Source organism: Streptomyces diastaticus subsp. diastaticus (genome assembly GCF_011170125.1).
In the GTDB taxonomy this organism is placed as follows: domain Bacteria; phylum Actinomycetota; class Actinomycetes; order Streptomycetales; family Streptomycetaceae; genus Streptomyces; species Streptomyces diastaticus.
Window position 1 is genome coordinate 2,577,844 of record NZ_BLLN01000005.1, and the last position, 57,454, is coordinate 2,635,297.

At 74.6% G+C, this 57,454-nt stretch carries 45 protein-coding genes, 1 tRNA gene, 2 pseudogenes and 1 riboswitch (1 of these 49 cut by a window edge); of the genes and pseudogenes, 12 read left to right on the forward strand and 36 right to left on the reverse strand.

Annotation, left to right across the window (positions count from 1 at the left end; genetic code table 11):
- On the forward strand, positions 1–248 hold the 3' portion of the coding sequence (locus Sdia_RS28375; protein WP_229831614.1) for a GrpB family protein. The gene continues 127 nt to the left of window position 1, outside the view; the window shows 248 of its 375 coding nt (coding positions 128–375); its start codon lies off the left edge, out of view; it ends in the stop codon at positions 246–248.
- A gap of 59 nt (positions 249–307) precedes the next feature.
- On the opposite strand, the gene Sdia_RS28380 is transcribed toward Sdia_RS28375, so the two are convergent.
- Positions 308–390: transfer RNA gene (locus Sdia_RS28380), tRNA-Leu, on the reverse strand.
- A gap of 644 nt (positions 391–1,034) precedes the next feature.
- Here Sdia_RS28380 and Sdia_RS28385 point away from each other — a divergent pair.
- Both Sdia_RS28385 and Sdia_RS28390 read left to right on the forward strand, forming a co-directional pair.
- Positions 1,035–1,805, forward strand: a complete 771-nt coding sequence (locus Sdia_RS28385; protein WP_100456714.1) for an ABC transporter ATP-binding protein — start codon at positions 1,035–1,037, stop codon at positions 1,803–1,805.
- A gap of 74 nt (positions 1,806–1,879) precedes the next feature.
- Positions 1,880–4,405, forward strand: a complete 2,526-nt coding sequence (locus Sdia_RS28390) for an ABC transporter permease (RefSeq protein ID WP_100456716.1) — start codon at positions 1,880–1,882, stop codon at positions 4,403–4,405.
- Positions 4,406–4,540: 135 nt separating this feature from the next.
- Here Sdia_RS28390 and Sdia_RS28395 read toward each other — a convergent pair whose 3' ends face one another.
- Together Sdia_RS28395 and Sdia_RS28400 are read right to left on the reverse strand one after the other, a co-directional pair.
- Positions 4,541–6,007, reverse strand: a complete 1,467-nt coding sequence (locus tag Sdia_RS28395) for an SAM-dependent methyltransferase (RefSeq protein WP_115067886.1) — start codon at positions 6,005–6,007, stop codon at positions 4,541–4,543.
- A 273-nt stretch (positions 6,008–6,280) separates the two neighbouring features.
- Positions 6,281–7,672 (reverse strand): NAD(P)/FAD-dependent oxidoreductase, encoded by a 1,392-nt coding sequence (locus tag Sdia_RS28400; RefSeq protein ID WP_115067885.1) that lies wholly within the window; start codon positions 7,670–7,672, stop codon positions 6,281–6,283.
- A gap of 734 nt (positions 7,673–8,406) precedes the next feature.
- Here Sdia_RS28400 and Sdia_RS28405 point away from each other — a divergent pair.
- Positions 8,407–8,730, forward strand: a complete 324-nt coding sequence (locus Sdia_RS28405) for a type II toxin-antitoxin system Phd/YefM family antitoxin (protein ID WP_115067884.1) — start codon at positions 8,407–8,409, stop codon at positions 8,728–8,730.
- The gene (locus tag Sdia_RS28410; RefSeq protein WP_100456724.1) at positions 8,727–8,978 is read left to right on the forward strand and encodes a type II toxin-antitoxin system RelE family toxin; all 252 of its coding nucleotides are present in this window, start codon (positions 8,727–8,729) and stop codon (positions 8,976–8,978) included. Before Sdia_RS28405 ends, Sdia_RS28410 begins: the two co-directional genes overlap by 4 nt.
- A gap of 424 nt (positions 8,979–9,402) precedes the next feature.
- Here Sdia_RS28410 and Sdia_RS28415 read toward each other — a convergent pair whose 3' ends face one another.
- The 12 genes from Sdia_RS28415 to Sdia_RS28470 form a co-directional block, all read right to left on the reverse strand.
- On the reverse strand, positions 9,403–10,359 hold the full coding sequence (locus tag Sdia_RS28415) for a Ppx/GppA phosphatase family protein (protein ID WP_100456726.1): 957 nt from the start codon (positions 10,357–10,359) through the stop codon (positions 9,403–9,405).
- Positions 10,356–10,913 (reverse strand): DUF501 domain-containing protein, encoded by a 558-nt coding sequence (locus Sdia_RS28420; protein WP_100456728.1) that lies wholly within the window; start codon positions 10,911–10,913, stop codon positions 10,356–10,358. Before Sdia_RS28420 ends, Sdia_RS28415 begins: the two co-directional genes overlap by 4 nt.
- Positions 10,914–10,937: 24 nt before the next feature.
- A complete protein-coding gene (locus Sdia_RS28425) occupies positions 10,938–11,447 on the reverse strand; it encodes an FtsB family cell division protein (protein ID WP_100456730.1) in 510 nt (169 codons plus the stop codon).
- A 193-nt stretch (positions 11,448–11,640) separates the two neighbouring features.
- Positions 11,641–12,927, reverse strand: coding sequence for a phosphopyruvate hydratase (eno, locus tag Sdia_RS28430; protein ID WP_100456731.1), 1,287 nt, complete (start codon positions 12,925–12,927; stop codon positions 11,641–11,643).
- Positions 12,928–13,544: 617 nt separating this feature from the next.
- Positions 13,545–14,249: a LysM peptidoglycan-binding domain-containing protein gene (locus Sdia_RS28435; RefSeq protein WP_115067883.1), complete on the reverse strand. Its 705-nt coding sequence runs from the start codon at positions 14,247–14,249 to the stop codon at positions 13,545–13,547.
- A gap of 4 nt (positions 14,250–14,253) precedes the next feature.
- Positions 14,254–14,440: riboswitch (cyclic di-AMP (ydaO/yuaA leader) on the reverse strand.
- Positions 14,441–14,604: 164 nt separating this feature from the next.
- Complete coding sequence (locus Sdia_RS28440; protein ID WP_115067882.1) at positions 14,605–15,639, reverse strand: LysM peptidoglycan-binding domain-containing protein; 1,035 nt, start codon at positions 15,637–15,639, stop codon at positions 14,605–14,607.
- A gap of 130 nt (positions 15,640–15,769) precedes the next feature.
- Positions 15,770–17,086 (reverse strand): cytochrome P450 family protein, encoded by a 1,317-nt coding sequence (locus Sdia_RS28445; protein WP_229831608.1) that lies wholly within the window; start codon positions 17,084–17,086, stop codon positions 15,770–15,772.
- A gap of 33 nt (positions 17,087–17,119) precedes the next feature.
- Positions 17,120–18,106, reverse strand: coding sequence for a nucleoside triphosphate pyrophosphohydrolase (locus Sdia_RS28450; protein WP_100456737.1), 987 nt, complete (start codon positions 18,104–18,106; stop codon positions 17,120–17,122).
- Positions 18,107–18,167: 61 nt separating this feature from the next.
- On the reverse strand, positions 18,168–18,953 hold the full coding sequence (locus tag Sdia_RS28455) for a hypothetical protein (RefSeq protein WP_100456739.1): 786 nt from the start codon (positions 18,951–18,953) through the stop codon (positions 18,168–18,170).
- A 206-nt stretch (positions 18,954–19,159) separates the two neighbouring features.
- Positions 19,160–20,680 (reverse strand): serine/threonine-protein kinase, encoded by a 1,521-nt coding sequence (locus Sdia_RS28460; protein WP_100456741.1) that lies wholly within the window; start codon positions 20,678–20,680, stop codon positions 19,160–19,162.
- Positions 20,677–21,420, reverse strand: coding sequence for a hypothetical protein (locus Sdia_RS28465; protein WP_185393345.1), 744 nt, complete (start codon positions 21,418–21,420; stop codon positions 20,677–20,679). The genes Sdia_RS28460 and Sdia_RS28465 overlap by 4 nt, the downstream gene beginning before the upstream one ends.
- 455 nt (positions 21,421–21,875) lie before the next feature.
- Positions 21,876–22,595, reverse strand: a complete 720-nt coding sequence (locus Sdia_RS28470) for an HNH endonuclease family protein (protein WP_189400332.1) — start codon at positions 22,593–22,595, stop codon at positions 21,876–21,878.
- A 207-nt stretch (positions 22,596–22,802) separates the two neighbouring features.
- Between Sdia_RS28470 and Sdia_RS28475 the strand changes: the two genes are divergently transcribed.
- Positions 22,803–23,084 (forward strand): hypothetical protein, encoded by a 282-nt coding sequence (locus tag Sdia_RS28475; protein ID WP_189500539.1) that lies wholly within the window; start codon positions 22,803–22,805, stop codon positions 23,082–23,084.
- 195 nt (positions 23,085–23,279) lie between these two features.
- The gene (locus Sdia_RS28480) at positions 23,280–23,969 is read left to right on the forward strand and encodes a DinB family protein (protein ID WP_100456975.1); all 690 of its coding nucleotides are present in this window, start codon (positions 23,280–23,282) and stop codon (positions 23,967–23,969) included.
- Here Sdia_RS28480 and Sdia_RS28485 read toward each other — a convergent pair.
- Together Sdia_RS28485 and mfd are read right to left on the reverse strand one after the other, a co-directional pair.
- Positions 23,914–24,333, reverse strand: a pseudogene (locus Sdia_RS28485) (UTRA domain-containing protein); the annotation flags it as partial. The gene Sdia_RS28480 and the pseudogene Sdia_RS28485 sit on opposite strands and share 56 nt — an antisense overlap.
- Before the next feature lie 318 nt (positions 24,334–24,651).
- Entirely contained in the window at positions 24,652–28,185 is a 3,534-nt protein-coding gene (mfd, locus tag Sdia_RS28490) for a transcription-repair coupling factor (protein WP_115067878.1), read from the reverse strand.
- A gap of 437 nt (positions 28,186–28,622) precedes the next feature.
- Between mfd and Sdia_RS28495 the strand changes: the two genes are divergently transcribed.
- Entirely contained in the window at positions 28,623–29,603 is a 981-nt protein-coding gene (locus tag Sdia_RS28495) for a helix-turn-helix transcriptional regulator (RefSeq protein ID WP_189500552.1), read from the forward strand.
- A 109-nt stretch (positions 29,604–29,712) separates the two neighbouring features.
- Here the strand turns inward: Sdia_RS28495 and Sdia_RS28500 are convergent.
- Positions 29,713–30,045, reverse strand: a pseudogene (locus Sdia_RS28500) (amidase family protein); the annotation flags it as partial.
- A gap of 1 nt (position 30,046) precedes the next feature.
- Between Sdia_RS28500 and Sdia_RS28505 the strand changes: the two are divergent.
- Entirely contained in the window at positions 30,047–30,310 is a 264-nt protein-coding gene (locus Sdia_RS28505; protein WP_371874300.1) for a TetR family transcriptional regulator C-terminal domain-containing protein, read from the forward strand.
- 28 nt (positions 30,311–30,338) lie between these two features.
- Here Sdia_RS28505 and Sdia_RS28510 read toward each other — a convergent pair whose 3' ends face one another.
- Together Sdia_RS28510 and Sdia_RS28515 are read right to left on the reverse strand one after the other, a co-directional pair.
- The gene (locus Sdia_RS28510; protein WP_100456749.1) at positions 30,339–30,596 is read right to left on the reverse strand and encodes a hypothetical protein; all 258 of its coding nucleotides are present in this window, start codon (positions 30,594–30,596) and stop codon (positions 30,339–30,341) included.
- The gene (locus tag Sdia_RS28515; protein WP_100456979.1) at positions 30,593–31,879 is read right to left on the reverse strand and encodes an amidohydrolase; all 1,287 of its coding nucleotides are present in this window, start codon (positions 31,877–31,879) and stop codon (positions 30,593–30,595) included. Before Sdia_RS28515 ends, Sdia_RS28510 begins: the two co-directional genes overlap by 4 nt.
- Positions 31,880–32,094: 215 nt before the next feature.
- Here Sdia_RS28515 and Sdia_RS28520 point away from each other — a divergent pair, with 215 nt between their 5' ends.
- Positions 32,095–32,271: a thiazolylpeptide-type bacteriocin gene (locus tag Sdia_RS28520; RefSeq protein ID WP_026048345.1), complete on the forward strand. Its 177-nt coding sequence runs from the start codon at positions 32,095–32,097 to the stop codon at positions 32,269–32,271.
- Positions 32,272–32,354: 83 nt separating this feature from the next.
- Here Sdia_RS28520 and Sdia_RS28525 read toward each other — a convergent pair whose 3' ends face one another.
- From Sdia_RS28525 to Sdia_RS28580, 12 genes are all read right to left on the reverse strand, one after another.
- Positions 32,355–34,364 (reverse strand): TOMM precursor leader peptide-binding protein, encoded by a 2,010-nt coding sequence (locus Sdia_RS28525; RefSeq protein ID WP_124287614.1) that lies wholly within the window; start codon positions 34,362–34,364, stop codon positions 32,355–32,357.
- A 101-nt stretch (positions 34,365–34,465) separates the two neighbouring features.
- Positions 34,466–35,221, reverse strand: a complete 756-nt coding sequence (locus Sdia_RS28530; RefSeq protein ID WP_100456756.1) for an ABC transporter permease — start codon at positions 35,219–35,221, stop codon at positions 34,466–34,468.
- Positions 35,222–35,275: 54 nt separating this feature from the next.
- Entirely contained in the window at positions 35,276–36,241 is a 966-nt protein-coding gene (locus Sdia_RS28535) for an ABC transporter ATP-binding protein (RefSeq protein WP_100456759.1), read from the reverse strand.
- Between the two features lie 48 nt (positions 36,242–36,289).
- Positions 36,290–37,405, reverse strand: coding sequence for a metalloprotease (locus tag Sdia_RS28540; protein WP_100456763.1), 1,116 nt, complete (start codon positions 37,403–37,405; stop codon positions 36,290–36,292).
- Complete coding sequence (locus Sdia_RS28545; RefSeq protein WP_100456766.1) at positions 37,402–38,469, reverse strand: lantibiotic dehydratase C-terminal domain-containing protein; 1,068 nt, start codon at positions 38,467–38,469, stop codon at positions 37,402–37,404. The genes Sdia_RS28540 and Sdia_RS28545 overlap by 4 nt, the downstream gene beginning before the upstream one ends.
- Positions 38,466–41,201, reverse strand: a complete 2,736-nt coding sequence (locus Sdia_RS28550; protein ID WP_229831606.1) for a lantibiotic dehydratase — start codon at positions 41,199–41,201, stop codon at positions 38,466–38,468. Before Sdia_RS28550 ends, Sdia_RS28545 begins: the two co-directional genes overlap by 4 nt.
- Before the next feature lie 26 nt (positions 41,202–41,227).
- Positions 41,228–42,835 (reverse strand): SagB family peptide dehydrogenase, encoded by a 1,608-nt coding sequence (locus Sdia_RS28555; RefSeq protein WP_100456774.1) that lies wholly within the window; start codon positions 42,833–42,835, stop codon positions 41,228–41,230.
- Positions 42,836–42,886: 51 nt separating this feature from the next.
- A complete protein-coding gene (locus tag Sdia_RS28560) occupies positions 42,887–44,839 on the reverse strand; it encodes a TOMM precursor leader peptide-binding protein (protein ID WP_100456776.1) in 1,953 nt (650 codons plus the stop codon).
- Positions 44,829–47,060 carry a TOMM precursor leader peptide-binding protein gene (locus tag Sdia_RS28565; protein ID WP_100456779.1) on the reverse strand — a complete coding sequence of 744 codons (2,232 nt, stop codon included), beginning with the start codon at positions 47,058–47,060 and terminating at the stop codon, positions 44,829–44,831. The genes Sdia_RS28560 and Sdia_RS28565 overlap by 11 nt, the downstream gene beginning before the upstream one ends.
- A 94-nt stretch (positions 47,061–47,154) precedes the next feature.
- Positions 47,155–48,138 carry an IS481 family transposase gene (locus Sdia_RS28570; protein WP_185393339.1) on the reverse strand — a complete coding sequence of 328 codons (984 nt, stop codon included), beginning with the start codon at positions 48,136–48,138 and terminating at the stop codon, positions 47,155–47,157.
- Positions 48,139–48,241: 103 nt separating this feature from the next.
- Positions 48,242–50,227, reverse strand: a complete 1,986-nt coding sequence (locus Sdia_RS28575) for an AfsR/SARP family transcriptional regulator (RefSeq protein WP_115067874.1) — start codon at positions 50,225–50,227, stop codon at positions 48,242–48,244.
- 8 nt (positions 50,228–50,235) lie between these two features.
- Positions 50,236–50,469 carry a hypothetical protein gene (locus tag Sdia_RS28580; protein ID WP_100456785.1) on the reverse strand — a complete coding sequence of 78 codons (234 nt, stop codon included), beginning with the start codon at positions 50,467–50,469 and terminating at the stop codon, positions 50,236–50,238.
- Between the two features lie 525 nt (positions 50,470–50,994).
- Between Sdia_RS28580 and Sdia_RS28585 the strand changes: the two genes are divergently transcribed.
- The gene (locus tag Sdia_RS28585) at positions 50,995–52,665 is read left to right on the forward strand and encodes an MFS transporter (RefSeq protein ID WP_100456788.1); all 1,671 of its coding nucleotides are present in this window, start codon (positions 50,995–50,997) and stop codon (positions 52,663–52,665) included.
- A 19-nt stretch (positions 52,666–52,684) separates the two neighbouring features.
- Here the strand turns inward: Sdia_RS28585 and Sdia_RS28590 are convergent, their stop codons facing one another.
- Positions 52,685–53,236 (reverse strand): TetR/AcrR family transcriptional regulator, encoded by a 552-nt coding sequence (locus Sdia_RS28590; RefSeq protein ID WP_115067872.1) that lies wholly within the window; start codon positions 53,234–53,236, stop codon positions 52,685–52,687.
- A gap of 133 nt (positions 53,237–53,369) precedes the next feature.
- Between Sdia_RS28590 and Sdia_RS28595 the strand changes: the two genes are divergently transcribed.
- Entirely contained in the window at positions 53,370–53,957 is a 588-nt protein-coding gene (locus tag Sdia_RS28595; protein ID WP_100456795.1) for a GNAT family N-acetyltransferase, read from the forward strand.
- A gap of 31 nt (positions 53,958–53,988) precedes the next feature.
- Here the strand turns inward: Sdia_RS28595 and Sdia_RS28600 are convergent, their stop codons facing one another.
- The 3 genes from Sdia_RS28600 to Sdia_RS28610 form a co-directional block, all read right to left on the reverse strand.
- Positions 53,989–54,756 carry an NPP1 family protein gene (locus tag Sdia_RS28600; RefSeq protein WP_115067871.1) on the reverse strand — a complete coding sequence of 256 codons (768 nt, stop codon included), beginning with the start codon at positions 54,754–54,756 and terminating at the stop codon, positions 53,989–53,991.
- A gap of 512 nt (positions 54,757–55,268) precedes the next feature.
- On the reverse strand, positions 55,269–56,279 hold the full coding sequence (locus tag Sdia_RS28605; RefSeq protein ID WP_229830832.1) for a coiled-coil domain-containing protein: 1,011 nt from the start codon (positions 56,277–56,279) through the stop codon (positions 55,269–55,271).
- Between the two features lie 142 nt (positions 56,280–56,421).
- Positions 56,422–57,366, reverse strand: coding sequence for an LCP family protein (locus tag Sdia_RS28610; protein ID WP_189500131.1), 945 nt, complete (start codon positions 57,364–57,366; stop codon positions 56,422–56,424).
- Between the last annotated feature and the right edge of the window lie 88 nt (positions 57,367–57,454).

The window sequence follows — 57,454 nt, forward strand, 5'->3', positions numbered from 1 at the left end:
CCTACGTCCCGGCCCCGGCCCTGGCCCGGCTCGGCCCGCGCCCGACCATCCGCCGACCCGACCGGAACGAGCACCGCCTGCTCCGGGGCGCACCCACCCACCCCGGCGGCGACCGCCGTCGACCTGCGCGTCCTCCCCGAGACCGCCCGTACGCTCCGCTTCCGCGACCCACCCCGGCCGACCGCGACCTGTACGCGCCCACCAAGCACGAGCCGGCCGGGCGCACGTGGCGGTACACCCAGCAGTGAGGGGACGCGAGGAGCGGGGTGGTGGAGCAGATGCCGCGCCGGGCGCGGAGGGGCCGAAGTGCCCGGAACCGGACTTGAACCGGTACGCCCGTGAAGGGCAGCGAGGTTTAAGCTCGCCGTGTCTGCATTCCACCATCCGGGCAAGCTGGGGGGCCGCATACGCGGTGTGAGCCTATCCGGACAAGTCACTCGGACAGCGGGCCCTCAAGCCGATGTTGTCTTATTTTATTGGCGCCTGAGGGGTCATCAGGACAGCGCGCGCTCGCTCCACGCCGCCCTTCGGCAGGCTCCACCCGAACCCGGCCATGGACGGCTCGGGGCAAGAATGACCGGAATGCGACCAGGGGCCGGGCGAAGATCATTGCGCCGGTTGCGGGTTGGGCCGCCGCGCCTCCCGCCGGCCTGTCGGCGTCCCCCGCCGCCGGGGCGCGGGGCGGCCCGCCGGAACCACCGGAAAGCGTGACCAGGGTCTCCCGCCACGAGCGCCTTCCGGGTGCCTTCCGGGGTCAGACGGACCTCCAGGGCACCCCGTCTCAGGGGTGGCGGTCAGGGTCGGTACGGGCGGGGGGTCCTACCCAGGTATGACGGGCGCTCCCCCGGTCACCCCACGGAGTGGCACTCGAAAGGGAACTGGGGAGTGATGGTCCGCGCGGTTCCGGCAGGAAGGATGGACGCAGACCGTACAGACGACTCTCACCCCGCCACCGGACAGGGGTGGCTTGCCGCGTCCGCCCGCCGGCGGACGACGCAGTCCGAGTCCCCCGCCCCACCGACAGGAGCTTCCCCGTGACCACCACCCCTCTGGCCTCCAGGTCCACCGAGGTGGCCGCCCGCGCCACCGAACTCAGCAAGGTGTACGGCACGGGCGAGACCCGGGTGGTCGCGCTGGACCAGGTCTCCATCGACTTCCGGCAGGGCGAGCTGACCGCGATCATGGGCCCCTCGGGCTCCGGCAAGTCCACGCTGATGCACTGCGTGGCCGGGCTGGACACCTTCGACGGCGGCTCGGTGCGGATCGGCGACACGGAGCTCGGCGCGCTGAAGGACAAGCAGCTCACGCAGTTGCGGCGGGACAAGATCGGCTTCATCTTCCAGGCGTTCAACCTGCTGCCGACACTCACCGCCCTGGAGAACATCACCCTTCCGATGGACATCGCCGGCCGCAAGCCGGACCAGGGCTGGCTGGACCAGGTCATCGACATGGTGGGCCTCCGCGACCGGCTCAAGCACCGTCCGGCGCAGCTCTCCGGTGGGCAGCAGCAGCGCGTCGCCGTGGCCCGGGCGCTCGCCTCGCGGCCGGAGATCATCTTCGGTGACGAGCCGACGGGCAATCTGGACTCCCGCTCCGGCGCCGAGGTGCTGGGCTTCCTGCGCAACTCGGTGCGCGCCATGAACCAGACCGTGGTGATGGTGACCCACGACGCGGTCGCCGCCTCCTACGCGGACCGCGTGGTCTTCCTCGCCGACGGCCGCATCGTCGACGAGATGCACCGCCCGACGGCCGACAGCGTGCTGGACCGGATGAAGGAGTTCGACGCGAAGGGCCGCACCAGCTAGCCCGACCCCGCTCGCAGGCTTCTCTCCGCCCCGCGCGGCCCACCGGGCCCGCCCGTTCCTTCCCAGGACTCCTCATGTTCCGTACCGCCCTGCGCAATGTCCTTGCGCACAAGGCCAGGCTGCTGATGACCGTGCTCGCCGTGATGCTCGGCGTGGCCTTCGTCTCCGGCACCCTGGTCTTCACCGACACCCTCGGCAACGCCCTGCGCAACCAGTCGGCGAAGAGCTACGACGACGTCGCCGTCTCCGTCCAGACCTACGCGCACCCGCGCGACCAGGAGAAGAGCGGCATCGACGCCGCGACGCTGAAGAGGATCGACCGGCTCGACGGTGTCTCCGCGGCGCACGGCCGGGTCTCCGGCTTCGCGGGCGTCGCCGACCCGGACGGCAAGCTGATAGGCAGCGGCTGGTCCAACACCGGTGCCAACTTCTCCCCCGGCGCCGACGGCAAGGACCCGCAGTACACCTTCACCGACGGCTCCGGCCCGAAGGCCGGGCAGGTCGCGCTCGACCGGGCCACCGCCGAGAAGGGCGAGTACCAGGTCGGCGACAAGGTCCGCGTCGCCACCAACGGGCCCGTCCAGGAGCTGACCCTCTCCGGTGTCTTCACCACCGAGGACGGCGCGGTCAACGCCGGCGGCAGCCTCGTCCTGTTCGACCAGCGCACCGCCCAGGAGCAGTACCTGCGCCCCGGCTACTTCCAGGACGTGACGGTCGCCGCGGCCTCCGGTGCCTCCGACGCCGAACTGCTGAAGCAGGTCCAGGCGCTGGTGCCCGAGGAGGCGACGGCCAACACCGGCCAGGAGCTCGCGGAGGAGCAGGCCAAGCAGATCGAGCAGGGGCTGAGCGGCCTCAACACCATGCTGCTGGCCTTCGCGGGGATCGCCCTCTTCGTCGGCGTCTTCCTCATCGCCAACACCTTCACCATGCTCATCGCCCAGCGGACCCGTGAGCTGGCGCTGATGCGCGCGGTCGGCGCCTCCCGCCGCCAGGTGAAGCGCTCGGTGCTGGCCGAGGCGGCGCTGGTGGGTCTGGCCGCCTCGGTGGTCGGCTTCGGCCTCGGGCTCGGCCTCGCGGTGACGCTGCGTTCGGCGATGGACGCCTTCGGCGCGCAGATGCCCGCCGGTCCGCTGGTGGTCTCGCCGACGGCCGTGGGGGCCGCCTTCGGCGTCGGCATCGTGATCACCGTGCTGGCGGCCTGGCTGCCGGCCCGGCGGGCGGCGAAGATCCCGCCGGTGGCCGCGATGAACAGCGTGCACGCGGTGGCCACGGTCAAGTCCCTGGTGGTGCGGAACACCATCGGTTCGATCATCACCGCGGCGGGCTCGGTGGCGATCGTCGGGGGCGCCTCGAAGGGCGGCGAGGACGGCCGGTACCTGATCGCGGGCGGCGCGTTCTTCGCGCTGCTCGGTGTGATGGTGCTGATCCCGCTGCTGTCGCGACCGGTGATCGCGGCGGTCCGTCCGCTGCTGACCAAGCTCTTCGGGGTCTCCGGCAAGCTGGCCGCGCAGAACGCGGTGCGCAACCCGCGCCGCACCGGCACCACGGCCTCCGCGCTCGCCATCGGCCTGACCCTCGTCACCGGCCTGTCGGTGCTGGGTCTGACCGTCGGCCAGGCCATCGACCGGACGACCACCGACCACATCAAGGCCGACTACATGGTGGCGATGGCCTCCGGCGGCCCGCTGGACGCCTCGGCGGTCGAGGCGCTGGAGAAGGCCGACGGCGTGAGCGCCGTGTCGCCGAAGCAGGCGGCGGGGTTCCAGGTCGAGGACGACTACCTGGGCGCCTCCTCGGTCACGCCGGGCGCGGTGGAGAAGGTGTTCCGCATCGACGTGGCCGACGGTTCGCTCGGCACGCTCGGGGACGGCGCGATAGCGGTCGACACGAAGACCGCCGAGAAGCAGGGCTGGAAGGTCGGCGACACGGTGCGGGTCACCTTCGACGACGAGAAGAAGGGCGAGCTGGAGGTCGGCGCGACCTTCAAGCCCAACGAGTTCCTCGACAGCGTGCTGATCGACCGGGCGGTGGCCGACGCCCACGAGGCCGCGCCGATGATCCAGGAGGTCTGGGTCAACGCCGACGGCGGCGCCTCCGACTCCGCCCGCCAGGCCCTGGTGGACGCCCTCGGCAACAACCCGGCGATCGACGTGATGGACCAGCAGGACATCCGCAACGCCTTCGGCGGCGTGATCAACACGATGCTGTACATCATGTACGGCCTGCTGGCGATGGCCCTGATCATCGCGGTGCTGGGTGTGGTCAACACGCTGGCCATGTCGGTCTTCGAGCGGCAGCAGGAGATCGGGATGCTGCGGGCGATCGGCCTGGACCGGCGCCGGGTGAAGCGGATGATCCGGCTGGAGGCCGTGGTGATCTCGCTCTTCGGCGCGGTCCTCGGCACCGGCCTCGGTGTCTTCCTCGGCTGGGCGGTCGGCGAGACGATCGCCGGCTCCGTTCCCGGGTACGAGCTGGTGCTGCCGTGGGACCGGATCGCGGTCTTCCTGGCACTGGCCGCGCTGGTCGGTGTGCTGGCCGCCCTCTGGCCGGCCCGTAGCGCGGCCCGGCTGAACATGCTCACCGCGATCAAGACCGAGTGACCCGGTAGCGGCACTCGTGCCCCGCCCGGCCTCCCGCCGGGTGGCGGCGCGTGAGGCGCCGGGCCCCACCCCTGTTGGCGGGGGTGGGGCCCGGCGCCGTGTACGGGCGGGAGGCGGGCGGTTGGGCCGGCGGCCTCAGACCGACTCGGGCGACCGGGGCGCCGGGGTCGTCCCGTCGTCGCCGGGGCTCGGGGCCCGGCCGCGGGGCTCGCCGCGGTGGGCGTCGTTGCGCCGCTGCTCCGGGGAGACACCGTCGGGCCGTTCAGGTGACGCGCCGCCCTGGCCGGTGTCGCTCCGGGCCGAGAGGGCGGTCCACCTCCGGGCGCGCAACGGCAGCCCCGGATGGCCCTCGGCGGGGGTGCGGACGGCGAGGATCTGGTTGACACCGATCCGGTTGCGCTCGAAGGAGAGGGCGGAGGCGGCCATGTAGAGCAGCCAGACCCGGGCCCGCCCGGCTCCGGCCAGGCGGGCGCACTCCTCCCAGTGGTCCTCCAGGTTCCGCACCCAGGCCCGCAGCGTCAGCGCGTAGTGCTCGCGCAGCGCCTCCAGGTCGCGGACCTCGAAACCGGCACGCTCCAGCTGGGTGACGGTGGAGCCGACGGGGGCCAGCTCGCCGTCGGGGAAGACGTAGGCGTCGATGAAGGTGTCCACGTGGTAGGCCGACTCGTCGTCCTGGGGGCGCCGGCCGATCTGGTGGTTGAGGAGCCGGCCGCCGGGCTTGAGCAGGGCGTACAGGTCCTCGGCGTACTCCAGGTACCGGACGGCGCCGACGTGCTCGGCCATGCCGATGGAGGAGATCGCGTCGTAGGGCCCGTCCCGCACGTCCCGGTAGTCCTGGACACGGATCTCGACGCGGTCGGCGAGGCCCTGTTCGGCGGCGCGCTTGCGGGCGTAGGCGGCCTGTTCGCGCGAGAGGGTGACGCCGACGACCTGGACGCCGTACTCGCGGGCGGCGTGCAGCGCCATCGCTCCCCAGCCGCAGCCGACGTCGAGCAGGCGCATGCCGGGGCCGAGTCCGAGCTTGCGGCAGATCAGGTCGAGCTTGTCGCGCTGGGCGCTCTCCAGGGTGGCGTCGTCCTGCCAGTAGGCGCAGGAGTAGACCATGGAGGGGCCGAGGACCCGCTCGTAGAAGTCGTTGCCCACGTCGTAGTGGTGGCTGATGGCCTGGCGGTCGCGGCCCTTGCTGTGCCGGCTGCCGAGGCGGCGCCGGACCGGGGCCTCCTCGGCGGGGGGCGCCGGTGGCGGGAAGGGGCCGGCCAGCCTGGCGAGGCCGAGGGCGGCGGCGCGGACCTCGGGGTCCCGGACGGCGGAGAGGGGGCCGAGCGGGGGACGCTCGGTCTCCCAGACCACTCCGGCGAGGAGGTCGAGCGCCTCGTACAGGTCGCCCTCGACAGTCAGGTCGCCGGCCACCCAGGCACGCACCAGGCCGAGTTCGCCGGGCTTGAAGAGGATGCGGCGCAGGGCTCGGCGGTTGCGGAAGACGATCACGGGGGTACCGGGCGGACCGTGTTCGGTACCGTCCCAGGCGCGCAGGCGGATCGGGAGAGGGGCTCCCAGTATCTGTTCGGCGTGTGTGGCCAGCCGCTGGGCGGCACCGTGCATGTCGCGTCACCTTCCGGGTTCGGTGTGCCTGAGCTCCTGTGTCGGGGGCGGCCGCACGGGCGGGCGGCCGCTGCTGTACGTACACATGTGAACACCGATGGGGGCCTCTCGCAGTCCCGGTTCCGGGTAAGGAATCCGCAAAGCGCGTGTAGAGGCCATCCATTTGGGGGCGGGTGCGCGGCCGAAGCGGGCCGCCCCGGGTACGCCGAAGGGGGCGCTCGCACCACGGATGGCGAGCGCCCCCAAGGGAGGTTTCAGCGCACGGTCAGGGCGTCAGGACGCCTTGGCCTTGGCGGACTCGGGCTCCTCCGCCTTGACGGCGGGGGCCGGAGCGGGCTTGGCCGCCTCGTAGAACTCCTCGCGCGGCGTCTCCATCGCGCCGAGGGAGACCACCTCGCGCTTGAGGAACATGCCGAGGGTCCAGTCCGCGAAGACGCGGATCTTGCGGTTGAACGTCGGCATGGCCATACCGTGGTACGCGCGGTGCATGTACCAGGCGAGACGGCCCTTGAGCTTGATCTTCATCTTGCCCATGACGATCATCGCGACGCCCTTGTGCAGCCCGAGACCGGCGACCGCACCCTTGTTGGCGTGGCTGTACTCCTTCTGCGGGAAGCCCCGCATACCGGAGATCACGTTGTCGCCGAGGACCTTGGCCTGCCGCAGCGCGTGCTGCGCGTTGGGCGGGCACCAGGCGTTCGGGTTGCCGTTCCTGCGGCCGATGACGTCCGGCACCTGCGCGTTGTCGCCGGCCGCCCAGATGTGGTCCGTGCCCTGCACCTGGAGGTTGGCGGTGGTGTCGACGTGGCCGCGCGGGCCGAGCGGCAGACCGAAGCGGCTGAGCACCGGGTTCGGCTTCACACCGGCGGTCCACACGATGGTGGAGGCGTCGACCTCCAGGCCGTTCTTGAGCACCACGTGGCCGTCGACGCAGGAGTCCATGGAGGTCGAGAGGTAGACCTCGACGCCCCGGCTCTCCAGGTGCTTCTTGCCGTACTCGCCGAGCTTCGGGCCCACCTCGGGGAGGATCTTGTCGGCCGCGTCCACGAGGATGAACCGCATGTCCTCGCGGGTGACGTTGTTGTAGTACTTGGCGGCGTCCCTGGCGAGGTCCTCGACCTCACCGATCGTCTCGGCCCCGGCGAAGCCACCGCCGACGAAGACGAAGGTCAGCGCCTTGCGGCGGACCTCCTCGTCGGTCGTGGAGTCAGCCTTGTCGAGCTGCTCGAGGACGTGGTTGCGCAGGCCGATGGCCTCCTCGATGCCCTTCATGCCGATGCCCTGCTCGGCGAGGCCGGGGATCGGGAAGGTGCGGGAGACCGCGCCCATCGCGATGACGAGGTAGTCGAAAGGCAGCTCGTACGCCTCACCGACCAGCGGCGCCACGGTGGCGACCTTGCGGTCCTGGTCGATGGTGGTGACCCGGCCGGTCAGCACCTCGGCCTTCGGCAGTACACGTCGCAGCGGGACGACGACGTGGCGCGGCGAGATGTTGCCGGCTGCGGCTTCGGGGAGGAAGGGCTGGTACGTCATGTACGAGCGCGGGTCGACGACCGTGACGGTCGCCTCGCCGTAGCGCATCTTCTTCAGAATGCGTCGTGCTGCGTACAAGCCAACGTACCCACCGCCTACAACGAGGATCCTGGGACGCTCCGTGGTGCTCATGCCATCGAGTATCCACCCGCCCCCGGGGGGTCGATCGTGCGCCCCTTCACAAGCTCCCCCACCCCCTCTGCTACACTGCGCGGCCCACGTGACCCAGGTCATGTACGCACCACGGAACCACCGCCCTCCTCCAAACGTTCCCCACCCCCTGTGAGCTGCTCGCTCGTCTCTTCCGGGGAGAAGACCGCGGCCTGCCTTCCATCCCCAGGCAACGCGAGGGAAACACCCCGTGCACAGCGGGTCGGGGCCAGGAGTCGCCCTTATGGAGGCCGAAAGGCCCTCGACATCGCCCGACGGGGCACTTTCTCTTGTGAAGAACTTCACGAACTTTCCGGAGCGCGCGTCGGCGACACCCCCCGGACGACCCTCCCAGAGCGCCCGGGACCTCCCGGGTGAGGCTCAAACGGACAGTGCGGAACCGGGGTTGAAGAGGCGCACGCCGGGGCGCCCCCGCCGGTGCGCACCACGTCCCGGGAGGTCGGCGCAGGGCGGCGGGCCGCACGACGCACTCCGCGCGGTGCGGCCGACGGGGGGTCCCCCCGGGTGGACGCCGTGCGGCGCCCGCCCGGGCGGTGAGGTCGAGGCCGTCGACGGCGGTTCTGATGCCGTACCGCTCGATCAGGCCCGCACCCGGAGAAAGGGCTCCGACGGAGTGGGTCGCCGAAGAGGGGAGCCGGACGGAGCCGTTGCCTCGACGTCGCGCCGCGCACAACCGGACGCGTACCCTCCCCTTCATGCCGGAGCACCAGGAGCGCGCGAGCGACGTCGCACGGGCCGCCATGGAAGCGGTGGAGAACAGCGTGTCGGTGCGGGAGGCCCGCGCCCATCTCGCGGAGCACATCAACCGGGCCGAGTCCGGGACCCCGACCGTCGTCACCCGCAACGGCGCCCCGGTCGCCGCCCTCGTCCCCTTCGCCGACTTCGAAGTGCTCGAAGAGGCCGCCGACCTGATGCTGGCTCGGGAGGCCGAGGCGGTCCTGTCCCGCGACGAGCCGACCGTCTCCCTGGCCGAACTGGTCGCCGACCTCTTCTCCGGCCGCACGGACGGTCCCGCGTGACCTCCGCCCCGCGCTTCACCCCGGCCGCCCACCACCACCTCCGCTCCCTCCCCCGCCCGACCGCCATGCGCGTTCTGGCCGCCCTGACCGCCCTGGCCGAGAACCCGGCCGCTCCCGGTCAGGACACCGCCCCGCTCGGCACCGCCCCCGGCCTCGTCCGCCTCCGCTCGGAGGGCCAGCGTCTCGCCTGCCTGGTGCGCGAAGGTGATCTGCTGGTGCTGACGGCACGGGCGGCGGACCGGCGCTGAGGTACGCCGGGGCGCCCGGTCCGCGCCGCCGGGCCCTGCGCGCCCCGCGCGCACGTTCCACCGTCTCCGCCCGGAGCGCCGCAGCGGCCGTCTCCTCGGCGACCGCCCCGGCTGCCCCGCCGGGGCGGAGGACTCGGCCGCACACCGTCAGGTCCCCCGGGGCGCCGTCCCGGCGGAGCGGTGGCGGGCGACCCGGTCGAGAACGTCTGACCCGGACGACCGGCCAGCAGCCCCGCCGCCGAACTCGCGGCGCACCGAGCGCCGTTCACCTCTCGCGGGGTACGCCGCGCTCGCCGGTGGTCACCCTTCGCGGAGCGAGGCGTGTCCGGGGCCGTCCCCGGCCGAGGCCGGCCACCCGGTGCACGCGAAAGGGGCGGTCCGGCCCAGGCACCCGCCTGTCACCGGACCGCCCCGTCCCGACCGCCTAGGCCCCCGCCGCCTTCCAGGCGATCCCGTCCAGGATGTCGTGTTCGCTGACGATCACCTCGTGGGCGCCGGTGCGCTCCATGAGGGTGCGAAGGATCAGGGCGCCGGCCGCGATGACGTCGACGCGTCCCGGGTGGATGACCGGGTTGGCGGCGCGTTCGGCGTGGGTGGAGGCCAGGAGGGCGTCGGTGACCTCCGTGACCTTGGCGTACGGGATGCGGGCGTGGTGGATGGCGGCCGAGTCGTACGCGGTGAGGCCGAGGGCCAGCCCGGCGACGGTGGTGACGGAGCCGGCGAGGCCGACCAGGGTCCGGGCCTCCTCCAGCGGGACGGTGCCGGCGGCCTCGTCGAGGGCGGCGCCGATGTCCCGGCGGATCGCGGCGACCTGCTCGGCGGTGGGCGGGTCGGTCACCGTGCCGTCGGGGCGCGCGAGGTGGCGCTCGGTCAGGCGGACACAGCCGATGTCGACGGAGCGTGCGGCGCGGACGCTGTCCGTGCCGACGACGCACTCGGTGGAGCCACCGCCGATGTCCACGACCAGGAAGGGCGTGTCCAGGTCGGCGCGGCCGGTGAGTTCCTTGGTGGCACCGGTGAAGGAGAGCGCCGCCTCCTCGTCGCCGGTGACGACCTCGGGGGTGACGCCGAGGATGTCGCGGACGCCCTCGGTGAACTCGGCGCGGTTCTCCGCGTCACGGGTGGCCGAGGTGGCGGTGAAGCGGACCTCGGTGGCGCCGAGTTCGCGGACGGCGGCGGCGTACTCGCGGCACGCCTCGAAGGTCCGCTCCAGCGACTCCGGGGCGAGACGGCCGGTACGGTCGACGCCCTGGCCCAGGCGGACGATCCTCATCCGGCGGTCGAGGTCGGTCAGTTCGCCCGTGGCCGGATCGGCGTCGGCGACCAGCAGGCGGATGGAGTTGGTGCCGCAGTCGACGGCGGCTACCCGACGGGCGGTCACCGGCCCTCCTCCTCGGCCTGTCCGGCGGAGCCGGCGGCGGCCGGCGGTGTCACGCACGAGCCCTTGCGCCACCACTCGGGGAGCATCGCCAGCGCCTCGTCACCGAGCGGGTTGACGCCCGGTCCGGCGGCCAGCGAGTGGGCGACCAGGACGTGCAGGCACTTCACGCGGTCCGGCATACCGCCGGCCGAGGGGAAGTTCTTCAGCTCCTCGATCTCGTCGCGGCGCTTGACGTAGTCCTCGTGGGCGGCCCGGTAAGCGAGGGCCAGCTCCGGGTCGCCGGCCAGCCGCTCGGTCATCTCCTTCATCACGCCGTTGGCCTCCAGCGTGCCGATGGCCGAGGCGGCGCGCGGGCACGTCAGGTAGTAGAGCGTGGGGAAGGGCGTGCCGTCCTCCAGGCGGGGCGCCGTCTCGACGACATCGGGCTGGCCGCAGGGGCAGCGGTGCGCGATGGCGCGCAGACCGCGCGGGGGGCGGCCCAGCTGCTGCTGGAAGGCGTCGACGTCGGCGGGGGTCGGCTCGGTGCGCGGGGTGGGCGGCGGGGGCGTGTCCATGGCGGGGTCAGGTCTCTCGGTCGTTCACTCGGTGGCGGGGCGGATGCCGCCCGGCCCGGCGGCCTGGTCGGCGCGGTCGACGCCTTCCAGGAGGTTGGTGTACCAGGGCCGGGTGGCGGCCGTGCGGTCGGTGCGGCTCGGTTCGGCCGCGCCCGGGTCGATCATGGTGTAGCCGGTCTCGCCGGGGCGTACGTAGTGCAGGCGTTCGCGGATGCGCTGCTCGGCGTAGGCGTCGTCCTCCCAGCGGGCCTTCTCGTCGCGCAGTCGCTCCACCTTGGCGCGGTGGGCCTCCCGTTCGCGCTGGAGGTCGGCGATCTCGGCGCGCTGGGAGACGTACTGCCGCATCGGGTAGGCGAGGGCGACGATCAGGGAGCAGAGGACGAGGGCGAGGAGCGCGGCGCGTCCGGTGAGGCGGGAGCGGCGGGCCTGGCGGCGGTTCTGGGAGCGGTAGACCCGGGCGGCGGTCTGCTCGCCGAGCACCCTGAGCCGGGTCGCGGTGGAGAAGCGGTCCGCACCGCTCTTCTTCCCGGCCATGCCCGCCTCCCCTGCGCCGCGCGCCGCGCGGCCGTCTCGCTCGCCCGCGGCCGCGTGGCCGCCGTGCCCGTCAGGTGTCCGCCACTCGCACGCCCTGCTGATTCTCGCGTACACGTGCCCGCGTCCCCGCCCACGGTACGGGACCGGGGGCGGGGACGCGGGGAGGCCGGGGGCCGTCGGCGGCCCGGCCGGGTCAGCCCTTGAAGCGCGGGAAGGCGCTGCGGCCGGCGTAGACCGCGGCGTCGTCGAGGATCTCCTCGATACGCAGGAGCTGGTTGTACTTGGCGACGCGCTCGGAGCGGGCCGGGGCGCCGGTCTTGATCTGGCCGCAGTTGGTGGCGACGGCGAGGTCGGCGATGGTGACGTCCTCGGTCTCGCCGGAGCGGTGGCTCATCATGCACTTGAAGCCGTTGCGCTGGGCCAGCTCGACGGCGTCCAGGGTCTCGGTGAGCGAGCCGATCTGGTTGACCTTGACGAGCAGGGCGTTGGCCGACTTCTCCTCGATGCCGCGGGCGAGGCGCTCGGGGTTGGTGACGAACAGGTCGTCACCGACGAGCTGGACCTTGTCGCCGAGCTTCTCGGTGATGACGTTCCAGCCGGCCCAGTCGTCCTCGAACAGCGGGTCCTCGATGGACACCAGCGGGTACGCGGCGACGAGCTCCTCGTAGTACTCGGTCATCTCGGCGGCCGAGCGGGACTTGCCCTCGAACTCGTAACTGCCGTCCTTGTAGAACTCGGAGGCGGCGACGTCCAGGGCGAGCGCGATGTCCTTGCCGGGCACGTAGCCGGCTTCCTTGACGGCCTCGAGGATGAGGTCGAGGGCGGCGCGGTTGGAGTCGAGGTTCGGGGCGAAGCCGCCCTCGTCGCCGAGGCCGGTCGCCAGGCCCTTGCTCTTCAGCACCTTCTTGAGCGTGTGGTAGACCTCGGTGCCCCAGCGCAGGGCCTCGGAGAAGGACTCCGCGCCGATCGGGGCGATCATGAACTCCTGGATGTCCACGTTGGAGTCGGCGTGCGAGCCGCCGTTCAGGATGTTCATCATCGGCACCGGGAGCAGGTGCGCGTTGGGGCCGCCCAGGTAGCGGAAGAGCGGCAGATCGCTGGCCTCGGAGGCGGCGTGGGCGACGGCGAGGGAGACGCCGAGGATGGCGTTGGCGCCCAGCGAGCCCTTGTTGTCGGTGGCGTCCAGGTCGAACATGGCCTGGTCGATGAGGCGCTGCTCGGTGGCGTCGTAGCCGACGAGCTCCGGCCCGATCTGCTCGATGACGGCGAGGACGGCCTTCTCGACACCCTTGCCCTGGTAACGGTTGGGGTCTCCGTCACGCAGTTCGATGGCCTCGAAGGCTCCGGTGGAGGCGCCGGACGGCACCGCGGCGCGGCCGGTGCTGCCGTCGTCGAGGCCGACCTCGACCTCGACGGTGGGGTTGCCTCGGGAGTCCAGGATTTCCCGGGCTACGACGACGTCGATGGACGGCACGAGCATCTCCTTCTGGGATGTGACGCGGGTCGGCCTTCGGTCGGCCGTTCGCTCCAGAGCCTAACCGGCGGCCGGCCCCATCCCGGCGTCGCGCCCGGACGCTGGGACGAAAAGAGGCCCGTACGGGGCGAAACCGTACGCGAACGCCGATATCTACTCACCGGTAGCCCCGACGGCTCCGACCGCTGAGACGCGAGGAGGAGCGGAAGGGAAAGGGGGAAGCCCCGACCCGGTGCACTGGGGGGGAGTCGCGCACCGGGACGGGGCTGTCTGTGGGAGGGAGGGGCGCCGGCCCCCGCTCCCCGGAACTCCGCTGGACGCGGGAGCACCCGGGGAAGCCGGGAGGGAGCGGGAGCAGGCGGCCGGCGCCGGAGCCCGGCGGCCGGAGGGCCCGCAGCGACGCGAGGACCGTGGGGAGCCCTCAGCCACCACGCACCCGCACGCCCCCACACCCAGCTTCCCCACGCACCGGCGAAGGCCCCGCGCCGACCGGCCTCGGCCGGGCGCCCCGGAGGGGCGCGCCGGTGCCGAGTCGCTCGTCGCACGCGGGCCGCGCGGCGGTTGGGCACGTCGAGCGCCTCGACACCCCCGGGCGGTGCCCCGCGGGTGAGCGGAGCCCGCCGTCAGGAGAGGTGCAGCTGCTGGCCCGGGAAGATCAGGTCGGCGTCCTCGACGACGTCCTTGTTCAGCTCGAAGAGCTTCTTCCAGCCACCCTCGACGTTCTCGTCGTCGGCGATCTGGCTCAGGGTGTCGCCCTTGGTGACCTTGTACTCGCCGTCACCCTTGGCGACGGTCTCGCCGGTGGGGGTCTCGACGGTCTCCTCGGCCTTCTCGGCCGGGGCGGTGCGCTGCTCGCTGCGGTCGGCACGCGGCTCGGGGCGCTCGGGGGCGGCCTGCGGGGCGGGCTCCTCGGCGGGCTTCTCGGCCGGGGCCTCGGCGGCGGCGCCGCCGTCGTAGGAGGCACTGCTCAGGCCGGTGCCGCAGTTCGGCCAGGCGCCCTTGCCCTGACCGGCCAGGACCTTCTCGGCCACGGCTATCTGCTGCTCCTTGGTGGCCTGGTCGGCGCTGGAGGCGTAGGCGGTGCCACCGAAGGCGGCCCAGGTGGAGGACGAGAACTGGAGTCCGCCGTAGTAGCCGTTGCCGGTGTTGATGGACCAGTCGCCGCCGGACTCGCACTGGGCGACGGCGTCCCACTCGGAGGCGGTGGCGGCGGAGGCGGAGCCGGTCGCGACGAGCGGCGCGGCGACGGCGACGCCGGCGACACCGGCCAGCGACAGGAGGCGGGCGACCTTGGAGGGACGGCGGTGCTTGGCCTTGTTGGACAGCATGAAGGAATCTCCTCACCGACGCCTGCGAGGTGAGCTGTCGGGTTCGGGCCGGATGAGTGCCCGGCCGCGCGTTCCTGAGTGGTCCGCGCGGCTTCACCCCGAGCCGCTCCGGCCGCCGCCCACTGGGGGCGAACGGCCGGTGCGGCGGCAAACCTTGGGTCCCCCGCTCCTGTCTACGGCGCTTGCGCGACGACTGTCCCGGACGGTCGTCGACAGGATTCGGCGTAACGACCGCTGGGGCCCGCCAATGGCGAGCGGCCTAGACCGTAAGCACGGCCGACGGCAGATTCCAAAGACGATCAGGGCCTCTGAGACGCATGTCTCACTTCCCCCGAACCGGACATCACCGCCCGAACTAGCGCCCGATTCGGTCCTTTTCGGCGTCCTGCCCCGTTCCGAGATCAAGGGCCTGACCGGGCAGGATGTGGTCCGGGTCGGCACCGACGGCGTCCTTGTTCGCCTCGTACAGCGCGGGCCATCCGCCGTCCACCTCGTTGAGCCAGGCGATGACCGAGAGGCTGTCGCCCTCCTTGACGGTGTACGAGCCGGAGGTGTCGGGCGCGTCGCCGCGATCGCCGCGCGAGGCGTGCCGTCCGGAGCCGTCACGGCCCTCGCCGGAGCCCGACTCGACCGCGCCGCCGCCGCGGTGGCGCCCGCCGCCGGAGCCCTCCCGCTCGCCGCCCGGGGCGGCGGACGGAGTCCCCGAGGGCGTCCCGGGCAGGCCGCCCCGGCCCTCGGAGGCGTCCTCGCCGGGGGTCGCGCCCCCGGAACCGTCCGGGATGGAGGTCGGTTCGGCGGAGGGGCTGGGCGACACCTCGTCACCCTCATCCCCTTCGCCCCCCTTGTCACCCTTGCCCTTCTTGTCCGCGTCGGGCCCCTTGTCGCCCTTGTCGCCCTTCTCGCCGTCGCCCCCCTTGCCCTTGCCCTCACCCTGGCCCTCGCCGGTCGGGGACGGGGACGCGGAGGGGGTGCCGCTGTCACTGGGGACGCCCGGGTTGACGTCGGCGGACTCGCCGCCCTGCTGGAGCCCTATGGCGGGGGCGCAGGTGGCCCAGGCGGCGGTGCCCTCGGCGTCGAGGACGCGCTCGGCCACCACGATCTGCTGGGAGCGGCTGGCGAGGTCCGCGGAGGGCGCGTAGCTGAGACCGCCGTGGCGCTCCCAGAGATCCTGGGTGATCTGGAGGCCGCCGTAGTAGCCGTTGCCGGCGTTGGTGCTCCAGGCACCGCCGCTCTCGCATTCGGCCAGCCGGTCCCAGGTGGCGGTGTCGGCCGCGCTGGCCGTACCGGCGCCGAGCAGGGGGATGGCGATGGCCGAACCGGTCACCCCGGCCGCGACGACGAAGGCCGGAGCCTGTCGGGGGCGTCGGTGACGTCCGTTCCCGGAGAGCATGCGGTTGCCTTTCGCGTGACGACTGGTGGCCGGCGCGTCCGCTCAGTGGTGGCGGGGCTTCCGGTTGGCGCTGAAGGTAGCGGCTGTCGAACGTTCGTCACAAGTCGATGCAGCGGAGATCACGTCGACATCACATTGTTGACGCCTCGTCAGTGCCGGTGTCCGGAAAGGGTGGCCCTGACACCTTCTCGTCACGTCCCGTCCGCTCGGGCGTGAACTCCACGGGCAGCGTGCGCAGTCCCCGCATGATGAGCCCGCCGCGCCAGCGCAGGTCCCGCGGCCCGGTGCCGAGCCGCAGGTCCGGAAGGCGTGTCAGCAGCGTGGCGAGGGCCGCCTTCCCCTCCAGCCGGGCCAGGGGGGCACCGATGCAGTAGTGGATGCCGTGGCCGTAGCCGAGGTGCTGGTTGTCGCCACGGGCGAGGTCGAGCCGGTCGGGGTCGCGGAAGCGCTCGGGGTCGCGGTCGGCGGCGGCCAGCACGACCAGGACGGGGTCCCCCGCGGCGATGTCGGCCCCGCCGATCCGCAGCGGCTCGGTGGCGTACCGCCAGGTGGCCATCTCCACCGGGCCGTCGTACCTCAGGAGTTCCTCGATCCCGGTGTCGAGCAGGGCTTCGTCGCCGTCGGCGAGGGCCTGCTGGAGGCGGGCGCGCTCGGCGGGGTTGCGGAGCAGGGCGAGGGTGCCGTTGCCGATCAGGTTCACGGTCGTCTCGAAGCCGGCGAAGAGGAGGACGAAGCACATGGCGGCGGCCTCGTCCTCGGTCAGGTGCTCGCCGTGGTCGCTCGCGCGGATCAGGCCGGAAATGAGGTCGTCGCCGAGGTCGGCGCGTTTGCGGTGGATCAGCTCGGCGAGGTAGTTGCGCATCCTCTTCACCGCCCGGGCGACCCCGCCGCGCGGCCCCCCGCCGTGCCGGATCATCATTCCGGCCCAGTCGCGGAAGTCGTCCTGGTCCTCGCGCGGGACGCCGAGCAGGTCGCAGATGGCGTAGATGGGCAGCGGGAAGGCGAACTCGTGGATGAGGTCGGCCTCGCCGCGCCCGGCGAAGCCGTCGATGAGCCCGTCCGTCAGCTCCTGCACGCGGGGCGCGAACTGGGCGACGCGGCGCGGGGTGAACGCCTTCGAGACCAGGCGGCGCAGCCGGGTGTGGTCCGGCGGGTCGATGTTCAGCAGGTGCGTCATCAGCCCGGCGCTGCGCTCGCCGGGGATGCCGGTACGGCTGCGCCCGGCCTCGTCGGCGGCGTGGTGCACCGGGTTCTTGCTCAGCCGGGGGTCGGCGAGGGTCTGCCGGGCGTCCGCGTACCGCGTGACCAGCCACGCCTCGACGCCACTGGGCAGCCGGGTCCAACGGACCGGCTCGTGGGCGCGCAGCCAGGCGTAGGCGGGGTACGGGTCGGCGGCGAACTCCCAGCCGAAGAGTTCGGGACGCCCGGATGCCTGGGTTTCGCTCATGGTCCGACCGTATCCGGGGCCCGGTGGCGCGGCTCAGTGGCCCTCGGCCGCCCGGATGGCCTCGCGGTAGCGGCGGGCGCTCTCCCGCAGGGCGGACTCGGGGTCGCTGCCCTGCCGCTCGGCCTCGACGGCGAGGGCGAGCAGGGCGGGGCCGGGCCCGGGGCCCTCGGGGAGCGGGACACGCAGACCGGCGGCGCGGGCACGGGAGGCGAGCTTGGCGGCGAGGGCCAGGGCGGGCTGGGCGACGGGGACGCCGTCGGTGACCGAGGTGCGCTCCTTCTCCTCCCCCTTCACCCGCAGCCACTGGGCGCGCACCTCCTCGGGCGTCTCGGCGACGGCGTCCCCGAAGACGTGCGGGTGGCGGCGGACCAGCTTGTCGATGAGGGTGGCGGCCACGTCGTCGATGGAGAACGGGCCCCCGTCCCCCTCGTCTCCGGCGGCCGGTGCGCCGTCCTCGGCGATGCGGGCGTGGAAGACCACCTGGAGCAGGACGTCGCCCAGCTCCTCGCGGAGCGCGTCCCGGTCGCCGTCCTCGATCGCCTCGATGAGTTCGAACGCCTCCTCCATGGCGTACTTGGCGAGCCCCTGGTGGGTCTGCCGGGCCGACCAGGGGCACTCCTCGCGGATGCGGTCCATGACCTGGACGAGGTCGACGAGGCGGGCGCCTGGCAGGTCGTAGGCGCCGGGGAGGAGTTCCAGGTCGGGCATGGCGACGCGGCCGGACCCGGCGAGGCGGGAGAGGGCGTCGGTCAGGCGGCGGTCGCCCTCGCCGGACTGCACCAGGACGGCGGTACGGCCGCCCGCGAGGAAGTCGACCAGGCCGGCCGCGTCCGGGGTGGCCGCGATCTCGACCTCGACGCCCGCCTCCCGCAGGTAGGGAAGCTGCGGATGCGCCGGGTCGGCACAGAGCACCCGGTCGGCCCCGTGCAGGGCCTGCCAGGCGGGCCAGGAGAGCTGGCCGGGGGCGACCCGGTGGCTGGTGGTGAGCAGGACGAGGCGGCCGGGGCTGGGAGCGTTCACGCTGCGAACGTAACGCACCCGGCGTCCCGGCCGCCGGGGCGGCTCGGGTGGCCGGCGCCGGTCAGAGGGCGGGGAGACCGCCGGCCTGGCTCTGGGAGCGGGCCTCGGCCTTCTCCTCACCGAGGCGGCGCGGGTCGGAGCTGAGCCACGGGTCGGAGCCCGCCACCATGAGGAGCTGTTCGCCGTCCCAGGAGCCGTAGCGGGGGCTGATGTCGACGCCGAGCCGCTCGGCGGTCCTGACCAACTCCTGCCGCACGCGCTGGTCGGCCTGCTCGGGCGAGCTGCCGGGCGCGTACTTCTGGCGGAGCCCGTCGAGGCGGTACTGGTACCCGAGGTGGTCGTCGATGCGCGAGGCGGGGATGCCGTACGTCCGCAGGTACGCCTCCTCCAGCTGCTCCGCGGTGCCGCCGGTCTGCTCCTGGAGCTGGACGCGGCGCTCGCGGAGGTCCTTGCGGGTGGGACGGACGCCCGCCTCGTCGGCGGCGGCCTTCACGACCCGCTCGCTGATCATCCCGGCGAGGGTGGCGCGGTCGGGGGCGCAGGTCTCGCGGCCCGCGACGACCTTCTCGCCCTGGGCGGCGGCCTCGTCGCGCTGGTGCAGCTCGGCCTGGCGGGCGGCGGAGCACTGCTGGTCGAGGACGTCCGCGTAGCCCTGCTCGCCGAAGACGGCGACCTGGGCGTCGCGGGTCTGGCCGACCTGGGCCTCCAACTGGGCGACGGTGATGCGCTCGCCGCCGACGACCGCGGCGGCGCCGGGGCGGGCGTCGTCGCCGCAGGCGGTCAGCAGCGGGGCCGCGAGCAGCGTGGCGGCCATGAGGGCGAGCGAGGTGCGACGGCGGCGGTGCAAAGGGAGCCTCCCGGCGGGATCGTTCATCGGTGCGGGGACGTTCAACGACCTGACGACCTGACGACGTGTACGACCTTGCGGTCCGGACGTCCTTGCGAAGATCGATCGTAGGCAGTCGGCGTGATCTGGGCCACTGTCGGGAGCAACGATTCCCCGCGTGTCCGGTTCCTGCCTGTCGTGTGCCGCTTCCCCGCCGCCGGGAGGGCTCAGACCAGGCCGAGCCAGTGCAGGGTCCGGCGCACCTCGGCGGGGAGCGGATGGGCGGGCCCGTACCGCTGTTCGGCGTCGTGGAGCAGGCGTAGCAGGGTGTCCTGGGCGGCCGGGCGGTCGCCGAGGGCGAGCAGCAGGTGGCCGATGCGGCGGCGGACCTCCAGCGGCAGGTCCCGGTCGGTGCTGACGTACTGGTTCTCGAAGTACGGGAGCAGGGCGCGGTATTCGGCCAGGGCGGCGCCGGGTTCGCCGAGCTGCTCCAGACACTGGGCGGCCTCGTACCGGAACTGGAGGGAGCGCGGGTCGGCGGTACCGGCCTCGGCGGCGTACTCGTCGGCGAGGCGGCGCAGTTCGGGCAGCGCGCGGCGGTACTGCCCGTCGTCGAGCAGGGTGGCCGCGTACTGCTTGCGCAGGGTGCGGACGACGGCGGAGTGCTCGCCGTGCTGCCGGGCGGCGGTGGGCAGGATCGCGCCGAGGATGTCGACGGCCTGGGTGATGCGGCCCTCGCCGAGCAGCCGCTTGACGTCGTCCACGGCGGTGGCGACGTCGGCGCCCTCCCCTCCGCCGGGCGCGGCCGGGGGCCGGCCGGGCCGGGGCGCGGGCGCGAGCGGGTGGTCGGGCCAGGGAGCGTGCGGGCGCAGGAAGGGCCGGGCCGGGTCGAGCGGGGTGCCGCGCGGGACACCGCGGGCGGGGAGCAGCGGGGTGAGCGCCTGGTAGACCTCCTGGGCGGAGCCGGGCCGGTCCTGGGGCTCCTTGGCGAGCAGCCGCATGACGAGCGGTTCGAGCCCGTCGGGCAGCCCGGTGCGCAGCCGGCCGAGCGGCAGCGGCGCCTCGTAGAGGTGGCGGTGGAGGACGCCGAGGACGGTGGCCCCGTCGAACGGCACCGTCCCGCTGAGCAGTTCGTAGAGGACGATGCCGAGCGCGTACAGGTCGGTGTACGGGCCGACGGCGCCGCCCATGGCCTGTTCGGGGGCCATGTAGGCGGGGCTGCCGATGGGCGAGCCGGTGTGGGTGAGGCGGGTGGTGTCGCTGTCCATGACGGAGGCGACGCCGAGGTCGAGGACGGAGATGGTGCCGTCCTGCCGGACCATGATGTTCCGCGGCTTGAGGTCGCGGTGGACGATCGGCACGGCGTGCACGGCGGAGAGCACGGCGCACAGCTGGGCGGCGACCGAGACGGCCCACTCCCAGGGGTACGGCGTGTGCTCGGCGAGGTGGTCGCCGAGGTCGGCTCCGTCCACGAACTGCATGACGAGGTACAACTCGTCGCCCTCGGTCCCCGCGTCGTGCACGGTCACCAGACCGGGGTGGTCGACCTGGGCGGTGACCCGGCACTCCCGCACGAAGCGGCGGCGCAGCTCCTCGGCCTCGGCTCCGGCCACCCGGTCGGGCCGCAGCAGCTTGACGGCGACGCGCCGGTCGAGCCGCTGGTCGTAGCCGGTCCACACCTGGCCCATGCCGCCCTGGCCGATGAGGGTGGAGAGTTCGTACCGGTCGGCGATGATCCGCCCGCTCAACGGGAGCCCTCCCGCGGTCCTTCGCCGTGGTCGTCACTGCGGCCGCCGGAGTCGCGCAGGTAGGCGCTGAGTTCGTCCAGCTCGGCCCGGACCTGGTCGATGCGCGCGGGCCCGCCGGGCGGCGGGGTGCCGGGCGCGGGTCGCGGTCCGGCCGGGCCGGGCGCCGGGGCGGACTGCGGGCGGGCCCAGGCGTCGCCCGCAGCGGTGGGCGCCGTCGGCGGGGCGTAGTGCTGGGGCTGGGGCTGGGGCTGCTGTGGCCGAGTCTGCTGCGGGTACGGGCCGGGGCGCTGCGGCATGGGGGCCGTGACGGGTCGGGTGACCGCGGCGTGCGGCGGGTACGGGGCGGCGTACGGCATACCGGGGTGTGCGCCCGGGGCGCCGGGGCGGCCGGTGCCGTAGAGCTTGCGGTCGTGGCGGATGTCGGCCCAGAGGAAGTACCAGACCACGGCGACCATGTTGAGCAGGGCGAGCATCACCGACACGTCGTCCAGGACGGTGGCGCTGTCGTCCACGTCGTCACCGGGCATGGCCCCGATCGCGAAGATCCCGACGGCCAGCGAGATGCCCGCCAGCGTCCAGTCCCGCTTCCTGCGGGTCACCGCGGCCAGCCGTACCAGGGCACCGAAGGCCAGGAAGCCGCAGGTCATCACGGCCAGAGCGGTGAACAGCACCCGCAGCCAGAGGCGTGCCTCCCTGGACGGACCCTGGGGCCCCGGGGCCACCGGGTAGGTGCTGTGCATGGGCCTGCTCCCTGAAGGTCGTGGGGGGTCCGCCGGTACGGCGTGCGGGTCCGAGCGTATACACCCGTCCGGATGGTCCGGACCCCGTCGTACGGAACCGTTCTTCTCCTGGTGACGCCCTGTGACACGTTCTGGTTCAGGAGGGCTCCGGTGCGGGCCCGTTCGCCGACGGTGGTCGCGGCCTGGGACGGCCGCCGGGGACGGCACGGCGGAGGCGAAGCCGGCGTCGGCGGAGGGGCCGAGGATCTCGCAGGCGGAGTGCCTCAAGGTGTTCGTGGAGAGGGGCGCCGCGCCGAAGGAGGAGGCGGTCGCCCACTCCCCCACGCGTGACAGCGGCGACGCACGGCGACGGCGACGCACGACGACGGCACCGGGCCGGAGTGGGCACCACACGGGGGTGCCCACTCCGGCCCGGCGCCTCACTGCCCGAAGGGCGTTCCTCGCCCGGCCCGCGTCTACTTCGCGCTGAAACGGTCCGGCGCCTCGGTGGGCGCGTCCCCCTCCGGCAGCTTCTCCTGCGGGCAGCCGTCGAGAATCGTCCGCATGGCGTCGCGCTCCTCGGCGGTCACCCACACCTCGTACTTCGTCTTCACCGCCACCTGCCCGGCGACATACGCGCACCGGTACGTCCTGTTCGGCGGCAGCCACTTCGCGGCGTCGCCGTCACCCTTGGCACGGTTGGGGCTCGCGTTCACCGCGAGGAGGTTGAGCGGATCGTTGGCGAAGGCTATGCGCTTGGCCGGCTCCCACTCCGAAGCCCCCTTCTTCCAGGCGTCGGAGAGGGCGACCAGGTGGTCGATGTCCACCTTGCTGGCGCCGCGCTTGAACTGCACGTCCTCGCCCGAGTACGGGTCGTCCTTCAGCGTGCCGGAGACCACCACGCAGTCGTCGCCGTCCTTGTACTCCACCTCGGCGAGGTCGCGCTTCAGGATGTCGTCCCGCGTACCGCAGGAGTTGCCGTCCACGTCGGCCCAGGCCGACCCGAACCGCTCCCGCCCGTACCCGTCCTTGCTCCCCTCGTCCTTCACCGTCAGCGCCTCCAGCGCCGCCAGCGCCGTCCCGGTGGCGGCTCCGCCCTTGGCGCCCTCCCCGCCGGCCCCGTCACTCCCGGTCGACGGCTCCCCGAGCCCACACCCCGCGCTCCACAGCAGCGCCCCGACCGCGAGCCCCACCATCCCGTACCGCCGCACCGTCACCACGCACACCCTTCTCTCGCCCTGCCCTGCTTCCGTCCCCGATCCCAGAGGCATCCTCCCCTGCGGGGTGACGGGCAGTCGGGCGGGGTGGGGCGTGACGGGGGCGGGGCGGGGGCGCATGGGGATCGGGAGGTGCGTCGGTATGATCCGACCGCCACGCGGTGCCGAGCGGGTCGGAGGGCCAGGGTGACCATCCGCCACACGATCGAACAGGTCGCGGAGCTGCCGCCCGCGCTCGCGGCCGCCCTCGGGATCTTCGTGCTCGCGCTGATCGTCCTGGTGGCCCGGGGGCTGCTCCGCCTGCCGGACCACACCAGGCTCAGCAGCCCGGAAGCGCGCGAGCGCGCCCGGCGCCGCACGGAGAGCCGCCGACGGCAGCAGAAGCTGCGCGCACGCCGGGAGTCCCTGCAACGCTGGCCACGCCGACGCTGGATCCGGCTCCCCCCTGCCGCGCCACCGACACCATGACGACCGCCGGCGAGGAACGCGCCGGCGCCGCCCTCGACGCCGGCGAACACCCCGGCGACCACGTCCTCGGGGGGGCGCGACGCTGGAGCTGGACCTGGCCGCGCCGAGCACGATCCTGGGGGACTGGCGGCGGGCGGTGGAGGACGGTCGCGGGGTCTTGAGGGCCGCGAGTAGCCCATGGCAGGCTCCCACCGCATGATCGATGAATTCGCGAAGGACAACCTGCACGGGAGACTGCGGCGGGACCGCGAGGCACTGGTCTGGAAGCTGGACGGCTTGTCCGAGTACGACACCCGCCGACCGCTGACAGTGACCGGGAGCAACCTCCTCGGCCTGGTCAAACACGTGGCAAACGTCGAGGCCAGGTACTTCGGCGAGGTGTTCGGCTGCGCTTTTCCGGAACCGCTGCCCCGGTGGCAGGACCACGACGGCAGCGATCTGTGGGCGACTGAGGACGAGAGCCGCGATCAGATCATCGATTTCTACCGGCGCACGTGGGAGCACGCGGACGCGAGGATCGAGGAGCTTCCCCTCGATGCGCCCGGCCATGTGCCGTGGTGGCCGGAGCCTCATTCCCACACGAACCTGTTCGCCGTCATGGTCCACGTCCTCGGCGAGACCAACCGGCATGCCGGGCACGCCGACATCCTGCGTGAAGGCGTCGACGGCCGAACCGGGATGCGCCCCGAACACGAGGTGCAGACCGATGAGGAAGCCCGCGACGCCTACTGCGCGAAGATCGAGCGAGCCGCCAGATCGGCCGCGTCGGCCAAGCACAGAGGGCCTGTGCCACGTGACCTGATGTTCGATCGGCACGATGGCGGCCGTGAGAGCCGGAGAGGGCGAGGGTGGCCGCCTCGTCCGGGGTGGGGAGGCGGGCAGTGACGTCCTCCTCGACCCAGGCGCCGACGTGGCCCAGTTCTGCGAGCAGGCGTACCGCTCCCCCGCGGATCTTGGCCGTTCCGGCGAGGGCGGTCCCCCGGGCGATCGACGCGGGGTAGTAGGTGTCCGTCAGCTCGCAGGGCTCGTCGTCGGCGTACATGATGCGGCGGCGGGCGATCACCGGCTGGCCGGGCTCCAGTCCCAGCCGCCCGGCGACGAGTTCGGGCGCGGGAACTTCGCCCGCCTGGACGATGCGCTGCGTCCCGCGCCGTCCCTCGGCCCGCGCCTCGGCCGCCCACGCGTCACCCCCGGCACCGCCTGCCGCGAGATACCTGGCGGACGTACTGGCCCTCTCGGCGTCGCCCACGACCCACCGTCCTCTCGGCTCTTCCCGCGCGATCCACGGGACCACACACCCGGCGACCGTTCCAGACAGCCGAACTCACCCTGGCTGGGATTCGCGCATGTCGGTGGGGAGAGGCGGATGCTCCCGTGTTGATCCTCTCGCAGCCGGTCACCAACGCCGTGGTGCACGGTTCTCCCCCGGAGGACACCCACCGACGTGACCGCCCCTCCGCCTTGGCCACCCCTGCCCGCGGGCTCCTGGACCTGACATGCCGGCCATGCGCCGAGGGGCGGCCCGTACACCCCGGCCCGCGACCGGGGTGAGAGCCGCCCCGGGCCGCTACGACCCCAGGATCGACGTCAGGAACTCCCCCACCCAGGACAGCAGCTCCCGCCCCACCACGGGCTTTCCCCCGATCTTCCCGGTCGTGGGTCGCGGGACGAGGATCTGGTGGGTGTTGGCCTTGACGACCGTGCGGGGGTAGAGGCGGTTGAGGCGGAGTTGCTGGGATTCCCGGAGTTCCACGGGACCGAAGCGGACGTTGTTGCCCTGGAGGACGATCTCCGCGACGCCGCACGAGCGGGCGAGCATACGGAGGCCGGCGACGAGGAGGAGGTTCTCGACGGGCTCGGGGAGCTTGCCGTAGCGGTCGGTGAGTTCCTCGCGGACGGCGCGGATGTCGTCCTCGGTGGTGGCGGAGGCGATGGCGCGGTACGCCTGGAGACGCAGGCGCTCGCCGGGGGCGTAGTCGTGCGGGACGTGGGCGTCGACGGGGAGTTCGATCTTGACCTCGGGGGCCGGTTCCTCCTCGACCCCGCCGTCGAGGGCCGCACGGTAGTCGGCGACGGCCTCGCCGACCATGCGGACGTACAGGTCGAAGCCGACGCCGGCGATGTGGCCGGACTGCTCGCCGCCGAGGAGATTGCCGGCGCCGCGGATCTCCAGGTCCTTCATGGCGACGTACATGCCGGCGCCCATCTCGGTGTGCTGGGCGATGGTGGCGAGGCGCTCGTGGGCGGTCTCGGTCAGGGGCTTCTCGGGCGGGTAGAGGAAGTAGGCGTAGCCGCGTTCGCGGCCCCGGCCGACGCGGCCGCGGAGCTGGTGGAGCTGGGAGAGGCCGAAGTTGTCGCCGCGCTCGACGATGAGGGTGTTGGCGTTGGAGATGTCGATGCCGGACTCCACGATGGTGGTGGAGACCAGGACGTCGAACTTCTTCTCCCAGAAGTCCACGACGACCTGTTCCAGGGCCTGTTCGGACATCTTCCCGTGGGCGGTGGCGATCCTGGCCTCGGGGACGATCTCGCGGAGCCGGGCGGCGGCCTTGTCGATGGACTCGACCCGGTTGTGGATGTAGAAGACCTGCCCCTCGCGGAGGAGTTCGCGGCGGATGGCGGCGCCGATCTGCTTCGGGTCGTAGGGGCCGACGAAGGTGAGGACCGGGTGGCGCTCCTCGGGCGGGGTGGTGATCGTCGACATCTCGCGGATGCCGGTGACCGCCATCTCCAGGGTGCGCGGGATGGGCGTGGCGGACATGGTGAGGACGTCGACGTTGGCGCGGAGCTTCTTCAGCTGCTCCTTGTGCTCGACGCCGAACCGCTGCTCCTCGTCGACGATGACCAGGCCGAGGTCCTTGAACCTGGTCTCGGAGGAGAAGAGGCGGTGGGTGCCGATGACGATGTCGACGGAGCCGTCCCGCAGCCCCTCCAGGGTGGCCTTGGCCTCGGCGTCGGACTGGAAGCGGGAGAGGGCTCGGACGTTCACCGGGAACTGCGCGTACCGCTCGGAGAAGGTGCCGAAGTGCTGCTGCACCAGGAGGGTGGTGGGGACGAGGACGGCGACCTGCTTGCCGTCCTGGACGGCCTTGAAGGCGGCGCGGACCGCGATCTCGGTCTTGCCGTACCCGACGTCGCCGCAGATCAGACGGTCCATCGGGACCGTCTTCTCCATGTCGTCCTTGACCTCGGCGATGGTGGAGAGCTGGTCGGGCGTCTCCATGTACGGGAAGGCGTCCTCCAGTTCGCGCTGCCAGGGGGTGTCCTGGCCGAAGGCGTGGCCGGGGGCGGCCATCCGGGCCGAGTAGAGCTTGATGAGGTCGGCCGCGATCTCCTTGACGGCCTTCTTCGCGCGCGCCTTGGTCCTGGTCCAGTCGGCGCCGCCGAGCCGGTGCAGGGTGGGTGCCTCGCCGCCGACGTATTTGGTGACCTGTTCGAGCTGGTCGGTGGGGATGTAGAGGCGGTCGCCGGGCTGGCCGCGCTTGGCGGGGGCGTACTCGACGAGGAGGTACTCGCGGGTGGCGCCCTGGACGGTGCGCTGGACCATCTCGATGTAGCGGCCCACGCCGTGCTGCTCGTGGACGATGTAGTCGCCGGGCTCCAGGGTGAGCGGGTCGATGGTCTTGCGGCGCCGGGTGGGCATCCGCTGGCCGTCCTTGCCCGCCGCCTTCTGGCCGGAGAGGTCGGTCTCGGTGAGCACGGCGAGCTTGAGGCGCTCGTCGGTGAAGCCGTGGTCGATGGCGCCGCAGGCGACGTGGACCACGGACGGGCCGATCTCGGCGAGGTCCCCGTCGAGCCGGGCCGGGACGCCCTCGGAGCCCAGCACCTCGACGGTACGGGCGGCGGGGCCGTGCGCCTCGGTGACGAAGACGGTCCGCCAGCCCTCGCCGAGCCACCGCTTGGTGTCGGCCAGGGCACGGGCGGTGTCACCCCGGTACGTCTCGGGGGCGCGCATCCCCAGTTGCCAGGTGTCGCCGTCGTACGTCTCCTCGTCGGCGGCGAACGGCGAGACGGACCACCACATCATGCCCAGTTCGCGGGCGCGTTCGCGGACGTCGGCGATCCCCCGCAGGGAGGCCGCGCCGACGTCGATGGGGGCCTGCCCTCCCTCGGCGGAGGCCGCCCAGGACGCCTGGAGGAATTCGAGGCTGGTGGCGACCAGGTCGGCGGCGCGGGTACGGACCCGCTCGGGGTCGCAGACCAGGGCCATGGCGCCCTCCGGCAGCACGTCGAGGAGGAGTTCCATCTCGTCGACGAGGACGGGGGCGAGGGACTCCATGCCCTCGACGGCGACGCCCTCGGCGATCTTGCCGAGGAGTTCGCCGAGTTCGGGGTGGTCCTCGGCGAGGGCGGCGGCGCGCTCGCGGACCTGGTCGGTGAGGAGCAGTTCGCGGCAGGGCGGGGCCCACAGGCCGTGCTCGGCGATCTCCAGGGAGCGCTGGTCGGCCACCTTGAAGTAGCGGATCTCCTCGACCTCGTCGCCCCAGAACTCGACGCGGACCGGGTAGTCCTCGGTCGGCGGGAAGACGTCGAGGATGCCGCCGCGCACGGCGAACTCGCCGCGCTTCTCGACCAGCTCCACGCGGGAGTACGCGGCGGCGGCCAGGGCGCGGACGACTTCCTCCAGGTCGGTGGTCCGCCCGGCCCTCAGCGCCACCGGCTCCAGGTCGCCGAGCCCTTTGACCTGCGGCTGGAGCACGGAGCGTACGGAGGCGACGACGACGGAGACCGGGCCGGTCCCGGGGTCGTCGGCGTCCGGGTGGGCGAGGCGGCGCAGCACGGCGAGGCGGCGGCCGACGGTGTCGGAGCGCGGGGAGAGCCGCTCGTGCGGCAGCGTCTCCCAGGACGGGTACTCCACGATTCCGTCCGGCGGGAGCAGGGTGCGCAGGGCGGCCGCCAGGTCCTCGGCCTCGCGGCCGGTGGCGGTGACGGCGAGCACGGTGCGGCCGGTCTCGCGGGCGAGGGCGGCGACGGTGAAGGGCCGCGCGGCGGGCGGGCCGACCAGGTCGGCGGCGAGGAGGTGCCCGTCCCCGGCCGCTTTCAGCGCTTGTGACAGCGCGGGGTCCTCGATCACCGCGTCGAGCAGTCCGTGCAGGCTCATGAAGGGATTCCGTCCTCGTCGTCCTCGTCGTCCACCGCGTGCCCGGCGCTCCCTGTACGCGGGGGGCGTCGCCGCCGGGACGGAGTCGTCACGCCACCGGGGAACACGCGAATGCCCGACACGTCCGACGGGCCGGGGGTCTCCAGCGTACGACGTGCGGCCGCCCGGTGCGTCCGGCACGGTCCGTCGCGTCCCGCTCGCCCTGGGTGGCCGCCGCCGGGGACGCACGGACGGCGGGCGTCCGGGGTTCACGGGGAACCGGGCACGGTTGGCTCACTCTTCGCACACAATTCGCACCGCGACCGTCCCCGGTCCCGCCGACAGCGCTTACGCTGGGCCGAAAAAAGCTCGACCGTCCGCGGCACACGACCGGAGAATCTCCGGAAGGTGCCGCAGGCCCATGACGCAGCCGGGGGCAGAGCGTGGGTGACAACGAGATGGCCGTCTTCGGGCTCTCCGCGACCGAGGAGGAGCTCTACCGGCATTTCCTGCGCAATCCGGGGACCTCCGTCGACGATGTGCACCTCCTGCTGCACACCGCCGGCACGGACGCGGCCCGGGCGCTGGAGCGCCTGCGCGAGCTGGGGCTGCTGCTGCCGGCCGGGCCGGAGGGGCGGGTGGTGCCGGCCGACCCCGAACAGGCCGTCTCCCACCTCGCCGACCGGCGGCTGCACGAGCTCCACCAGGACCTGCGGCGGGTCACCCGGGCCCGGCACGTGGTGGACGGGCTGCGGGCCGAGCAGGGGGCGCGGACGGCCGCGCCGCAGGGCATCGAGCAGATCGAGGGGCTGGCGGCGATCCGCGGCCGCATCGAGGACCTGGCCTTCTTCGCCCGCGAGGAGATCCTCTCCGTGGAGCCCTACACGCGGCTCTCCCCGGAGAACATCGCCCGCTCCCGCCCGCTGGACCTGCGCTGCCTGGCCCGCGGCGTCGTCATCCGCAACGTGGTGCGCCGCTGCGCCCTCTCCGACCCGCCGACCGCCGCCTACCTGCGGGAGCTGACGGCCTCCGGCGCGCACATCCGGGTCGCCGACGAGGGGGAGGCGGGCGAGCGGCTCCTCGTCTACGACCGCCGGACCGTGCTGGTCCCCCTCGACCCGCGCGACACCGCCCGCGGCGCGCTGCTGGCCCACAAGAGCGGCCTGGTCGCCAACATCATCGCCCTCTTCGAGAAGATCTGGGCCCAGGCGGCCCCGCTGGACGCCGAGCCGGAGCAGGGCGGTCTGAGCCCGTTGAGCGAGATGGAGCGCCAGGTCCTGCTGGCGATGTGCACGGTCGGCAAGGACGAGGCGGGCGCCCGCGAACTGGGGGTCTCGGTCCGCACGTACCGGCGGCACGTCGCCGACCTCCTCCAACTGCTGGGAGCGGCCAGCCGCGCCCAGGCGGCCCTGCTGGCCCGGGAGCGCGGCTGGGTCTGAGCGGGCCTGGCCTCCCCGGCCGCCGGCGAGGCTCTCCCGCCGGCCGCAGGCGCCACGCCCCGGCGGCACGGGGCGGACCCGCCCGGCCGCTCGCCGGGAGGACCGCGCCTCACCGACTCGCGGACTGCCGGCCTGCCCGCGGGTCGACGGGGGTGAGGACGCCGAGCCGGTCCTCGATCGCCTGGGCCGCGTCCAGGCACAGGTCCTCCCGGAAGGCGCGCCCGACGAGCCGCACCCCGCGGGGCAGGCCGTCGGCCGTCCCGGCCGGCACGGCCACGGCGGGCACCCCGACGAAGCTGGTCACGGTGCACAGGCGCATCGCCGACCCGACCCGCTCCCGCCCGGCCCGGTCCCGGGACTCCAGCCCCGGCTCGACGGCGGGCTCGGTGAAGACCGGGCCGAGCAGCAGCGGGTACGCGTCGAGGAACTCCGCCCAGGCCGCCGTGAGCCCGGCGCCGGCGCGGGGCCTGCGGGCCGACCACGCCAAGCTCCAGGAGGCGTTCACCGGCCTCGTCCGGGATGCCCTGGCGGGCGCCGGTCACGCCGCGGCCGATCCACGCCGCGCGGCCCGCACCCTGCTGGCCCTGGCGGACGGCCTCACCACGCACGTCCTCGTCGGCCACCTCTCCCCGCGGGAGGCGTACGAGGTGCTCCACGGGCACCTGGCCGGCCTGTGGGGGCTGCCGGAGCCGTCGGCCGGGGCCTGAGCCCGCCGCCCCGGACCTCACGGACGGCTCAGCGCGCCGACGCCCCCTGTCCGACCCTGCCCCACCCGCACAGCGCCGGGTCGGCCAGCGCCCGGGTGAGGAACGGCTCGGGGTCCGTGGGTACCGGGGCGAGCCGCAGGCGGAGCAGGTCGGTCCCGGCGTCGGGGTGGCAGCACCAGTCGGCGGGGAGCAGGGCCAGCAGCCGGATGACGGTGATCTGGCCGGGTGGGGCGGCGGGGTCGGCGCGGTGCAGGGTGACGTCGAGGTGGGCGGGGGACCAGGTCACGGGGCGGCCTCCGGGGAGGGCGGGAACGCTCCCACGGCGTGGGGGCCGTCCGCGAACAGGTGGCGGGCGGCCGCGGTGAGAGCGGTGATGCCGGCGGGCAGGGCCTGGCGCAGGTCGGGGGCGAAGTCGGAGGCGTGGTTGGCCGGGACCGGGCGGCCCTCGGCCGTGGCGGCCCGCCAGGTGGCGGCCGGGGTCGTGCCGAGCATCCAGTAGGCGAGCGGGATCCGGGTGCCGTCGGCGAGGCGGGTGAGGTGGGTGAGGTCCTCGGTGGCCGGGGACGGTACGGCGGCCAGGACGCGCCCGGCGCCGAGGTGCTCGGCGTGGACGGCGCGCAGGGCGGCGGTGAGGTCCGGGTCGGGGGTGAGGACGGGCGAGCGGGCGGTGACGGTCAGTTCGGGTGGCCCGGGCGCGGCGGCGGCCTCGCTCTCGGCGGCCAGGACGCGCCGTACGGCCTCCTGGAGCCGGTCCAGGGCGGCCTCGGTGAAGGCGCGCAGGCCCAGCGAGAGGGTGGCCCGGTCGGGGATGACGTTGGCGCGGGTCCCGGCGTGCAGGGTGCCGACCGTCAGCACGGCCCCTTCGGCGGGCGCGGTCTCGCGGGCGGTGAGGGTGTGCAGCCGCACCACGGCGGAGGCGGCCATCAGCAGCGGGTCGGCGGCGAGGTGCGGGGTGGCGGCGTGACCGCCTCGGCCGTGCAGGACGGCCTCCAGGGTGCGGCTGCCGGCCATCAGCGGGCCGCCGGTGGCGTGGGCGAGGGTCCCGGCGGGCAGCGGGGCGGCGTGCTGGGCGAGGACGGCGTCGGGGCGGCCGAACCGCTCGTACAGCCCGTCGTCGGCGAGGGCGCGGGCGCCGGTGAGGGTCTCCTCGGCCGACTGGCCGAGGAGCAGCAGGCGGCCCTGCCAGTCGGCGCGGGTGGCGGCGAGGCGGGCGGCGGCGCCGGTGGCCGCGGCGGCGTGCAGGTCGTGGCCGCAGGCGTGCATGACGCCGGGGACGGCGGAGGCGTAGGGCAGGCCGGTGGCCTCGGTGACGGGGAGCGCGTCGAGTTCGGTACGGAGCAGGACGGTGGGCCCGGGGCCGTTGCGGAGTTCGGCGAGGAAGGAGGGGGTGCCGGCGAGCCCGGGGTGGACGGTGAGGCCGAGGGCGGTGAGTCGGTCGGTGAGCAGGGCGGCGGTGGAGTGTTCGGCGCCGGAGAGTTCCGGGGCCCGGTGCAGTGCGAGGTACAGCTCTACGGCGGCCTTCAACTCGGCGCGGGGCGGCTGGGTTTCGGGGGCGGCCACGGGCCTCACCTCTTCGTCCTCGGGGGTGTCCACCTGGATCCACGGGCCGTCCGGGCAGCGTGCGGCGCGGGCGCGTCAGGGGCGTCTCGTTCCGCTGTCAGTGCACTGTCAACGGGTGACAGCGTCCTGGCGGCGGATCTGACAGCGGGTGGGGCTGGGATGGCGTCAGCAAGGGAGTTCCGCCGGATCGGCCGGCGGGCCCCTGGGACCGCAGGGAGTACGCGATGACCCCCAAGACCGAGCTGGCCACCCTCGCCGACGAGATCCTGGAGCTGGAGTCGGAGACCTTCGAGATCTCGGACTACTCGGACGCCGCCGAGGTCGTGCTCGCCGGTTCGACGTCCTGCTCCTCGACGTCGACCTGCTCCAGCACCACCAGCACCACCTCCTGCTCGGCCTGATCCGGCCGATCGCGCGTACGGCCCCTGTCCCGGCGGCGTCCACCGCCGGGACAGGGGCCTTCGTGCATCGTGGGCCGGGGTGCTCACGGGAAGGGATGCGGGGCCAGGTGGACGGCGTCGGCGGGCAGGTCGTCCGGGCGGCGTCCGGCGGTGCGCAGCCCGGTGCGCAGGCGCTCCATGGTCAGGGCGCGCTGCCGGGTCCAGCCGAAGTCGATGGGGAGCAGCCCGGGGACGGCGGTGGCCACGGTGCTGAGGCCGGCGCGGGCCTGCTCCGGGGTGGTCTGGTCGACGGCGATCACGTCGTGGCCGCCGTCGGCGAGGACGCCGGTGAGCAGCGCCAGGTCGTCGCGGAGGTCACCGGTGCGGGGGCGGACGGCGGTCCAGTCCGCGAAGGCGTCGGCGAGCGGGAGGCGCTCCAGAGGGTCGAGGAAGGGCGCGGCGTGGTGCGCCATCTCGGGCAGTCCGTAGAGCTGGGCATGGTCCTTGAGGTCCCGTACGAGGGTGTAGTCGGCCGCCATGGCGGTGAGTTCGGCACGGCGTTCGGTCACCTGGTAGGGCAGGTGCGGGATGTAGGTGAGGACTTCGGAGAGGGCGGAGGAGACGGTCTCGGCCGGGTCGAACCCGGCGGCGGCGGCGAAGGCGAGGGTGCCGGGGCCGCCGTCGCGGCGGACGGCGAGGGCGGTGACGACGGGGACGGGCGGGCCCATCCGGGTGTCGTAGGCGTGGATGTCGTAGCCGTGCAGGGCGGCCCGGTCGGTCATGGCGCGGACCTCGGGGTCGGCGACGGTGGCCAGGTCGATCTCGGTGAGCCGGGCGCGGCCGTACCAGGCGAGCAGGAAGGCGTCCCGCTCGACGCGTTCGAGAAGGCCGAAAAGGATCGCCTCGGCGAGGCCGGAGCCGGTGGCGCAGCCGTTGGAGCACTCGAAGACGAAGTTGTCGGCCTCGACCCCCGCGCTGTAGTGCGCGAGCCGCGCCGGGACGAGGACGGGCCTCTCGTCGCGCAGTGAGTGCCCCCAGACCCAGGGGATCTCGCGGTCCGGGTCGAAGGGGCTGACCAGCGGATCGTTCGCGTACGTCTCGGGGGCGTACAGCCCGCAGGTGCGCGGGTCGAGGGCGTCGGCGGCCAGCTCGTGGTAGCTGCCGAGGACGGGGGTGGTGCCGCGTCGGCGGTGGGTGCCCGCGTACCGCTCCAGCCCTTCCAGGAAGGCGAGGCGGCGGCTGGTGGCGGTGCGGTTGGCCTGGCCGGACCAGGTGACGTCGGTGAGCCCGGCGTAGCCGCGCACGAAGTGGGTGCCGGCCACGGGGGCGGTGGTGGTGGAGGCGGGGTTGATCCAGGTGTCGGAACCGAGGGCGCCGCAGACCGGGTTGGCGAGGGCGGCGACGGGCAGGGCGTACGCGCCGAGGGGACGTACGCGGTAGGTGCCCGGGTCGGGCTTGGGCGCCGGTTCGAGGGCGAGGCGGGCGGCCGGGGCGGTGTCGGGGCGCGGGGTGACGCAGGCCGGGCAGAGCGGGTCGGGCAGCAGCGGGAAGGTGGCGGTGGCGAGGGTGACGAGGTCGGTGCGGGTCACCCGGGGCAGGGCCCTGTCGGCGGGCTCCTCGGCGGCGGGGGCGGCGCGTCCCGGCCGGTGCACGGCCCGGTAGGCGGCCCAGACGGCGTCGGTGGCCCAGTCGGTGACGACCGGCCAGCCGGTGGCGCCGTGCGGCACGTGGCGGCGCTCCAGCGCCTCCCGCTCGGTGCGGCCCCGCAGCCGCTGCCACCGCATCCCCAGGCACTGCCCGCAGGCCCCGGCGGACTCGGGGCGGGCCCCGTCCGGCAGCCACGGACCGGTGAGGACGGCGCGCGAGGTGAGGTGGACGGTGGCAGCCGGGCGCTCGGCGGCGTACGGGTCGGGGGCGCCGGTGCCGAGGGTGTCGGCGGCGCCGAGCGGGACGACCGACGGGGCCGGGAGCAGGGCGCGTTCGGCCGCGGGCAGGGCGGCGTGGCGGGCGGTCAGCGCCGCCTGGAGCCGGTCGCGGGCGGCGTCCAGCGGGCGGGGGGCGGCGGGCGGTGCGGGGGCGGACGCGGTGGCGGTGGGCACGGGGGTGGCGGGCATGACGGGCTCCTGACGGGCCGGGGCGGGGAGGAACACGGGGCCGGGGCGGGGCGCGTGCGCTCCCCGCCCGGACCGGGAGGGCCGGTGCCTACTTCCGCTGGTCAGGTGCGGTCGGACCAGCGGAAGGTCTTGAGGGCGACGGCGGTGAAGACGACGGCGAACCCGGCGAGGACGCCGCAGGAGACCAGGATGTCGCCGGTGCTGCCGGAGCCGGTGAGGGCGGCGGACACCCCGTCGTTGAGGTAGCGCAGCGGCAGCACACGGGAGATGGCCTGCATCCAGTCGGGCATCGCGTCGAGCGGGAAGAAGGAGCCGGAGAGGAAGGCCATCGGCAGCATCACGCAGTTGGCGACGGCGGCGACCGCCTCCGGGGTGCGGGTGAAGGAGCCGACGATGACGCCGAGGGCGAGGAAGGCGGTGACGCCGACGACCAGCATCAGGAAGGCCCACGGCCACCCTGCGGAGAGTTCCAGGCCGAACGGCGGCAGCATGGCCACGGCGACGAAGAGGACGGCCTGCACGGCGCCGATGCCGAGCGCCAGCACGTACCGGGAGGCCATGACGGCGGAGACGGGCGTGGGGGTCATCCGGATGAGGCGCAGGATGTCGTCACGCCGCCACTGCATGAGGACGAAGCCGACGCCGAAGACGGCGGCGTTGCCCAGGCCCCAGGAGAGGACACCGGGGGCGATGTAGCTGATGTAGGGGCGGCCGGACTGCTCGACCTCCTGGCCGCTGAAGATGAGGCCGAAGACGACGAGGAAGATCAGCGGGAAGGCGAAGGTGAAGAAGAGGGTGGTCTTGTCGCGGGTGTAGGCCCGGTATCCGGCCTGGCTGAGGGCGGCGTAGGCGCTCATGGGGTCTCCGTGGGTGGTGGTGCGGGGTGCGTGTGCGGTGCGCGCGGCGCCTGGTCAGCTCTCGGCGGGGGCCGGGGCGGGGGACGACTCGCCGGTGAGGGTGAGGTAGACGTCCTCCAGGCTGGGGGTGCGGGTCTGCACGCCGTGCAGGCCGCCGCGGGCGTCGACGGCGGCGAGGACCGGGCCGGAGTCCTCCGTCTCCAGGACCGTCATGTCGCCGTCCGCCGTGGCGCGCAGGACGCCGGGCAGGGCGGCGCCCTCCTCCGGGGTCAGCCGGTCGGCGGGAACCAGCAGGCGGGTGGTGGCGCTGCTGGCGGCGATCAGCCGGCCGGGGCTGTCGAGGGCGCGGACGGCGCCGCCGACCAGGATGGCGACCCGGTCGCAGAGGGCTTCGGCCTCGTCCAGGTGGTGCGTGGTGTAGACGATGGTGCGGCCGGCGCCCTTGAGGTCGCGCAGCACCTTCCACAGGTCGCGACGGGCCTGCGGGTCGAGGGCGGCGGTCGGCTCGTCCAGGAAGATCAGCTCGGGGTCGTGGACGAGGGCGGAGGCGATGGCCAGGCGCTGGCGCTGGCCGCCGGAGAGGTCGTCCACCCGGACGTCGCCGTGGTCGGTGAGGCCGACCAGGGCGAGCGCCTGCTCGGCGGCGTCCCGGCCGGCCCGGTAGAGGGCGGCGACGGTGGTGAGGTGTTCGCGGGCGGTGAGGCGGACGAAGAAGGCGCTGGACTGGGTCTGCACGCCGATCCGCGGGAGCAGCGCGGTGTCCCGGGGCCAGGGGTGGCGGCCGAGCACGGTGACGGTCCCGGCGTCGGCCTTGCGCTGGCCCTCCATGATCTCCACGAGGGTGGTCTTGCCCGCGCCGTTGGGCCCGAGCAGCCCGAAGAACTCGCCGCGGCCGACGGTGAGGGTCACCCCGGCGACGGCCTCGGTCGGCCCGTACGTCTTGCGGACACCGTCGAGGACGACGGCGCCGTCGGTGGCCTCGCCCGGGGCTCCGGCGGGGTCGTGGGGCTGGGGGGTCATGTGGTGCTCCTCGATCGGGGTGTGCGGGGTACGTCCGGGGCGCTGAGGTCAGGTCCCGGTCAGCAGGTGGCGGGCGGCGGCCCACAGGGCCAGGCCGGTGCCCGCGAGGACCAGCAGCACGGCCGCCGGGTACGCCAGGTAGGCGCGGCGGGCCGGGGCCGGGTAGGCCCGGGCGGCCGGGTCGCGGCGCAGGGCGAGGCGGAGATAGGTGCGGCTGGCGGTGAACAGGCCGATGGTCCGGGTGAGTTGCCCGGCGATCTGGTACCCGTCGAGCGGCGGCAGCGGGACCAGCATGGCGAGGGCCTGCACGGTGCCGAGGAGGACGAGGGCGGCGCAGGCGTCGCGGGTGGCCTCGTCGGGCGGGGCGAGGAGCCAGAGCGCGCCGAACGGCAGCAGGAAAAGGAGGTTCATGACGGCTCCGGCGACGGCCGTCGCGATTCTCGCCCAACGGGTCGGCAGGTACGGGTAGTTGTCGACTGTGCAGTACATGATGACCATGGGCAGCCGCCACCGCAGGCCGATCTCGGCCACTGTGCCGCCGTAGTGACGGGCCACCACGCCGTGCGCCAGTTCGTGCAGGGCGGTGGAGAGCCAGAGCAGGGTGGCGGCGGCGACCAGGAGCACCGGATTGCCCAGCAGCGCCCGGGTGGCGTCGAGCGCCTCCCCGGCGCGCGCCACGAGCGCGGCCTCCAGGGCGAGGACGAGGAGCAGCAGCGGGACGAGCGCGGCCGGGTGGAGCAGGGGGCGCAGCACCCGGTGGAGCCGGGTGGTGGTGGTGTCCGCGTCGGCGACCAGGCGCAGGGTGCCGCGCCACAGGGTGCGCGGTTCGGCGGACTTCGCCGGGGCGGCGGCCGGGCGGGGAGCGCCGTCGAGGAGGCCGCGGGTGCCGAGCAGGGCGAGGAGCTGGCGCCACTGGGCCTCGCCGAGCCGCTTGCCGTGGGCGGAGGCGTAGGCGGCGCCGAGGTCGTCCAGGGCGCGGGTGCCGTCCATGCGGGCGAGCAGGAACGCCTCCCGCGGGCCGACCTTGAAGGAGTGGCCGGTGCCGGTGTCCTTGACGAGGTGGACGGTGGCCGGGCCGTCGAGGAGGGGCCCGCCGACGAGCACGCCCGCGCGCAGGGCGGGCCGGTAGGAGCCCGGGACGGCCCGTTCGGCGGGCGCGCTCACGCGGCGTCCTCGCGCAGCACCCGGCCGAGGACGTGCGAGAGGTACGCCTCGTCGCGGATGGTGACGTGCAGCCGGTTGTTGGTCATGTGCATGTACGGCGAGAGGAGCAGTGGCAGCGCCACGGCCGGGTCGGTGACCCGCTCGTCGCGGGTGCCGTCCCAGGAGCGGAAGACGAGGTCGCCGTCGGTGGCCAGCTTCTCGGCTCGGGTGCGGAGTTCCGCGCAGTGGTCGGCCCAGCCGGCGAGGAAGCCGGGCAGCCGGGGCCGCTCGCCCTCCGGGGTGGCGGGACGGGTGGCGGCGCGGACGCGGGCGAAGCGCTCACCGAGGCCGGGGGCGAGGGCCGCGTAGTTGCGGTCGTACTCGTCGGTGCCGATGAAGTTGGTGCCGGGGAAGGCCCGGTGCCAGAACTCGTAGTAGCTGTCGAGGTAGCCGGTGAGTTCGGCCCGGTCGGGCAGGAAGGTCGCGGCCATCACCATCATGAGCTGGGCGGAGGTGCCGAGCAGCACGGTGCGCAGGTGGAGGTTGATGGTGGCGAAGGCGTCGATGACCAGGTCGCTGGAGTGCCGGAAGTGCCACTCGGCCAGCTCGATCCCGGCCGTCCCGCCGTACTTGCCGTACTCGGGTTCGTACGGTTCGGCGCTGCGGCTGTTGTTGGGACGGATGTTCATGCGCCCGTCGTCGCCGGTGTAGTGGCCGCGTTCGGCGCCGGGGAACTCGATGTCGAAGAGGGTGTTGTAGAAGTCGTTGAGGAAGCCGGCGTCGACCTCGTAGAGCGCGGGGCGTTCGCGCAGGAAGGTGTCGACGGCCTCCTCGGTGCGGCGGCGGACCTCCGCCTCGGCCTCGGGGGTGGCGGGCTTGAGGCGCAGCCGCACGTGCGGGCCCTCCAGCCAGTAGTTGATGAAGAAGTAGCCGCTGATCAGCCCTTCCTCCTCCAGCTCGGTGACGAGCGGGCGGACGCAGGTCAGCAGGAAGGGCCGGGGGTTGGCGGCGTAGAAGACGTGGGTGGCCTGCCAGGCGCCGGTCTTCGCGGCGGTCCCGGTGGCGGACAGGGTCAGGTCGGTCATGGCGCGGTCCTCGCGGGGGTGGGGGCGGGCAGGGTCTCCACGGCCAGTTCGGTGACGTGCCGGCCGCGCGACGAGGCGGCGTGCAGCCCGTCCTCGTCGGGCAGCGCCTCGCGGAGGACGGCGCGGGCCTTGTCGGTACGGAGCAGCGCCTCGAAGGCGGCGAGCGAGAGCGGGCTGTCGAAGTCGACGTAGCTCGGCTTGGCGCCGGTCGCGCCGCGTGCCCCGCTGTCGGAGACGGTGGCGTAGACCCGGGCGGGCAGGCCGTGGGCGCGGCGGAAGCGGTGCCAGCCGAGGAACCAGGTGGCGTCGTCGGTGCCGGGGGCGCGCAACGGCAGGTTCCGCGCGTCCACGCCCCAGCTGCGGCGCGCGAGGACCAGGCTGCCGTGGCGGACCCGGGGGCGGTGGGTGACGCCGTCCACGGGCGGACGGTCGGGGACGCCGCCCCAGACGTTGAGCGGGGACATGGAGGTCGGGGAGAGCAGCAGCAGGGTGCGCGGCAGTTCGGGCAGGGCGAGCGGAACGAGGTAGCCGAGGTAGACGGGGATCACCTCGCGCTCCAGCCGGACCGAACGCAGGACGAGGCGGTCCTGCTCCTCGTCGTGGACGAGGAAGAGGTCGTCCAGGCCGAGCTGGAACCTCGGCTCCAGGGTGCCGCTCTCGCCGGGCCCGACGATCTCGTACTCGGTGAGGCGGGCGTGCAGGTTGAGGTTGGAGGTGACGGGGCCGCCGGTGACCTCGGCGAGGACGGCGCCGGGCGGGGCGGCCTCGGCACCGGCGGCGAGCAGCCGTTCGCCGAGGCCGTCGAAGAGGTGGGTGAAGCGGCTGAAGGGGAAGGAGAGCCCGCCGTAGGAGCGGTTGAGGACGGCGAGCGGGCCGTCCGGCCGGTCGGCGAGCTGGACGTGATGGCTCATCGGCGCGAAGGCGGGTGCGAGCGGGGCGAGCGGCGCCGCCGCGGCGTCCAGCAGGTCCTCGTCGAGGACGAGGTCGCCGTCGCCCTCGTGCGCGGCCCAGCGTTCCCGCATCCCGGTGAGGAAGGCGGCCCGGGCGGCGTCCAGCGCCTTCAGCTCGGGCAGGCCGAGCCAGTTCTCCTCCGGGTTGTGGTCGCCGTCGGGGCCGAAGGCGGGGCGCTGGGAGGTGAAGGAGAGGTACTGGTCGAAGAAGTCCTCGTGGAAGTCGTGGACCAGCTTGACCAGGTCGTCGCAGCGCCCGCCGCGCCCGAAGCGGGCGGTGAAGAAGCCCTTGAGGGTGAGCCGGTGCGGCAGGGTCAGGTCGAAGGCGGGCAGCACGCGCTCCAGCCGGGCCAGCGGCTCCCCGGCGGCCTCGGCCCAGCGGTCGGCGGAGAGGGTGAGGCCGGTCGGCCCGTCGGCGGGGACGGCGCAGTCCTCGTAGAGCACGGTCTGCGGGACGCGGCTCTGCTCGGCTCCCAGCGACCGCTGCACGGTGGCGAGTTCGGCGCGCAGGTTCTCCAGCAGCAGCCGTCTGCGGTCCGGTTCGGCGGCGGCGAACTTGTCGACGCAGGCCGCGGCGGGCTCCAGCCTGTCGGCGAGGCGGTCGGCCCAGGGGCGGCCCACCTCGCGCAGGGCCGACTGGAAGGCGCGCAGCGGATCGGTGTCGTGGACGGTGACGTCGAGACAGGGCACCCGGACCAGGCCGAGGGCGAGCAGCGCGTCGAGGTACTGCGCGACGTCGGCCTCGGTGGCGCCCCGGTCGGCGGCGAGCCAGGCGGAGAGGGCGCCGTACCGGAGGGTGCCGTGCTCCTCGAAGTGGCCGAGGAGCCGGTCGAGGGTGCCGCTGCGGCGGAGGTAGAAGAGGCGGTCCTTGACGGAGTCGAAGGTGACGGCGGTGGCCTCGTCGCCCTCGGTGACCCAGCGGCGTACGTACCGCACCCGGTCCGCCTCTCGCCCCCAGCCGGAGGCGACGGTGACGGGCAGGTCGGCGCGGCGGGCCGGGTCGGCGAGGACGGTGGCGGCGAGCCGGCCGACGGCGGCGGTGTTGAGCCGGGCGGCGGTGGGCCAGGCGTCGGCGACGGCCAGCGGGAAGGCGCCGGGCCCCTCGTGGGCCTCGCCGTCGCTGAAGGTGCCGAGGCCCACGCCGGTGAAGGTGGAGAAGGGACTGGTCTTGCAGGCGGTGCGGTACAGGTAGGACAGGAGCGAGCGCTCGATCTTGCGGTGCTTCTTGTCCGGGGTGGCGGCCGGGTCGGCGGCGGTGCGCCGCACGTACGCGTCGAGCCCCGCGTCGAGGGTGGGTGAGGCGAGCAGCAGGCCCTTGCGGAGCCGGTCCTCGCCCGCCGCCGCGCAGAGGGCGGCGCGGGCGCGGGCCGTCTCGGAGGCGAGCAGCCCGGTGCCCTCGGCCTCGCGGGCGGCGAGCGCGGCGCGGCGCGTGAGCCAGTCGCCCAGGGCGCCGGCGGTCCGCGGGTCGCGGGCGGCGACCAGGGCGCGGGCCGCGCCGGGGTCCTTGGGCAGCCGGTTGTTGAAGACCTCGCGGCGCAGCTTCAGCAGGGCGCGGCGTTCGGCCTCGTCCTCGGTCCCGCCGATCAGCGGGTGGAGGAGGTCGCCGAGGGCCTCGCCGTCGGCGGTGAGGCGGGCGGCGGCGTCGAGCACGTCGTCGGCCCAGCGGCGGGCGCCGGGGGCGCGCAGCGGGCGGACGGTCTCGACGGGGAGCCCGGCGGTGCGCAGGACGAAGGCTTCGCGGGGGCGGCCGGGGCGCGGGCCGGGGGCGTCGGGTGCGGGCATGGCGGCGGGGGTGCCCCTTCCGGAGGTCACGTGAGCTCGTGGCGGTAGTCGGCGGGGGCGGGCCGCTCGTGGCCGACCATCATGATCAGCAGCGGGGCCTCGCCGGTGGCCTCCAGGCCCAGTTCCTCGACGTAGGAGATGTTGTCGAAGCCGAGGGCCACGCCGCAGCCGACGTCGAGTGCGGCGGCGGCGGTGTAGACGGACTGGGCGACGGCGCCGATGGTGGCGTTGACCAGGCGGTAGCCCCGGTCGCCGACGGCGTCCAGCACGGCGGTGGTGCGCACGGTGGGCACCAGCACGGCGCCGGCCTGTTCCAGGTTGTAGTTGGAGAGGAAGTAGTTCTTCTGCAGGAAGGGTCCGGGGGCGCCCGCCTTGACCAGGCGCAGGGTGTGCGCCTCGGGGTCGTAGGCGTAGGCGCCGGGGGCGAGGTCCTCGGCGTGGTTGACGAAGACGTACAGCCCCGCCAGTCGCTCGCCGCCGGGCCCGGTGCCGGTGTCGCCGCCGAGGTACGAGCCGTCGGTGGCGGCCCGGCAGCAGGCGGCGAGGTCGGCGGCGGCCAGCGGCCGGGAGGCGTCGAACCGGCCGAAGCTGCTGCGGCGGCGGCGCAGCGCGGTGCGCACGTCGGCGGTGAGGGGGGCCGCCGGGGGCAGCGCTGCCTCGGGCAGGGCGGGATCGGCCGGGCGGGCGGCGGCCGGGGCGAGGGCGCCGGGGGCCGGCCGGTCGAGGGCGCCCTCGGCGGTGGCGGCCTGCATGGCGGTGACGGCCTCGAAGGTGAGGACGGTGCGGGACCGTTCGACGTCCCGGTGGCGCACGGAGAACGGGGTGGCCGGTGCGGCGGCGGTGCCGGTGGCGCCGCGCCACCTCAGCGGTACGACGGCGAAGATCCCCTCCTCCTCGGTGCGCACCCCGAGCAGCCGCGCGAGCCGCTCCTCGTCGAACCAGAGGGCGGGCGCCACCTCCAGGCCCCGGGCGCGGGCCCACATGCGCCAGGTCTGCACGCAGGCGCCGAGGTCCATGGAGACGGCGTGGAAGGAGAAGCTGTTGTACTTGAAGGAGTTCTGCCAGTACTTGATCGACAGGACGAGGTACTGGTCGGTGGCGTCGGCCCCGTCCGGCGCGCCCGGCCCGGCCGCCTCCAGGGCGGCGCGTACCTCGCCGGTGGCGTCGCCGGTGAGCAGGCGGCGCATGGCGTGGTGGCGGGTGGCGTAGTGGTGGACGCCCGGCGGCACGGGCGCCGTGGGCCCGGAGACCCAGTAGACGCTGACCGGGTAGAGCCCGCCGCCGGAGGCCGAGCCGCGCGAGAAGTTGGCGAGCGGGTAGTGCGGCAGGGCGTCCAGGTCGGTGTTGGCCTGGACGCCGAGGCGGCGCCCGGTCAGGCCGTAGGAGTCGCGGAGCATCCCGGAGAGCGCGGCGAGGTCGAAGCCGCCGGGTTCGGCGAGGGGCGCGGGGTCCAGGCCCCGGTCGAGGGCGGCGTCGGCGGGGTAGCCGGAGTCGGGCAGCGGCAGCAGGTCGGTGTCCGGGTAGTGCTTGGTCTTGCGCGGGCCGTCGGCCCAGTTCGGCACGTGGTCGACCGGCTCCATGTGGACCCGGCCGCGCCGCATGATGGCGGCGGCGTAGTCGTAGGCGTACCCCACGGGAGACTCCCTGGCTTGTCGGGGCGGCTGGCTGGTGTCGTCGGTCCCCGGTCAGGGGAAGGGGTGGGGGGCCGGGTTGAGGTCGGCGTCGGTGAGGTCGCGGTCGGCCAGGCCCGCCTCGCGCAGGGCGGTGCGCAGGCGGGGCATGCCCAGGGCGCGCTGGCGGGTCCAGCCGAAGTCGATGGGGAGCAGGCCGGGGACGAGGACGCTGACGGTCCGCAGGCCCAGCGCCCGCTGCTCGGGCATGGTCTGGTCGACGACGACCACGTCGAAGCCGGCGCCGGTGACGGCTTCCACGCACCGCGCGAGGTCGTCCCGCAGGTCCTTTGAGACGGGTGGTGGCGAGCCGCCTCCGTACAGCTCGCTGAAGGACCGCTTCGGCGGGCGCGGGGCGCCGGGCGCGCCGATGAGGAAGTGGGCGTGGTCGCCCATCTCGGGGATGCCGTAGGCGAGCGGGTGGTCGTGGAGTGCCTCGACGCGGTGGAAGTCGGTGGCCATGGCGCGCAGCCGGGCCTCGTCGCGCCGGGTGCGGCCCGGCAGGTTGACGGCGTCGGTGGCGATCTCGCAGAGGGCGCCCGCGACGGCCGCCTCGGGGTCGAGGCCGGCCCCGGCGCCGAAGCACATCCGGCCGAGCCCGCCGTCGGGGCGGACGGCGACGCCGGTGACGACGGGGATGGGGAAGGTGACGCGGGTGTCGAAGAAGCGGGCCTCGTAACCGTAGAGGGCGAGCCGGTCGACCATGTGGCGGGTGGCGGCGCTGGTGCTGGTCGCCGGGTCGATCTCGGGCAGGGCGGCCCGCCCGTACCAGGCGAGCAGGAAGGCGTCCCGCTCGACGACCTCCATGAGTCCGCAGTAGACGGCCTCCTCCAGACAGCCGCCGGTGGCGCAGCCGTTGGAGGACTCCTGCACGAACCGGTTCTCCAGCCCGGGCGCGTGGTAGTACGTCAGCACCTCGGGGACGAGGACGGGCCGCTCGTCGCGGAGCGAGTAGCCCCAGACCCAGGGGATCTCGCGGTCGGTGGTGAAGGGCGGCACGTGGGGGTTGGCGGCGTGGAAGGCCGCGTCGTAGAGCCCCACCACGCGCGGGTCCACCACCTGCTCGCCGCGCGCCACCAGGCTGTCGAGCGAGGCCCTGACCTCGGCCTTCTTCGCCCGCGACCGCATCCCGGCGTACCGCTCCAGCCCTTCCAGCACGCCGATGCGCAGGCTCTGGCCGAAGGTGTCGGCGTGGCCGCCCCAGAAGGTCTCGCGCAGGTAGTCGCCGGAGCGCATCGAGAAGCAGCCGACGGTCGCGGAGGTCGACCCCGAGGAGACGTCCTGGACGACGGAGGGCCCGAGGGAGCCGCAGAGCGGGTTGGCGTACGGCTGGAGAGGCAGGTCGTAGGTGGCGAGGTCCCGGACGCGGAAGCTGCCGGGCCGGTGCTTGGGCGCGGGCCCGAGCGTGAGGGTGGCGGCCTCGGCGGTGTCCTCCTCGGCCACCGAGCAGCGTGGGCACTCCGGGTCGGGGACGAGCGGGTAGTGGCGGGTCCGCAGCGTCTGGAGGTCGACCAGGTGCACGGCGGCGAACGCCCCCGTGTCCGGGCCGCGCCCGCCGGTCCGCGCCGCGATCAGCGCGGCCACCGCGTCGGCCCCGAACGGCGTCAGGTACGGGTTGTGACCCGCCGTCCGCGTCCCGGCCCCCAGCTCCAGCGCCTCCCGCAGCGTCACACTGCGCACCGCCTGCCAGCGCCGCTCCAGGCAGCGCGGGCAGGGCTGCTCGCGCTCTCCGGGGAACGGGCCGACCACGGCCTGCCGCCCGTAGATCCGCACGGGCACGGCATCGGCGTCGTACACCGGGACGGGCGCCCGGAAGGCGTCGTGCACGCCGAGCGGGGCCAGGTCCAGGGCGACGGGCGTGCCGTGGGCGGCCAGCGCCCGGCGCAGTCCGGCGCCGAAGGCGGCCACCGGGTCACCGGTGGTGCGGCCCGGTGCTCCGGCCGCCTGGTCGAGGGTGTCAGCGGGCATCGGGGCCGTCCTCGGAGGCGGGCACGGTCAGCAGGACGCGCGCGGTGGCGAGCCGGCCGGTGGCGAGGTCGGCCGAGGTGGTGTCCAGGTACAGGGCGTCGCGGCCGCTCTCTCCGAGGCGGGCCAGGATCTCGGCGAAGGTGGTGGCGGCGTCGAGCGGGCCGCCCGGCTCCGCGGCGACGGTGAGCGCGGCGGGCGCCAGGTCGGTGACGAAGGGGTCGCCCGCATCGGGTTCCCGGCCGGTCCCGTCGGCGAGCTGGGCGTCTCCGAGCAGGTCGCGCAGGGCGGCGCGGGCGGCCTCACGCCGGGTCAGGTCGGCGGCCACCGCCCAGCGGCCGCCGGGTTCGCGGGCGAGGACGACGGGGGCGGGCCCGTCGCCGGTGAGGTCGAGGAGTTCCACGCCGAGGTCGAGGGCGGCGGCCGTCTTGTGCAGGAACTCCAGCTCCGGATCGGCCGCCGTGTCCTCGGCGAGCGGCGCGGCCCGGCTGCCCCGGACGGCATCCAGTACGGCGGTGTGGGCGAGGGCGGCGAGCAGCGCGGCCCCGGCGGCCTCGGCGGCGGAGCCCCCGGCGCCCGCTCCGGCGGCGTGGGCGAGGTGGGTGCGGAGCTGGTTGTGCGGGCCGAACGGCCGGGCGGCGGCGACGGGCACGCGGTGCGGCGCCCCGGTGCGCAGCGACAGGGCGGGGGTCCAGGCGGCGGCCGGGGTGTCGTCGGTGCCGCCGAAGGTCGCGAACGCGGCCGGGGCGAGCGGCGTGCCGTGCTCCTCCCCCGCGGCGGGGGCGGGCACGGTGTGGTCGGCGTGGAGGACGGCGGCCCGGTGCAGGGCACGGGTGCGCGCCCCGGCCAGGTGGTGGATGTCGGCGGCGGTCACCGCGCGCACCGTGCCGTCGGGCAGGGCGAGTTCGACGCGGCTGACCTTGAGCGGGGTCTGGGTGAGGTCGTCGTCGTCGAAGCGGGTGAAGACGCCGGTGTGCGGGCGGACCAGCGCGCTCGCGGTGGCGTTGAGGGCGTCCACCACCTCCTGCGCCTCCTCGGCCCCGGCCACGCTCGGCGTGCGGGGGACCTCCGGGGTCCCGGGAGAGGCCGGCACCGGGGCCCCGGAGGGAGCGCAGTGGCGGCAGCGCGGGTGCGGCGGCACGGGTTCGGCGAGGACGTCGAGCGACTGGAGGTCCTGGATCAGCACCTGCCCGCGCGTCTCGGCCGGCTGCACGCCGCTGGTCACCCGGAACACCTCGTACGCGAGGAGGTTCCCGCACATCGCGGCGAGCGGCCCGGTCAGCGGCCCCGGCGCCCCCGGCTCGGTGCCCCGGGCGCCGCCCGCGACCTCGCTCCACAGGGCGGCGGCGGTGCCGCCGTCGACGTTGGCGCCGAGGCGGAGCAGGGCGCAGGACCAGCAGCCGCCGGTGGCGGTGGCGTCGGTGGTGGCGGTGGTGTCGGTCAGCGGCCCCATCACGAGCCGTTCCCCGAAGGTCCAGGCGGGCAGCAGGGTGCGGCCCTCGGGGACGCCCTCGGTCAGCAGGCGGTGGGTGAGCCCGGCGGCGCCGTGCCCGGAGACCACCACGACGTCGTACCCCTCCAGCGCCGCCCAGCCCGGGCCCTCGGCGGGGTCGGGCAGCCGGTCGAGGCTCACCGGGCAGCCCTCGTCGGCGAGCCGGGCCGCCTCCTGGGCCACGTCGGGGAAGTCGGCGGCCAGGCCCAGGGCGCCGCAGCCGTTGCGGACCAGGCCGAGGGCGGCCCAGCGGGCGGTCTCGTCGGTGCCGAGGACCGCGATCCGGGCGGCCCGGTAGCGGGCGAACCGGTCGGGGGCCGCGTCGGTGTAGTGGTCGATGTAGGCGATCTGTGCGGCGAACCGCTGCCCGGCGGCGTCCTCGGGTGCCGGACGCAGGGCGTCCGTCTCGGGGATGTCGCGGGCGAAGTCGCGGGCGTAGAGGGTGCGGACCAGTTCGGCGGCCATCGCACGCTGGGCCGGGCCGAAGCCGGCGCAGACCTCGTCGAGGCGGTGGCGCCCGGTGAGGTGCGGCAGGACGAGGGAGGCGAACCGGTAGGCGGTGCGGCCGGTGAGGTGGAAGCCGCCGTCGGCGTTGTGGAAGAGGACCCCGCCGGGTGTCTGGGTGAAGAGCACGTCGCGGCGGACCCGGGGCCGGGTGGCGGCGAGCGCGTCGAAGGCGTCGGCGGGGTCGGCGCCGGTCGCCGGGGCGGGGTCGGTCGTGGGTTCGGCCATCAGGAGTCACACCTTCTCTGCGGGGCGCGCCAGTCCGGGGCGGAGCGCGCGAGCGGTTCGGCGGGGGCGGGGTGCGGGATCGGTCGGACACGTCCTAGGTGTATTGACCCGCAGCGTTGTTAACGCGGCTGATCGGAGGTTGGCCTCCGAGTGCGGTGTGGCAGCGATGGTGGTTGTAGGTGTGGAGGAAGTCTGCCAGGGCCGTTGTCCGCTCGTGGTTCGAGGTGTAGGGCCGCACGTAGGCCCACTCGTCCAGGAGCGTCCGGTTGAAGCGTTCGACCTTGCCGTTGGTCTGCGGCCGGTAGGGGCGGATCTTCTTGTGGGCGATACCGGCTGCGGTGAGGCTCTGGGTGAACAGCTTCGACTTGTAGCAGGCGCCGTTGTCGGTCAGGACGCGCTCGACCGTCACGCCATGAGCGGCGAAGAAGGCGTTCGCCCGCTGCCAGAAGGCGATCGCCGTGTCCTTGCGCTCGTCGGGCAGGACCTCGCTGTAGGCCAGACGGGAGTGGTCGTCGACGGCGGAGTGGATGTAGCTGTAGCCGATCACCGGCTTGCAGCTCCTGCGCTCGCTGGTGGTGGCCTGGCGGTTGAGGTCGCCGGCTGTTCTGCCGACGGTGCGCCAGCCGCCGCCGTCGGGGATGTTGCCGAGCTTCTTGATGTCGACGTGGACCAGTTCGCCGGGCCGGTCGCGTTCGTAGCGGCGGATCACCCGTCCGGTGGGGCGGTCGAGCCAGGCCAGCCGGTTGATGCCGTGACGCGTCAGGATCCGGTGGACCGTCGAGGCCGGCAGGCCCAGGATGGGTGCGATGCGGGCGGGCCCGAGTTTGCGGTCGGTCCGCAGGCGGCAGGCCCGGGCCTCGATCATGGCGGGCGTGCGGTGCGGGGTTGTGTGCGGCCTGCTCGGACGGTCGTGGAGACCGGCTTCGCCTTCGGCCCGCCAGCGGCGAACCCACTTGTGGGCGGTGGGGCGGGATATACCCATCTCAGCAGCGACGTGCGCGACAGGCCGACCGGACTGGACGCGTTCGACCAGGATCCGCCTGCCATGAACCGTCAGCCGGGCGTTACGGTGAGACACGAAGACCTCCGTGTGCGGTGCAGCTTAGACACCTCCACCACACCGGAGGTCTTCGTCATGATCAAGACCTGACCCGCGTTAACAACGCTCGTGATCAATACACCTAGGCGGTGTCCTCACACTCCCGGCGGCGCGCGGAGGGCGGTCCCGCGGCGTCCGGTGGGTGCTCCCGGGGGGCTCCCCCGGTCCGGTGGGCCGGGGGGAGCGCCGGGCGCGGTCCCTCGTGCGGGGCGGGCGTGGGCTTGCGCCCGGTGCGGCAGTGCGGGCATCGCCCGGCGCGGGCGGTGTCGGCGGCCTGGGGGTGGGCGGCGGGTCCGCCGGGCGGGCGGCGGGCTCCCCCGGCCCAGGCCCGTAGCAGCGGCAGCGTGCGGTACGGACCGGGCGGACCCTCCTCCAGGAAGCCGGCGTCGGCGAGCCGGTCGAGGAGCTGCTCGGTGTCGGCCTCGCACAGCCCGAGGGCGGTCGCGGCCTCGTCGGTGGCGCAGGCGGGGCCGAGCGCGGCGACCTCCAGGAAGGCGTCGGCGAGGGGCGGCTCCAGCCGTCCCAGCGCCTCCCCCAGCACCTCGGGCACGGAGAGCCCGGGAGCGTCGGTGAGGGCGAGCCGGCCGGCCTGGCCGGCGGCGAGCCAGCCTGCCGAGTCGGCCAGGCGCAGGCCGGGGCGCGTCTGGAGCCGGGCCGTCATGATGCGCAGCGCCAGCGGGTGGTGGCCGCAGCTCTCGGCGATGCGGCGGGCCTCGTCCGGTTCGGCGTCGACGCGTTCGGCGCCGAGCACGGCTCTCAGCAGGGCGTGCGACTCGGCCGGGCGGAACGGCCCGAGCCGCACCACCCGTCCGCCGTGGGTGGCGACCAGGCCGGCGAGGCCGCGCCGGCTGGTGACCACGACGGCCCCGCCGGAGCAGGCGGCGAGCAGCGGCCGTACCTGGTCGGCGTCGACGGCGTCGTCCAGCACCAGCAGGGTGCCACTGCCCGGCGGGCGGGCCTCCAGGGCCCGGGTGAGCTGCCCGGCGACGGTGCCCGGGTCGTACGGCAGCCCGTCCGGTCCGGTCATCCGCACCAGCAGGCGGCCGCCGGGGAAGCGGTCGGCGAGCCGGGTGGCGACGTGCCGGGCCAGGGCCGACTTGCCGATGCCGGGCGCACCGGAGAGGACGACGGTGAGCGGGCCGCCGGGCCGGTGGGCGGTGTCGGCGGTGAGGTGGGCGGTGAGCGCGGCCACCTCGTCGGCGCGTCCGGCGAAGTCGGGGACGGCGGTGAGCGCGGTGACCAGCTCGGGCGTCTTCGGTGCGGCCACGGGGGCGGCGGGGACGGGGACCTGTCCCCCGCCCGGGCGCGCGGCCGGTTCCGCGGCGCCGAGGTCGTCGCCGCGCAGAATGGCCAGTTCCAGCCGCTGGAGGGCGCTGCCCGGGTCGACTCCCAGCTCCTGGAGCAGGTACTCCTTGACGCGCCGGTACTCGGCGAGCGCCTCGGCCTGACGGCCGGACCGGTACAGCGCCTCGACGAGCTGCTCGTGGAACCGCTCGTGTCCCGGGTGGGCGCGGGTCACCTCCCAGAGGTCGCCCAGCGCCTCCCCGCACCGGCCCAGCCGCAGATGCAGGTCGCCGAGGCGTTCCACGGCACGCAGTCGCTCCTCGGCGAGGCGCGGCACCTCGTCGCGGTGGAGCAGGTCGGAGCGGACGTTGGCGAGCAGCGGCCCCTGCCACAGCGCCAGCGCGTCGCGCAGCGCGGCCAGTTCGGCGTGGGGGTCGTGGCTGAGGGCGGCGGCCCGCCGGACCCGCTCCCGGAACCCGATGAGATCCAGGGTGTGCGGGCCGGCGGTGATGCGGTAGCCGCCGGGGACGGCCTCGATCGGTGTCTCGGTGACTCCGTGCTTGGTGAACAGCCGCCGGAGCCTGAGCACACAGGTCTGGAGGGCGGCCTTGGCGGTGGCCGGCTGCTCCTCCCCCCAGATCGCGCGCTGGAGGTAGTCGGCGGAGACCACCGAGTTGGCGTGCAGGAGCAGCGCGGTCAGCAGGACGGTGGGCTTGGCGGGCTGGAGGACGACCGATTCGGGGCCGTCGTGCAGCGACAGCGGGCCGAGCAGCTGGAACCGCATGGCGGCGCCTAGTCCCAGCCGTTGACCAGCTTGCCGTGCCCCGGCCCGTCGGGGACCCCGTCCCAGCCGTTGACCAGGGGGCTCACGGGCCCGGGCGCGGGGGACGGCGCCTGCGCGGCGGCCTGCCCGGCGCCGAGGGCGAGGACGGCGGCGGCCCCGGCGAGGGCGGCGGCGGCCCTGGCCCGGCGGGCGCGGACGGAGGCGGCGGACGGCGGACGGTGGGCGTTTCGGTTCCCGGACACGGTTCTCCCTGGAGAGTCTGGTCATGGCTCATGGGCGACTGCGCGAACAGGGCTCGCCGGTGTGCGGCGCGGCCGCCCCGGGTGAGGCCGGAGTGATGGTGGGGGGTGGCGCTGTGCGAAGGGTGGGGGGCTGGGGGCTTGCGTGACGGGCCGCCCGGAAGGTGGGGGTGCTCGGTACGGGCGGTGGGGGTGGCGCGGTACGAAGCGGAGGGGCGTCGTGGGTTCGGACGCTCCCCTGACGGGCCGTCGGGCTGGTTGGCACGACCATGCCAGTGCGACCCTCTCCCGTGGTGGACGCGCGTTGACAGCTTGTTGCAGGGCCGTCGGCAGCTTCGTGCAACGGGGGGCGGCATTCGGCGCGTTCCGCCCGAACCGGGTACGCACCGCCTCCGCCCGGTGCCCGTACGGGCACGCCGCCCGCCTGCCGGACGCCCTCCCCGCGCCGGTTCCACCGGTGAGAAGGTGTCCGGAATCGATGGAGGGGGAACGGAGCCACCCGCTCCCCGGCACGAGGAGAGGACGACCGTGAACCAGGGCCCCGTGTCCGGCACGCCCGACCCGCCCCGCCCGCGTGACCCGCGCACCGCGACTCCCGCACCGGACGCGAACGGCCCGGACGGCGACCCGGCGGGACCGGAGGCGACCTCGGTTCCGCCCCTGCCCCCGGACCCGGGCCCGGCCCCCGGCTCCCCGGCCCCGGCGAGGGACGGCAGGCGGGGCGCGGTCGTCGCCGCCCTCATGCTCTGCATGGCGCTGGCGGCGCTCGACGGCACGATCGTCTCCACGGCCGTCCCGCAGATCGTCGGCGACCTCGGCGGCTTCTCGTACTTCTCCTGGCTCTTCGCCGGCTACCTGCTCGCCGTCACCGTGACCCTCCCCGTCTACGGCAAGCTCTCCGACACGCTGGGCCGCAAGCCGGTCCTCGTCATCGGCGCCGCCCTCTTCCTGGCCGGTTCCCTGCTCTGCGCCCTCGCCTGGGACATGACCTCGCTGATCGCCTTCCGCGTCGTGCAGGGGCTGGGCGGCGGCGCCCTCCAGGGCACGGTGCAGACGCTGGCAGCCGACCTCTACCCGTTGAAGGAGCGCCCGAGGATCCAGGCCCGGCTCTCCACCGTCTGGGCGCTCTCCGCCGTCGCGGGCCCGGGCCTCGGCGGGGTCATCGCCACCTACGCGGACTGGCGGTGGATCTTCCTCGTCAACCTGCCCGTCGGTGCCGTCGCCCTCTGGCTCATCGTCCGCCACCTGCACGAACCGGCCCGCGAGCGGACCGGGCCGCGGCCGCCCGTCGACTGGGCGGGGGCGCTCGGCGTCTTCTGCTGCGGCGCCGTCCTGCTGACGGCGCTGGTCCAGGGCGGCGTCGCCTGGGAGTGGCTCTCCACCCCCTCGCTCGCCCTGCTCGCCACCGGCGTCGTGCTGGCCGGGGCCACGGTCCTCGTCGAGCGCCGGGCCGCCGATCCGGTCATCCCGGGCTGGGTGTGGCGCCGCCGCACCATCGCCGCCGTCAACCTCGCCCTGGGCTGCCTCGGCCTGCTGATGGTCGCCCCGACGGTCTTCCTCCCGACGTACGCGCAGTCCGTCCTCGGCCTCGCCCCGGTCGCCGCCGGATTCGTCCTCTCCGTGATGACGCTCTCCTGGCCGGTGGCCGCCGCCCTGAGCCAGCACGTCTACCGGCGCATCGGCTTCCGCGACACCGCCCTGGTCGGCAGCGGCGCCGCCACCCTGGTGCTGCTGGCCTTCCCGCTGCTGCCCTACCCTGGCAGCGGCTGGCAGCCCGCCCTGCTGATGCTGGCGCTCGGCGCCGCCCTCGGCCTCTTCCAGCTCCCGCTGATCGTCGGCGTGCAGTCCACCGTCGGCTGGGCCGAGCGGGGCACCACCACCGCCTCGGTCCTCTTCTGCCGCCAGATCGGCCAGACCCTGGGCGCCGCTCTCCTCGGCGCCGTCGCCAACGCCGTCCTCACCGCCCGCCTCGGTACCAGCGGCGACCTGGACGCGGTGGCCCGCGCCCTGGACGAGCCCTCGGCGATGGCCCCGGCCACCGCCGACGCCCTGCGCCGCGCCGTCGACGCGGCCGTGGAGACCGTCCACCTCGGCGCGGCCTGCGCGGGCGCCGCCGCCTTCGTCCTGCTGCTCGCCCTGGCCCCGCGCCGCTTCCCGGTACGCGAGGAGCACACCGGCCCGGCCGCCGAGCGCGGCTGAGCCCGGGCGGCCGGGCCGGTCAGCCGGCGGCCAGCCGCGCCAGGCAGGCGTCGACCAGGGCGATCTGCCGCTCCGCCGGGAACTCCTCCGGCGCGAGGAGGGCCTGTACGACCAGCCCCAGCGCGAAGCTCTGGGCGGCCGCCGCCACCTCCCCGGCGTCCGGCCCGGCGGGCAGCTCCCCGCGCCGCTGGGCCTCGGCCGCGTACCCGGCCAGCCGCTCCCGGGTGCGCCGGTACCGCGCGGCGTGCTCCGCCGCCAGCTCCGGGTCGGCCAGCGCGACGTCCCAGGAACCCACCCAGATCCGGTTGCCCGCCCTGGCCGGCCCGTCCAGGGGCAGCAGGTCGAGCAGGACCGCCCGCAGCCGCACCAGCCCCGACACCGTCCCCGCCTGCTCCTCCGCCGGGCGCGGCCGTCCGGCCGACCGCCGGTCGAGCACCTCCAGCGCGTGCCGCACCAGGGCGCGTTTGCTCGGGAAGTAGTGCGTCACCAGCCCCGTGGTGGCCCCCAGCTCCGCCGCCACGGCGCGCAACGTGAGCCCGCCGAACCCGCGCGCGGCCAGCACCCGCCACACCGCCTCGGAGACATCCTCCCGGCGTGCGTCATGGTCCCCGCGAGCTGGCGTCACAGCCGGTACGGTACCTACCCAACGCTTGTCATGTACCTCCCGGGGGCCCCACCCGGGCCCCACCCACCGGACGGGACTCATGTACGCCATACCGCTCACCCCCACCGCCGAACTCCGCCCGCTGGAGCCCTGGCAGGCACCCGAGTTCCTGGCCCACATCGACCGCGCCCGCGCCCACACCGACCGCTGGATCCCCTGGGCCACCTACTCCACCGACCTCGACTCGGCCCGCGCCACCCTCCAGTCGTACGCCGACAAGCAGGCGGCGGACCGCGGCCGCGTCCACGGGATCTGGCAGGAGGGCACCCTGGTCGGCGGTGTCATGTTCGTCCACTTCGACGCCGCGTCGGGCACCTGCGAGATCGGCGTCTGGTCCGAACCGGCGGGCGAGGGCCACGGCCTGGTCACCGCCGCCGTCCGCCATCTCCTCGACCACGCCTTCGTCACCCGCGGCCTGCACCGGGCGGAGTGGCGGACCAACCCCCTCAACACCCGCAGCCGGTCCGTCGCCCGACGCCTCGGCATGACCCTCGACGGCACCCTCCGCCGGTCCGCGACGCACCACGGCACGCGCATCGACATCGAGGTGTGGTCCCTGCTGTCCCACGAATGGGAGGGCACCGCGAGCGGGACGGACCCGGCCCGGGCCGACGGACTCCCCGGGTGACCGGCCGGAGCGGCCACCCGGGGCGCACCCGTCAGGCGTACGGGTCGAAGTCGACACCCGACGGCTTCGCCTTCTCCAGGTGCGAGCCGAAACCCGCGTCCTTGAGCCCGAAGCCGGCGCTCCCCCAGTCGGCCTGGCTCAGCGTGTCCCGCAGGCCCGCCGGATAGCCCTCCCAGCCGACGAGGGCCGGGTACTGCCAGGTGCCCTGGTGGTTCTCCGGCGGCTCGTCGTTGCCGTTGGCGGCGCGGAAGCAGTGCGTGCCGGCACCGTCCTTGTGATAGACGATCTTCGGGTGGCTGCCGTCCCAGCGGACGGTGTCGCGATCGTGCACCGAGAAGCCGCCGTGCGCCGAGGTGGCCACGTACCGCGCCTCACCGCCCCGCACCCAGACCACCACGTGCTCCCAGTCGTGCCGGTGGCCGCCGAGCCCGCTCCCGGCGACGGCCTGGTCCTTCTCGAAGTACGAGCCGTAGAGGATCGCGCACCACTCGCCGTCGCACTTGGCGCGGGAGTAGGTGTTGGTGTTGTCGAGGTCCCAGGCGTCGCGGCACTGGCCGTTGAGGGCGCCGGAGGGGTTGAGCCCGCCGTTGAGGGTGCCGTCGGGGCCGATGGCGGGGGTGGCGTAGCAGCCGTCGGTGTCGTAGTCGTAGGCGGGCTGATAGGTCCGCTCCAGCTCGTCGGCGGCGGCCGGGAGCGCGGCGGGCGGGTCGGCGTGGGCGCTGCCGGCGAAGGCGACGACGAGGCCGGTGGCGGCGGCGAGGGTGAGCGCGGCTCTGCGGATGCGGGAACCCGGTTTCAAGGCGTCCTCCTGCGGACGGTGGGGGGATGACACACAGGCAGGTTTGACATGCCCAACTCACCATCCCCGAACCGCCGGAGCACCGGGTGGCCATGAGGCCACAACTCGGCGTGGGCAGAGGGAAGACCGGGAGATCCCACGCGCGGGGCAGGCCGGTCATGCGCACGCTGTCCGTCGTCGCCCATCCGGAAGCGACCCACCACGTCGACCGGAAGCGACCCACCACGTCGAGAGGGGCGTCGGCGGCCGGGACGACTCGGAGCTGACCGAGGCGGGGGTCCGCGCGGCCACCCGCGCCGCCCCGGCCGTCCGGTCCTGCGGGTCGCGGGCGAACTCGACCTCAGCTCACCGCCCGGGACCGTCCCCGCGCACCCCGAGCTGTACCCGGACGCCCGCCTCGCCGTCCTCCCGGGCGTCAGCCACTTCCCGTGGGTGGACGACCCGCGGGCTTCGCCTCGGCCGTGACGGGGTTCCTCGGCCGGGGCCGAGGGCTGCCCGGCGCGGGCCGCGGCTCACGCCACGTCCGACTCCGTCCCGCCGCCGGCGCTCCCGACGCGCCGGGGGCCGGGCAGCTCCGCCGGCCGGCCGGCGGCCCCCTCGGGTCCGGCCTCGCCGACGCCCTCCCCCACCACCGGGACCTCCACCACGGCCCGCCCGGTGAGCGCGGCCAGGGCTGTCCGGATGTGTTCCATCCGGGCGCGCAGGGCCTCCCGCTGCTCCTCGTGGTCGCGGACGAGGCGGTCGGCGTCGGCCGCGACCCGGTCGGCGGTGGCCTGGGCCCGCTGGAGGATCTCGGCGGCCTGGGTCTGGGCCTCCTCGTCGGTGCGGCGCGCGGCCTCCTCGGCCTCGGCGTGGTGGCGGCGGGCCTCGGCGAGGACGGCGTCACCGTGGTCGTCGAGGGCGCCCTCGTGGCCTCGCGCGACGGTGTCCCGCTCGGCCAGCTCGCGCTCGGCCCCGGCGTCCCGGGCGGCCAGCTCGCGCTCCTGGTCGTCGAGGGTGCGTACGGAGAGCTGCCGGGCCTCGTCGAGCGCGGCCTCGCCCGCCGCCCGCTCGGCCTGGGCCTCGGCGCGGGCGTCCGCGAGGAGCTGGTGCGCCTCGGCGCGGGCGGCGGCGAGGCGGTCGTCGGCCTGGCGCTCGGCGTCGGCGCGCACCTCCGCGGCGTACCGGCGGGCGGCTTCGCGCAGGTCGTCGGCGGCCTGCTCGGCGGCGGCGGTGAGGGCGGCGGCCTCGGCCCGCCCGGCGGCGTCGAGGGCCTCGGACTGCTCCTGGACGAGGGCGTAGAGGCGCTGGGCGCGCTCGCCGAGGTTGTCGTAGGCGGGCTCGGGGAGGGTGGCGACGGTCTCGGCGAGGGCGGCGGCCTCGGCACCGAGGCGTTCGGCGAGGGCGGTGAGCCGCTCGGCCTCCGCGTGCGCCTCGTCGCGCTCCCGTTCCAGGGCGGTGACGTGCTGGTCGGCCTGGGCCGGGCGGTAGCCGCGTCCCCATACCGTCGTGAAGCCGTGCGGCGACGCCGGTGTGCTGCTCATCGTCTCCGATTCCTCCCGGTCCACTCGGAACCGCTCGTGCCTCGCCGCGACGCCCGGCCGGCTGTCTTTCCGCCGGCCCTCGCGCCACCGCCACGGCGCCTCCCCCGGGCACCGTATCCACATCCTTTCGCTCAAGGATGCGTCATTTCAGGTCAGAAGTCGGAATCGGGCGATCTTCGCGTAGGGCGGCGAACAGCTCTCCGGCCCGCCGCCGGTCCCAGACGACCACGTCGCCGGCGCCCGGGACCCGCGGTTCCGAACCCACCGGAACCGTCACCGCCCGCCGCTCGTCCCCGGCCGCGTCCCGCAGGCCGCGGGCGAGCCGCGCCAGGTCGCGTACGCCGGCCCGCCGGTCGACGGTGACCGCGTCGAGGGAGGCGGAGAGGAAGGGCAGGGCCCGCCACGGGTCGAGCGCCACCGACGGGCTCGCCGCCTTCTCCGCGACGGCCGAGACGAGCTGCCGCTGCCGCCGCACCCGGCCGAGGTCGCCTTCCGGATCGCTGTACCGGGCCCGCACGTAGGCGAGCGCCTGTACGCCGTCCATCTCCTGGCACCCGGCGGCGAAGCCGGCCCCCGACCTCTCGTCCCGCAGACCGCCCGCCGGGACGCGGACGCGCACCCCGCCGAGGGCGTCCACCACGTCGACGAAGCCGAGGAAGTCGACCTCGGCGAAGTGGTCCAGCCTGAGCCCCGTCGCCTGCTCGACGGTCCGCGTCAGCAGCTTCGGGCCGCCCAGCGCGAACGCCGAGTTGATCTTTCCCCGCCCGTGCCCGGGGATCGCCACGTACGAGTCGCGCGGCAGCGAGACCGTCGTCGTCCCGTGGTCCCCCTCGTGGACGATCATCAGGGTGTCGGTGCTGCGCACCTCGTTCGAGCCGACGTGCAGTTCACGGCGCTGCTCGGGGGTGAGGGTGGCGCGGCTGTCCGAGCCGATCAGCAGCCAGTCGGTGCCGCGCCCGGCCTTCGGCCGCCCCGGGTACTCGCCGAAGGCCTCCGTGGACCGCAGCCGCCCGTCGGCCCAGAGGTACAGGGCGGTCCCCGCCCCGGCCACCACCACGGCCAGCGCCACCACCGTCCACAGCACCACCCACGGCCACCGCCTCCGGCGCCGGGGCCCCTCTCCCGGCCCCGGCCGGTGCGTGGTGGGCGGGGACCAGCCGCCCGCCGCTCCCGCC

Coding starts and splice junctions, on each gene's coding strand:
- Sdia_RS28390 (WP_100456716.1), top strand. CDS start 1,880: ATGTTCCGTACCGCCCTGCGCAATGTCCTTGCGCACAAGGCCAGGCTG.
- Sdia_RS28395 (WP_115067886.1), bottom strand. CDS start 6,007: ATGCACGGTGCCGCCCAGCGGCTGGCCACACACGCCGAACAGATACTG.
- Sdia_RS28400 (WP_115067885.1), bottom strand. CDS start 7,672: ATGAGCACCACGGAGCGTCCCAGGATCCTCGTTGTAGGCGGTGGGTAC.
- Sdia_RS28405 (WP_115067884.1), top strand. CDS start 8,407: ATGCCGGAGCACCAGGAGCGCGCGAGCGACGTCGCACGGGCCGCCATG.
- Sdia_RS28420 (WP_100456728.1), bottom strand. CDS start 10,913: ATGGACACGCCCCCGCCGCCCACCCCGCGCACCGAGCCGACCCCCGCC.
- Sdia_RS28425 (WP_100456730.1), bottom strand. CDS start 11,447: ATGGCCGGGAAGAAGAGCGGTGCGGACCGCTTCTCCACCGCGACCCGG.
- eno (WP_100456731.1), bottom strand. CDS start 12,927: ATGCTCGTGCCGTCCATCGACGTCGTCGTAGCCCGGGAAATCCTGGAC.
- Sdia_RS28435 (WP_115067883.1), bottom strand. CDS start 14,249: ATGCTGTCCAACAAGGCCAAGCACCGCCGTCCCTCCAAGGTCGCCCGC.
- Sdia_RS28440 (WP_115067882.1), bottom strand. CDS start 15,639: ATGCTCTCCGGGAACGGACGTCACCGACGCCCCCGACAGGCTCCGGCC.
- Sdia_RS28445 (WP_229831608.1), bottom strand. CDS start 17,086: ATGAGCGAAACCCAGGCATCCGGGCGTCCCGAACTCTTCGGCTGGGAG.
- Sdia_RS28465 (WP_185393345.1), bottom strand. CDS start 21,420: ATGCACAGCACCTACCCGGTGGCCCCGGGGCCCCAGGGTCCGTCCAGG.
- Sdia_RS28470 (WP_189400332.1), bottom strand. CDS start 22,595: ATGGTGGGGCTCGCGGTCGGGGCGCTGCTGTGGAGCGCGGGGTGTGGG.
- Sdia_RS28480 (WP_100456975.1), top strand. CDS start 23,280: ATGATCGATGAATTCGCGAAGGACAACCTGCACGGGAGACTGCGGCGG.
- mfd (WP_115067878.1), bottom strand. CDS start 28,185: ATGAGCCTGCACGGACTGCTCGACGCGGTGATCGAGGACCCCGCGCTG.
- Sdia_RS28495 (WP_189500552.1), top strand. CDS start 28,623: ATGGCCGTCTTCGGGCTCTCCGCGACCGAGGAGGAGCTCTACCGGCAT.
- Sdia_RS28520 (WP_026048345.1), top strand. CDS start 32,095: ATGACCCCCAAGACCGAGCTGGCCACCCTCGCCGACGAGATCCTGGAG.
- Sdia_RS28525 (WP_124287614.1), bottom strand. CDS start 34,364: ATGCCCGCCACCCCCGTGCCCACCGCCACCGCGTCCGCCCCCGCACCG.
- Sdia_RS28530 (WP_100456756.1), bottom strand. CDS start 35,221: ATGAGCGCCTACGCCGCCCTCAGCCAGGCCGGATACCGGGCCTACACC.
- Sdia_RS28535 (WP_100456759.1), bottom strand. CDS start 36,241: ATGACCCCCCAGCCCCACGACCCCGCCGGAGCCCCGGGCGAGGCCACC.
- Sdia_RS28545 (WP_100456766.1), bottom strand. CDS start 38,469: ATGACCGACCTGACCCTGTCCGCCACCGGGACCGCCGCGAAGACCGGC.
- Sdia_RS28550 (WP_229831606.1), bottom strand. CDS start 41,201: ATGCCCGCACCCGACGCCCCCGGCCCGCGCCCCGGCCGCCCCCGCGAA.
- Sdia_RS28560 (WP_100456776.1), bottom strand. CDS start 44,839: ATGCCCGCTGACACCCTCGACCAGGCGGCCGGAGCACCGGGCCGCACC.
- Sdia_RS28565 (WP_100456779.1), bottom strand. CDS start 47,060: ATGGCCGAACCCACGACCGACCCCGCCCCGGCGACCGGCGCCGACCCC.
- Sdia_RS28575 (WP_115067874.1), bottom strand. CDS start 50,227: ATGCGGTTCCAGCTGCTCGGCCCGCTGTCGCTGCACGACGGCCCCGAA.
- Sdia_RS28595 (WP_100456795.1), top strand. CDS start 53,370: ATGTACGCCATACCGCTCACCCCCACCGCCGAACTCCGCCCGCTGGAG.
- Sdia_RS28605 (WP_229830832.1), bottom strand. CDS start 56,279: ATGAGCAGCACACCGGCGTCGCCGCACGGCTTCACGACGGTATGGGGA.